This is a genomic window from Albidovulum denitrificans (genome assembly GCF_002973535.1).
In the GTDB taxonomy this organism is placed as follows: Bacteria; Pseudomonadota; Alphaproteobacteria; order Rhodobacterales; family Rhodobacteraceae; genus Albidovulum; species Albidovulum denitrificans.
Genome location: NZ_PVEP01000001.1, coordinates 1,066,374 through 1,120,523 on the forward strand (window position 1 = coordinate 1,066,374; position 54,150 = coordinate 1,120,523).

Annotated in this window: 62 protein-coding genes and 2 tRNA genes (2 of these 64 running past the window's edge); 21 read left to right on the top strand and 43 right to left on the bottom strand. The window is 66.6% G+C overall.

Translation table 11 applies throughout. The annotated features are described in order from the left end of the window. The 4 genes in view from LX70_RS05195 to LX70_RS05210 are tightly spaced (at most 40 nt apart) and all read right to left on the bottom strand, a layout consistent with a single transcriptional unit that may run on beyond the window. Positions 1–814 carry the 5' portion of an AEC family transporter gene (locus tag LX70_RS05195; RefSeq protein ID WP_105513412.1) on the bottom strand. The gene continues 113 nt to the left of window position 1, outside the view, so the window shows 814 of its 927 coding nt (coding positions 1–814); the start codon lies at positions 812–814; its stop codon lies off the left edge, out of view. 2 nt (positions 815–816) lie between these two features. Beyond that, entirely contained in the window at positions 817–1,710 is an 894-nt protein-coding gene (locus LX70_RS05200; RefSeq protein ID WP_105513413.1) for a DMT family transporter, read from the bottom strand. 40 nt (positions 1,711–1,750) lie between these two features. Continuing rightward, the gene (locus tag LX70_RS05205; protein WP_105513414.1) at positions 1,751–2,647 is read right to left on the bottom strand and encodes a fatty acid desaturase; all 897 of its coding nucleotides are present in this window, start codon (positions 2,645–2,647) and stop codon (positions 1,751–1,753) included. Further along, a complete protein-coding gene (locus tag LX70_RS05210) occupies positions 2,640–2,843 on the bottom strand; it encodes a DUF2061 domain-containing protein (RefSeq protein WP_105513617.1) in 204 nt (67 codons plus the stop codon). The genes LX70_RS05205 and LX70_RS05210 overlap by 8 nt, the downstream gene beginning before the upstream one ends. Positions 2,844–2,941: 98 nt before the next feature. Here LX70_RS05210 and LX70_RS05215 point away from each other — a divergent pair, with 98 nt between their 5' ends. Next, positions 2,942–3,832 (top strand): helix-turn-helix domain-containing protein, encoded by an 891-nt coding sequence (locus LX70_RS05215; RefSeq protein ID WP_105513415.1) that lies wholly within the window; start codon positions 2,942–2,944, stop codon positions 3,830–3,832. Here the strand turns inward: LX70_RS05215 and LX70_RS05220 are convergent. After that, positions 3,802–4,305, bottom strand: a complete 504-nt coding sequence (locus LX70_RS05220; RefSeq protein ID WP_105513416.1) for a lipocalin family protein — start codon at positions 4,303–4,305, stop codon at positions 3,802–3,804. The genes LX70_RS05215 and LX70_RS05220 overlap by 31 nt on opposite strands. Before the next feature lie 99 nt (positions 4,306–4,404). Here LX70_RS05220 and LX70_RS05225 point away from each other — a divergent pair, with 99 nt between their 5' ends. Beyond that, positions 4,405–5,397, top strand: coding sequence for a GlxA family transcriptional regulator (locus LX70_RS05225; RefSeq protein ID WP_105513417.1), 993 nt, complete (start codon positions 4,405–4,407; stop codon positions 5,395–5,397). Here LX70_RS05225 and LX70_RS05230 read toward each other — a convergent pair. Both LX70_RS05230 and LX70_RS05235 read right to left on the bottom strand, forming a co-directional pair. Beyond that, entirely contained in the window at positions 5,391–6,431 is a 1,041-nt protein-coding gene (locus LX70_RS05230; RefSeq protein ID WP_105513418.1) for an aldo/keto reductase, read from the bottom strand. The two genes, LX70_RS05225 and LX70_RS05230, sit on opposite strands and share 7 nt — an antisense overlap. A 68-nt stretch (positions 6,432–6,499) precedes the next feature. Continuing rightward, positions 6,500–6,934, bottom strand: coding sequence for a DsrE family protein (locus tag LX70_RS05235; protein ID WP_105513618.1), 435 nt, complete (start codon positions 6,932–6,934; stop codon positions 6,500–6,502). 196 nt (positions 6,935–7,130) lie between these two features. Between LX70_RS05235 and LX70_RS05240 the strand changes: the two genes are divergently transcribed. Both LX70_RS05240 and metG read left to right on the top strand, forming a co-directional pair. Further along, a complete protein-coding gene (locus tag LX70_RS05240) occupies positions 7,131–8,357 on the top strand; it encodes an MFS transporter (RefSeq protein WP_105513419.1) in 1,227 nt (408 codons plus the stop codon). A gap of 78 nt (positions 8,358–8,435) precedes the next feature. Next, positions 8,436–10,154, top strand: coding sequence for a methionine--tRNA ligase (metG, locus tag LX70_RS05245; protein ID WP_105513420.1), 1,719 nt, complete (start codon positions 8,436–8,438; stop codon positions 10,152–10,154). A gap of 63 nt (positions 10,155–10,217) precedes the next feature. Here metG and LX70_RS05250 read toward each other — a convergent pair whose 3' ends face one another. Together LX70_RS05250 and LX70_RS05255 are read right to left on the bottom strand one after the other, a co-directional pair. Further along, on the bottom strand, positions 10,218–10,517 hold the full coding sequence (locus LX70_RS05250) for a HigA family addiction module antitoxin (RefSeq protein ID WP_105513421.1): 300 nt from the start codon (positions 10,515–10,517) through the stop codon (positions 10,218–10,220). A 13-nt stretch (positions 10,518–10,530) separates the two neighbouring features. Continuing rightward, positions 10,531–12,810 (bottom strand): adenosylcobalamin-dependent ribonucleoside-diphosphate reductase, encoded by a 2,280-nt coding sequence (locus LX70_RS05255; protein WP_105513422.1) that lies wholly within the window; start codon positions 12,808–12,810, stop codon positions 10,531–10,533. Positions 12,811–12,923: 113 nt separating this feature from the next. Between LX70_RS05255 and LX70_RS05260 the strand changes: the two genes are divergently transcribed. Further along, on the top strand, positions 12,924–13,355 hold the full coding sequence (locus LX70_RS05260) for a DUF1489 family protein (protein WP_105513423.1): 432 nt from the start codon (positions 12,924–12,926) through the stop codon (positions 13,353–13,355). 61 nt (positions 13,356–13,416) lie between these two features. Here the strand turns inward: LX70_RS05260 and hisG are convergent, their stop codons facing one another. From hisG to hisS, 3 genes are read right to left on the bottom strand one after another with little or no spacing between them, the layout of a single operon-like run. Further along, complete coding sequence (gene hisG, locus LX70_RS05265; RefSeq protein WP_105513424.1) at positions 13,417–14,118, bottom strand: ATP phosphoribosyltransferase; 702 nt, start codon at positions 14,116–14,118, stop codon at positions 13,417–13,419. Continuing rightward, positions 14,112–15,206, bottom strand: a complete 1,095-nt coding sequence (locus LX70_RS05270) for an ATP phosphoribosyltransferase regulatory subunit (protein ID WP_105513425.1) — start codon at positions 15,204–15,206, stop codon at positions 14,112–14,114. Before LX70_RS05270 ends, hisG begins: the two co-directional genes overlap by 7 nt. Next, a complete protein-coding gene (gene hisS, locus LX70_RS05275; RefSeq protein ID WP_105513426.1) occupies positions 15,207–16,763 on the bottom strand; it encodes a histidine--tRNA ligase in 1,557 nt (518 codons plus the stop codon). Between the two features lie 142 nt (positions 16,764–16,905). On the opposite strand from hisS, the gene LX70_RS05280 reads away from it, so the two are divergent. Continuing rightward, on the top strand, positions 16,906–17,112 hold the full coding sequence (locus tag LX70_RS05280) for a SlyX family protein (RefSeq protein ID WP_105513427.1): 207 nt from the start codon (positions 16,906–16,908) through the stop codon (positions 17,110–17,112). Between the two features lie 34 nt (positions 17,113–17,146). Here LX70_RS05280 and ybgC read toward each other — a convergent pair whose 3' ends face one another. Continuing rightward, on the bottom strand, positions 17,147–17,548 hold the full coding sequence (gene ybgC, locus LX70_RS05285) for a tol-pal system-associated acyl-CoA thioesterase (RefSeq protein WP_105513428.1): 402 nt from the start codon (positions 17,546–17,548) through the stop codon (positions 17,147–17,149). Between the two features lie 258 nt (positions 17,549–17,806). On the opposite strand from ybgC, the gene LX70_RS05290 reads away from it, so the two are divergent. Next, complete coding sequence (locus LX70_RS05290) at positions 17,807–18,118, top strand: bactofilin family protein (RefSeq protein WP_105513429.1); 312 nt, start codon at positions 17,807–17,809, stop codon at positions 18,116–18,118. A 25-nt stretch (positions 18,119–18,143) separates the two neighbouring features. Here LX70_RS05290 and LX70_RS05295 read toward each other — a convergent pair whose 3' ends face one another. From LX70_RS05295 to ruvC, 5 genes are all read right to left on the bottom strand, one after another. Next, positions 18,144–18,764 carry a hypothetical protein gene (locus LX70_RS05295; RefSeq protein WP_105513430.1) on the bottom strand — a complete coding sequence of 207 codons (621 nt, stop codon included), beginning with the start codon at positions 18,762–18,764 and terminating at the stop codon, positions 18,144–18,146. 69 nt (positions 18,765–18,833) lie between these two features. Next, complete coding sequence (ruvB, locus tag LX70_RS05300; RefSeq protein WP_105513431.1) at positions 18,834–19,865, bottom strand: Holliday junction branch migration DNA helicase RuvB; 1,032 nt, start codon at positions 19,863–19,865, stop codon at positions 18,834–18,836. Beyond that, positions 19,862–20,743 carry a GIY-YIG nuclease family protein gene (locus tag LX70_RS05305; protein ID WP_105513432.1) on the bottom strand — a complete coding sequence of 294 codons (882 nt, stop codon included), beginning with the start codon at positions 20,741–20,743 and terminating at the stop codon, positions 19,862–19,864. The genes ruvB and LX70_RS05305 overlap by 4 nt, the downstream gene beginning before the upstream one ends. Before the next feature lie 3 nt (positions 20,744–20,746). Continuing rightward, positions 20,747–21,415, bottom strand: coding sequence for a Holliday junction branch migration protein RuvA (gene ruvA, locus LX70_RS05310; protein WP_105513433.1), 669 nt, complete (start codon positions 21,413–21,415; stop codon positions 20,747–20,749). After that, positions 21,412–21,915, bottom strand: coding sequence for a crossover junction endodeoxyribonuclease RuvC (ruvC, locus tag LX70_RS05315; protein ID WP_105513434.1), 504 nt, complete (start codon positions 21,913–21,915; stop codon positions 21,412–21,414). Before ruvC ends, ruvA begins: the two co-directional genes overlap by 4 nt. Positions 21,916–22,233: 318 nt before the next feature. Between ruvC and LX70_RS05320 the strand changes: the two genes are divergently transcribed. After that, positions 22,234–22,422, top strand: a complete 189-nt coding sequence (locus LX70_RS05320; RefSeq protein ID WP_105513435.1) for a DUF1127 domain-containing protein — start codon at positions 22,234–22,236, stop codon at positions 22,420–22,422. A gap of 138 nt (positions 22,423–22,560) precedes the next feature. Here the strand turns inward: LX70_RS05320 and LX70_RS05325 are convergent, their stop codons facing one another. The 4 genes from LX70_RS05325 to LX70_RS05340 form a co-directional block, all read right to left on the bottom strand. Continuing rightward, the gene (locus LX70_RS05325) at positions 22,561–22,911 is read right to left on the bottom strand and encodes a hypothetical protein (RefSeq protein WP_105513436.1); all 351 of its coding nucleotides are present in this window, start codon (positions 22,909–22,911) and stop codon (positions 22,561–22,563) included. Positions 22,912–23,008: 97 nt separating this feature from the next. Then, positions 23,009–23,875 (bottom strand): 50S ribosomal protein L11 methyltransferase, encoded by an 867-nt coding sequence (locus LX70_RS05330; protein WP_105513437.1) that lies wholly within the window; start codon positions 23,873–23,875, stop codon positions 23,009–23,011. A gap of 50 nt (positions 23,876–23,925) precedes the next feature. Continuing rightward, the gene (locus LX70_RS05335; protein ID WP_105513438.1) at positions 23,926–25,293 is read right to left on the bottom strand and encodes an MATE family efflux transporter; all 1,368 of its coding nucleotides are present in this window, start codon (positions 25,291–25,293) and stop codon (positions 23,926–23,928) included. Continuing rightward, positions 25,294–26,514 (bottom strand): MFS transporter, encoded by a 1,221-nt coding sequence (locus LX70_RS05340; protein WP_245884943.1) that lies wholly within the window; start codon positions 26,512–26,514, stop codon positions 25,294–25,296. 174 nt (positions 26,515–26,688) lie between these two features. Between LX70_RS05340 and LX70_RS05345 the strand changes: the two genes are divergently transcribed. From LX70_RS05345 to LX70_RS05355, 3 genes are all read left to right on the top strand, one after another. Then, complete coding sequence (locus tag LX70_RS05345; RefSeq protein WP_105513440.1) at positions 26,689–27,750, top strand: YeeE/YedE family protein; 1,062 nt, start codon at positions 26,689–26,691, stop codon at positions 27,748–27,750. A gap of 83 nt (positions 27,751–27,833) precedes the next feature. Continuing rightward, the gene (locus tag LX70_RS05350) at positions 27,834–28,328 is read left to right on the top strand and encodes an RNA polymerase sigma factor (protein WP_105513441.1); all 495 of its coding nucleotides are present in this window, start codon (positions 27,834–27,836) and stop codon (positions 28,326–28,328) included. Continuing rightward, positions 28,328–29,113, top strand: coding sequence for an anti-sigma factor (locus LX70_RS05355; RefSeq protein ID WP_105513442.1), 786 nt, complete (start codon positions 28,328–28,330; stop codon positions 29,111–29,113). Before LX70_RS05350 ends, LX70_RS05355 begins: the two co-directional genes overlap by 1 nt. Positions 29,114–29,116: 3 nt before the next feature. Here the strand turns inward: LX70_RS05355 and LX70_RS05360 are convergent, their stop codons facing one another. After that, positions 29,117–31,312 carry a primosomal protein N' gene (locus LX70_RS05360; protein WP_105513443.1) on the bottom strand — a complete coding sequence of 732 codons (2,196 nt, stop codon included), beginning with the start codon at positions 31,310–31,312 and terminating at the stop codon, positions 29,117–29,119. An 87-nt stretch (positions 31,313–31,399) separates the two neighbouring features. Between LX70_RS05360 and fsa the strand changes: the two genes are divergently transcribed. The 4 genes from fsa (at position 31,400) to LX70_RS05380 (ending at position 34,581) form a co-directional block, all read left to right on the top strand. Further along, a complete protein-coding gene (gene fsa / locus LX70_RS05365) occupies positions 31,400–32,053 on the top strand; it encodes a fructose-6-phosphate aldolase (RefSeq protein ID WP_105513444.1) in 654 nt (217 codons plus the stop codon). Between the two features lie 154 nt (positions 32,054–32,207). After that, entirely contained in the window at positions 32,208–32,918 is a 711-nt protein-coding gene (locus LX70_RS05370) for a DUF484 family protein (protein ID WP_105513445.1), read from the top strand. A 10-nt stretch (positions 32,919–32,928) separates the two neighbouring features. Then, positions 32,929–33,858, top strand: coding sequence for a tyrosine recombinase XerC (locus tag LX70_RS05375; RefSeq protein WP_105513446.1), 930 nt, complete (start codon positions 32,929–32,931; stop codon positions 33,856–33,858). A 30-nt stretch (positions 33,859–33,888) separates the two neighbouring features. Further along, a complete protein-coding gene (locus tag LX70_RS05380; protein WP_105513447.1) occupies positions 33,889–34,581 on the top strand; it encodes a CDP-alcohol phosphatidyltransferase family protein in 693 nt (230 codons plus the stop codon). Positions 34,582–34,675: 94 nt separating this feature from the next. Here the strand turns inward: LX70_RS05380 and LX70_RS05385 are convergent. The 12 genes from LX70_RS05385 to LX70_RS05440 form a co-directional block, all read right to left on the bottom strand. Continuing rightward, positions 34,676–34,751: transfer RNA gene (locus tag LX70_RS05385), tRNA-Phe, on the bottom strand. Positions 34,752–34,845: 94 nt separating this feature from the next. After that, a complete protein-coding gene (locus LX70_RS05390) occupies positions 34,846–35,022 on the bottom strand; it encodes a DNA gyrase inhibitor YacG (RefSeq protein WP_105513448.1) in 177 nt (58 codons plus the stop codon). Between the two features lie 3 nt (positions 35,023–35,025). After that, positions 35,026–36,069 carry a ribonuclease E/G gene (locus LX70_RS05395; protein ID WP_105513449.1) on the bottom strand — a complete coding sequence of 348 codons (1,044 nt, stop codon included), beginning with the start codon at positions 36,067–36,069 and terminating at the stop codon, positions 35,026–35,028. Beyond that, positions 36,066–36,650 carry a Maf family protein gene (locus LX70_RS05400; protein ID WP_170076121.1) on the bottom strand — a complete coding sequence of 195 codons (585 nt, stop codon included), beginning with the start codon at positions 36,648–36,650 and terminating at the stop codon, positions 36,066–36,068. The genes LX70_RS05395 and LX70_RS05400 overlap by 4 nt, the downstream gene beginning before the upstream one ends. Position 36,651: 1 nt before the next feature. Further along, entirely contained in the window at positions 36,652–36,870 is a 219-nt protein-coding gene (gene infA, locus LX70_RS05405; protein WP_105513450.1) for a translation initiation factor IF-1, read from the bottom strand. 72 nt (positions 36,871–36,942) lie between these two features. After that, a complete protein-coding gene (locus tag LX70_RS05410) occupies positions 36,943–37,848 on the bottom strand; it encodes a carbon-nitrogen hydrolase family protein (RefSeq protein WP_105513620.1) in 906 nt (301 codons plus the stop codon). Positions 37,849–37,883: 35 nt separating this feature from the next. Next, positions 37,884–38,471, bottom strand: a complete 588-nt coding sequence (locus LX70_RS05415) for a GNAT family N-acetyltransferase (RefSeq protein WP_105513451.1) — start codon at positions 38,469–38,471, stop codon at positions 37,884–37,886. Continuing rightward, entirely contained in the window at positions 38,468–38,866 is a 399-nt protein-coding gene (locus LX70_RS05420) for a ketosteroid isomerase-related protein (protein ID WP_105513452.1), read from the bottom strand. The genes LX70_RS05415 and LX70_RS05420 overlap by 4 nt, the downstream gene beginning before the upstream one ends. Before the next feature lie 97 nt (positions 38,867–38,963). Then, positions 38,964–39,425: an arsenate-mycothiol transferase ArsC gene (locus LX70_RS05425; protein WP_105513453.1), complete on the bottom strand. Its 462-nt coding sequence runs from the start codon at positions 39,423–39,425 to the stop codon at positions 38,964–38,966. A gap of 2 nt (positions 39,426–39,427) precedes the next feature. Then, positions 39,428–39,907, bottom strand: a complete 480-nt coding sequence (locus tag LX70_RS05430; RefSeq protein WP_105513454.1) for a UPF0262 family protein — start codon at positions 39,905–39,907, stop codon at positions 39,428–39,430. Beyond that, positions 39,904–41,217 (bottom strand): histidinol dehydrogenase, encoded by a 1,314-nt coding sequence (hisD, locus tag LX70_RS05435; protein WP_105513455.1) that lies wholly within the window; start codon positions 41,215–41,217, stop codon positions 39,904–39,906. The genes LX70_RS05430 and hisD overlap by 4 nt, the downstream gene beginning before the upstream one ends. Positions 41,218–41,280: 63 nt before the next feature. Continuing rightward, entirely contained in the window at positions 41,281–42,213 is a 933-nt protein-coding gene (locus tag LX70_RS05440; RefSeq protein ID WP_105513456.1) for a LysR family transcriptional regulator, read from the bottom strand. Positions 42,214–42,332: 119 nt separating this feature from the next. Here LX70_RS05440 and LX70_RS05445 point away from each other — a divergent pair, with 119 nt between their 5' ends. Continuing rightward, the gene (locus LX70_RS05445) at positions 42,333–43,568 is read left to right on the top strand and encodes a urate hydroxylase PuuD (RefSeq protein WP_105513457.1); all 1,236 of its coding nucleotides are present in this window, start codon (positions 42,333–42,335) and stop codon (positions 43,566–43,568) included. Here LX70_RS05445 and LX70_RS05450 read toward each other — a convergent pair whose 3' ends face one another. Next, positions 43,569–44,549: an aldose epimerase family protein gene (locus LX70_RS05450; RefSeq protein WP_105513458.1), complete on the bottom strand. Its 981-nt coding sequence runs from the start codon at positions 44,547–44,549 to the stop codon at positions 43,569–43,571. A 7-nt stretch (positions 44,550–44,556) separates the two neighbouring features. Beyond that, a complete protein-coding gene (locus LX70_RS05455) occupies positions 44,557–45,474 on the bottom strand; it encodes a PHP domain-containing protein (RefSeq protein ID WP_105513459.1) in 918 nt (305 codons plus the stop codon). 202 nt (positions 45,475–45,676) lie between these two features. On the opposite strand from LX70_RS05455, the gene LX70_RS05460 reads away from it, so the two are divergent. The 4 genes from LX70_RS05460 (at position 45,677) to ptsP (ending at position 50,240) form a co-directional block, all read left to right on the top strand. Further along, on the top strand, positions 45,677–46,123 hold the full coding sequence (locus LX70_RS05460; RefSeq protein WP_105513460.1) for an NUDIX hydrolase: 447 nt from the start codon (positions 45,677–45,679) through the stop codon (positions 46,121–46,123). A 61-nt stretch (positions 46,124–46,184) separates the two neighbouring features. Beyond that, positions 46,185–46,604 carry a DUF1178 family protein gene (locus LX70_RS05465; RefSeq protein ID WP_105513461.1) on the top strand — a complete coding sequence of 140 codons (420 nt, stop codon included), beginning with the start codon at positions 46,185–46,187 and terminating at the stop codon, positions 46,602–46,604. Positions 46,605–46,697: 93 nt separating this feature from the next. Further along, on the top strand, positions 46,698–47,960 hold the full coding sequence (locus tag LX70_RS05470) for an aspartate kinase (protein WP_105513462.1): 1,263 nt from the start codon (positions 46,698–46,700) through the stop codon (positions 47,958–47,960). Between the two features lie 33 nt (positions 47,961–47,993). Further along, the gene (gene ptsP / locus LX70_RS05475) at positions 47,994–50,240 is read left to right on the top strand and encodes a phosphoenolpyruvate--protein phosphotransferase (RefSeq protein WP_105513463.1); all 2,247 of its coding nucleotides are present in this window, start codon (positions 47,994–47,996) and stop codon (positions 50,238–50,240) included. Positions 50,241–50,246: 6 nt separating this feature from the next. On the opposite strand, the gene LX70_RS05480 is transcribed toward ptsP, so the two are convergent. Both LX70_RS05480 and LX70_RS05485 read right to left on the bottom strand, forming a co-directional pair. Next, positions 50,247–51,035, bottom strand: a complete 789-nt coding sequence (locus tag LX70_RS05480) for an EcsC family protein (protein WP_105513464.1) — start codon at positions 51,033–51,035, stop codon at positions 50,247–50,249. A gap of 35 nt (positions 51,036–51,070) precedes the next feature. Then, positions 51,071–51,583, bottom strand: a complete 513-nt coding sequence (locus LX70_RS05485; protein ID WP_105513465.1) for a GNAT family N-acetyltransferase — start codon at positions 51,581–51,583, stop codon at positions 51,071–51,073. Positions 51,584–51,662: 79 nt separating this feature from the next. On the opposite strand from LX70_RS05485, the gene LX70_RS05490 reads away from it, so the two are divergent. Beyond that, entirely contained in the window at positions 51,663–52,247 is a 585-nt protein-coding gene (locus tag LX70_RS05490; protein ID WP_105513466.1) for a flavin reductase family protein, read from the top strand. 25 nt (positions 52,248–52,272) lie between these two features. Here LX70_RS05490 and LX70_RS05495 read toward each other — a convergent pair. From LX70_RS05495 to LX70_RS05510, 4 genes are all read right to left on the bottom strand, one after another. Continuing rightward, positions 52,273–52,346 (bottom strand) — tRNA-Gly (locus tag LX70_RS05495). A 37-nt stretch (positions 52,347–52,383) separates the two neighbouring features. Beyond that, positions 52,384–53,409: a GGDEF domain-containing protein gene (locus LX70_RS05500; protein WP_105513467.1), complete on the bottom strand. Its 1,026-nt coding sequence runs from the start codon at positions 53,407–53,409 to the stop codon at positions 52,384–52,386. Then, positions 53,409–53,981 carry a heme NO-binding domain-containing protein gene (locus LX70_RS05505; RefSeq protein ID WP_105513468.1) on the bottom strand — a complete coding sequence of 191 codons (573 nt, stop codon included), beginning with the start codon at positions 53,979–53,981 and terminating at the stop codon, positions 53,409–53,411. Before LX70_RS05505 ends, LX70_RS05500 begins: the two co-directional genes overlap by 1 nt. A gap of 64 nt (positions 53,982–54,045) precedes the next feature. Continuing rightward, positions 54,046–54,150, bottom strand: the 3' end of a protein-coding gene (locus LX70_RS05510; protein WP_105513469.1) for a trimethylamine methyltransferase family protein. The gene runs 1,449 nt beyond the window's last position; the window shows 105 of its 1,554 coding nt (coding positions 1,450–1,554); its start codon lies off the right edge, out of view; the stop codon is at positions 54,046–54,048.

Below are 54,150 nucleotides of genomic sequence, written 5' to 3' on the forward strand. Positions count from 1 at the left end.
CCAGCGTATAGGCGGAAACGGCGACCGGCAGCGCCGCGTAGATCATCGCGATCTGCAAGGGCATCGCCCCCGGCGCGATCACGGCAGCCACCAGCAGCACCGCCGCCGGAAAGACGACAAGCTTGCCAAAAGCCGACAGGATCATCGGCACGAAATGCGCATCCATCCCCCGGATCTTCAGGTTCGCGCCGACCGCCAGCAGCATCACCGGCAGCGCCGCCTGCCCCAGAACCAGCGCCGTATCATGCAGCACCGGGACATGATGCAGCCCGATCATGTTGAACAAAAGCCCCGCCACGATGGACAGGATCAAGGGATTGCGCGCCAGATCGCGCAACGTCCCCAGAACGATATTCCCCCGCCGCCGGGGCAGCATCAGCGCCAGCGCCGTCACGATCACGACATTGACGACCGGCACAAGGATGGCGGAACCGACAACGGCGGCCTGCAAGCCCTGCGCGCCGTAAAGCGCCTCGGCAATGGCAAGACCGACGAAGGTGTTGAAGCGCGACGCGCCCTGCACCACATCCGTCCCCTGCGGTGGCGCCAGCCGCGCCAGCCGCTGCGCCAGAAGGCCAAAGGCGACGGCCGCGAAGAAGCCCGTGTAAAGCAGCCAGGCGAAGGCGCCCAAGGGCTGCGCCCCCAGATCGGCGGCCGAGATCTTGGCAAAGAACAGCGCCGGCATCAGAACCCAGTAGACCAGCCGGTCATTGAGGTTCCAGAACTCCACCGACGGGATGCCGCCACGCCGGAGGGCATAGCCCATCAGGATCAAGAGGAAGGTCGGCGCGATGGCCAGAAAGATCGCCCCCATGCTCAGCGCGCCCCCAGGATCAGGACCAGAACCGACAGGACGACCAGCGCGATCCCCGCCCCCTCACGCCCGCTCAGCCTTTCGCGGAAAAAGAGGGCGGAGGCCATGAGGGTAAAGACGATCTCCACCTGCCCCAGCGCCCGCACGAAGGCCGCGTTCTGCAAGGAAAAGGCCGCGAACCAGCCCATTGAGCCAAGAACGCCCGTCACCCCCACCGGCAAGGTCCGCCGCCAGCCGCGCGCGACGCGGCCCAACTCCCCCGGTTCGCGCCAGCGCAGCCAAAGCCCCATCAGGACCGTCTGAGTGATCGTCGCGGCGGCCAGCGCCACAACCGCGCGGGTCAGGAACGGCAACGGCTCAAGCGCCAGCGTGGCACCCCGGTAGCCGATCGCCGACAGGCCGAACAGCCCGCCCGCCAGAAGGCCGTAAAACGCCGCCCGGCCAAAGAACCGCGCACCGGGTTCCGGTGTGCGCGACAGCAGAAGAACCCCCGCCAGCCCGATCCCGATGGCAAGCCAGCCCACCGGCCCCACCCGTTCGCCCAGCAGGAGGACGGAGAAGGCCGCGACCTGCACCGTCTCGGTCTTGGTAAACGAGATACCCACGGCGAAATTGCGCAGCGAGAAGAGAGAGACGGTCAGGAAGGTCGCGACGATCTGGCCAAGGGCCCCCATCAGTACGAAGCCCGCGAAGCCAAGGCCCAGCGGCGGCAGCGCCCAGCCCGCCTGCCAAAGTGCCACCGCCGCCGCCGTCGCGGCAATCGGCGCGGCATAAAGAAAGCGCGAAAAGGTCGCGCCGCCCGTCGACAGCCCCGCCCCCTTCAACTGCTTTTGCAGCATGAAGCGGACCGTCTGCATCGCCGCGGCGGCAAGGGTGAACAGAATCCAGGCGCTCATGCCCCCTTCTGGCACGCCCCGCGCGGGGGCGGAAGGGGCGCTAGAGACCCGGCCTTAGCGGATGGGGAACCGGGTCCTTGGTGCGCAGGAAATAGCGGCGGAAGACCTCGGCGTAAGAACGGTAGACATAGCCATCGTTGCGGCGGTGGTAGTCCTCTTTCCGTTCCTCGTAAAGCGCCGGAAGCCGATACCAGGCAAGGTTGGGCTTTGCGTGATGAACGACGTGGAAGTTGTTGTAAAGAAAGAGGAAGGGCAACAGCCCCCGCCCCTCGACGATCACCGTCCGCCCGCGCGCCAGCTCATGCGCGCGATGTTCCAGGAAGGTGCGGATCTTCAGGATCGACAGCGCCCCGTAACAGGACAGCACGAAAAGCCAGAACGGGATCGCAGCAACGGTGGACAGCCAGACCAGCACCGGCACCATCCCCGCCAGATGCAGCAGCCAGTCGCGCCGGATCGCCCGGTCCCCCGCCCGGATCGCCGCCAGATCGCCGCGCAACAGCGCGAAAACCGACACCGCCGGCCCGATCAGCATCCGCCCCAGAAGCGTGTTGTTCGCCCGCAGGATCACCCGAAGCGCGGGTGACAGCCGCACCCAGACCTTCGGGTCCATGTAATTCGATTCCGGGTCGTCATAGGGATCGGTCAGGTTTTCGTCCCGGTGATGCGCCAGATGCAGGTCACGGAAGCGGCCATAGGGATAGATCACCCCCAGGGGCAGGAACATCAGCGCTTCATTCGCCGGACGGCTGGCGAAGGGGTGGCCGTGCAACACCTCATGCTGAAGCGAGGAATGAAGCGTGATGGCCAGCATCGTGACGACAAAGCCCAGCGGCAGCCACAGCGCCGACAGGACCGTCGTCGCCAGCGCCCAAAGCGCGTAGCAGCCAAGGATCAGCGCAAGGGTCGGCCATTCGATGCGGGGCGCGTCACGCATGGCGGCCCCACGAAATCCGCGACCACACCCGCTCGTACCCGATATAGGTGACGAAGCCGATCCCGGTGTTCAACACCGCCAGCGCGCCCCCGACCGAGGCAGAGCCTGTCAGCACGAACCCGGTCAGCGTCATCGACGCAAGACCAAGCACATTCCATAAAACTGCTTTGAGAACAGAGCGTTTTGCCGTTTCCATGACCATCCTTTCCCCTGCCGACAGATGACCGGGAAAAGGGTCGGTTGCGAATTCCGAATATGATTAACATTTGTCACATAAAGTGATATTTATCAGCAATGCAGATAAATATAGACAAACGCGACCGCGCCTCCCTGTTCCGCGACCGTCTGGGGCAAAGCATGGGCGAACGGGAGATGACCCAAAGCGGGCTGGCGCGGGCCGTGGGCGTTGACCGTTCCACCATCTCGCAGCTTCTGGGGGATCAGGGCGCGCGGCTTCCCAACGCGCAGGTCGTTGCGGAATGCGCGGCCGCTCTTGGCGTCTCAGCCGACTGGCTGCTGGGCCTGACCGAACGGCCCGAACGGCTGGCCGACCTTCTCGCCACCTCTCTGACCATGACCGAGGCGCCCCGCGCCCTGATTGATGAGACGATCTTCAACTGGCACCAGGAGGCGGCGGGCTACAAGATCCGTCACGTCCCGGCGACCCTGCCCGACATGCTGAAGACCCACGCCATGCTGCGCTGGGAATATGAGCCGCAGCTGGGCCGGACCGCCGAACAGGCCATCGGCGCCAGCGAGGACCGCCTGTCGCTCATGCGCCGCTCAGGCTCCGACTACGAAATCGCGCTGCCCTTGCACGAACTGATCTCCTTCACCCGCGCCGAGGGCTATTATGCGGGCCTGCCCGCCGAAGTCAGGGCCGGGCAGATCGCACGTTTGCGCGACCTTTATGCCCAGCTTTACCCGGCGCTGCGCATCTATGTCTTCGACGCGCGGCGGGTGTTTTCCGCGCCGGTGACGGTTTTCGGGCCGCGCCTCGCCGTCCTCTACCTTGGCCGCCATTACATCGCCTTCCGCGATTCCGCGCGGGTGCAGAGCTTTTCGGGCCATTTCGACTGGCTGGTGCGCGAAAGCGACAGCGGCGCGCGCGATTTCGTGAGCCTTCTCAATGACCTCGCGGGCGACGCGGGACTTCAGACCGGCGTCAGCCCCGCCGGGTCATAGCCGTTGAAGCGCAGCACGTCGCGGGCCGCGCGCATCAGATCGTCGCGCGCGGCAGGGGTGCGCGAAAGGACGCGGGCAAAGCGGCCGTCGGGCGTACCGATGACGGCGACGCGGTAATCGGCATCGACCCAAAGCACCCAAAGCGCCTCCTCCCCGCCCGGCATCGCGCGCGCAATCCGCCCCGGCCCGGTCATCCGCGCGGGCGCAACGAAGGCGCGCGCGCCGTTCGGGCCGCACGTCGTGCCGGTGACACGGAAACTGTCGGCGCCGGTGCGGGTCCAGGTCTCGGCCAGCGGGCCACAGCGCGCCTCATCCCCATAGGCGGCCACGACATGCCAGACATCGCCAAAGCGCGCCGGATCGAAGGCGGCGGCAGAGGAGATCGGCGCATCGGGCGACCGCAGGCCCTGCGGCGCGGGGGCGCAGGCGGCAAGTGCGGCAAGAAGAAGGGGCGACAGGACGGCAAGACGCATGGGGACACTCCGCAAGGGCTGACCCCGACCATCGCGCGGGCGGCGCCAGACCGCAAGCGCCGCTTGCCGCGCCGGAATTTGCGCAATACGAAAGGCTTGATGAAACCCGAAAGCCCCCTCTTCGCCGCCGATCCGCGCCCTCTGCGCGTCGCCGTCCTTGTGATGGGCGACACCAACCTTTTCTCGCTCGCCGCCGCCGTCGATCCGATGCGCGCGGCGAACCGGCGCGCGGGGCGGGAGCTGTTCGACTGGCGCTATGTCTCGACCAGCGGCGGGCCGGTGCCGCTGACCGCCGGGTTCACCATCCCGACCGAACGGATGCCGGAAAAGCCGGGCGACGATCTCTTGATGGTCGTCGCGGGCTTTCGCATCATGGAACAGGCGACGCCCGCGCTTCTGGCGCGCCTGCGCCGCCTTGCACCGCAACTGCGCGGCATGGCGGGGATCGACGGCGGCCCGTGGTTCCTGGCCCTTGCCGGGCTGCTGGAGGGGCGCGCCGCGACCGTGCATTGGGAGGACCTTGAAACCTTCGCCGCCCGCTTCCCGGCGATCGAGACGCGGGCCGACCGCTATGTCATCTCGGGCCGCTACATCACCACCGGCGGCGCGGCGCCCTGCCTTGACATGATGCTGGACCTGATCCGCGCCCGCTGGGGCGCGGAACTGGCGCTGCGTGTCGCGGGCGCGTTCGTGTATGAGCCGTTCCAAACCGCCGCCCAGCCGCAACAGGCGCTGCCCGCCGCCCGCATCGCCCGCGCCGACCCGGCATTGGGTCAGGCCATCGCACGGATGGAGCAAGGGGTGGAGGACCCGCCCGCCATTGCCGAGATCGCCGCCGGCATCGGCCTGTCGCAACGGCGGCTGGAGATGCTCTTTGCCGACCGGCTGGGCGTCAGTCCGGGGCGCTTCTTCCTTGACCTCAGGCTGGATGAGGCGCGGCGGCTTCTGACCGACACGCGGATGTCAGTGCAGGAGATCGCGCTGCGCACCGGCTTTTCCGGCCAGGCGACCTTCGCCCGCGCCTTCCGCGCCCGGTTCGGCATGACGGCCTCTGCCCTCAGGCGCACCACCCGTCCGGTGGCGCGTCAATAGGGCATCGGATGGGCGTGATGGGCCTTCGCAATGGCCGCCAGCACATCTTCAGGCAAGATCAGCTCCGCCGCCCCCAGCGCGTTTTCCAGATGCGACAGCCGCGTCGCGCCCAGGATCGGCACCACCGGGAAAGGCCGCGTCAGCGTCCAGGCCAGCGCCATCTGCTGCGGATCGAGCCCCGCCTCGCGCGCGATCGACAGATAGGCCTCTGTCGCCGGGACCGAACGCGGCGTCATGCGGCCGTTCAGGTCGGGCTGGTTCTCGCGCCGCGATCCCGCAGGCGTCGCGTCGCCGGAATATTTCCCCGTCAGCATCCCCGCGCCCACCGGCGAATAGGCCAGCAGCGTCACCCTCTCATTGTGCCCAAGCTCTGCCAGATCGGTGTCGTAGAGGCGGCAAAGCAGCGAATATTCGTTCTGAAGGCTGACGGCGCGCGGCCCTGCCCCCTGATCGGCCAGCCGCAGCCACTGCGCCATACCCCAGGCGCTTTCGTTCGACAGGCCGACATGGCGCAGCTTCCCCTCGGCCTGCAAATCGGCGAGCGTTCGCAGGCATTCCTCCATATTGGCCAGCACCGCCGCCGTGTCCTGCCCCGAGGGGTCATAGCGCCAGTTCTTGCGGAACATGTAGCTGCCCCGGTTCGGCCAGTGGAACTGGTAAAGATCGACGTACTCCGTTTGCAGCCGCCTCAGCGAAGCCTCAAGCGCGCGGCGGATCGAGGCGCCGGTGATCGGCTCCCCGCCGCGCGCCTTGCTGCCCTCACCCGCGATCTTGGTGGCGATCACCCAATCCTCGCGCCGTCCGCCTTTGGCGATCCAGCGGCCGATGATTTCCTCCGTCACGCCCACGGTCTCGGCCCGGACGGGGTTGACCGGATACATCTCGGCCGTGTCCATGAAGTTGACACCCGCCGCCCCGGCGCGGTCGATCTGGGCATGCGATTCCGCCTCGCCCGTCTGGTTGCCGAAGGTCATGGTGCCAAGGCAAAGCGCCGAGACGGACAAATCCGTCGGGCCAAGTGTCGTGCGTTTCATCCGTTTCCCTTTCGCCTGCGCGGGGCGGACATTAGCGGCTGTCCCCGCGCAGGCAAGGGCAGAGGGACCTATGGCCGGACGTAGGCGTAGCCCTGTTCCTGCAACTCGATCAGCCGCACCACGCCCGAGGGGACGATGGCGGCCTCGCTCAGCAGGGCCACCTTCTCACCCGTCTTCTTCTCCATCCCGGCGATGGTGTTGGCACAGGCGGAAAAATGCAGCCCCTCATTTTCCAGCGACATCTGGGCGATACGGTCGGCGACCGGGCTTTTGCCCTCGACATACATGTTCAGGCCCGGCCCGTAGGCGACGATCTCGATCTCGGCTGTGTCGCCCTGACCTGCGTAATAGGCGGTCAGGTTCTGGGCGTTGTTCAGCACCATGTTCATCAGTTTCGGGTCATTCTCGTCCACATGCAGCGCAACATGGTGAACGACCCCGTCCCCAAAAGCCGCCGAGGCGGCAAGCGTGAGGGCAAGGGCAAGGCTGGCAGTCGGGTTCATCGCGTTTCCTCCCGTGGGTTTCCCGGTCTCGCGGGCCTGATCGGCCCCTCCTCCGGGCCATCCCATCATCATATCCGGTTTTTTGTATTTGTCCCGCCCGACGGCACCCCGGCCTATAAAATCCGCGCCGATGTCGTTTTTCGCTGGTCCCCGCCCCGCGCGCCGCGACATGGTGGCGGGACAAGCCGGATCTGACATGCGCCTTCTGATCTCCTTCGCCGCCCTCTTCCTCTCGGTCGTGCTTTTGCAACTGGGGACCGGCGGCGTGGCCCCGCTCGACGCGCTGTCGGGGGTGGAGCTTGGCTTTACCACGTCGCAGATCGGCACGCTCGGCTCGGCCCATTTCTTCGGCTTCTTCATCGGCTGCTGGTGGGCGCCGCGCCTGATGGGGGCGGTCGGCCATTCGCGCGCCTTCGCGGCCTTCACGGCGGCAGGCACCATCGGGCTGATCGCGCATATGATGATCGTGAACCCGACCGCCTGGGCGCTTTTGCGCATCCTTTCGGGCGCCTGCGTCGCGGGCTGCTACACGGTGATCGAGGCCTGGCTGAACGCCAAGGTCACGAATGAGACGCGGGGCCGCGCGATGGGCATCTACCGGGTGGTGGACATCTCCGGCTCGCTCGCGGCGCAGCTGGTCATCGGGGTGCTGTCGCCTGCGGCCTACTTCTCCTACAACCTGCTGGCGCTGGCCTGCTGCGCGGCGCTCCTGCCGATCACGGTCAGCCGCGTGGAACAGCCCGCGATGCCCGCCGCCCCGCGCCTGCGCCCCGGCCTGGCCTGGCGGCGATCCCCGCTTGGCGCGGTGGGCGTCGTCGTCTCGGGCGTCACCGGCGCGGCGTTTCGCATGGTCGGCCCGATCTATGGCGTCAAGGTGGGGCTGTCCGCCGACAGCATCGCGCTGTTCCTTGCCGCCTATGTGCTGGGCGGCGGCGTGGCGCAGTTCCCGCTGGGCTGGCTGGCCGACAAGTTCGACCGGCGCGGCGTGCTGATCGGCCTCTCGGTCGCCGCCGTCCTGGCCTGCGCGGCAACCGTCCTGATGGCGGGGCTGGGCCGCAATGGCGTCTTCCTTGCCGCCTTCCTTTTCGGCATGGCGACGATCCCGATCTATTCGCTCTCTGCCGCCCATGCCCATGACTTCGCCGCAAGCGAAGAACGGGTGGAGCTGTCCGCCGCCTTGATGTTCCTTTACGCGGTCGGCGCCATCGCCTCGCCGCTTTTCGCCTCGACCCTGATCCAGCAGTTCGGCGCCTCGGCCATGTTCGCCTTCATCGCGCTGACCCATGCGGCGCTTCTGGCCTTCGGGCTGATCCGTATGCGCGCCCGCCCTGCGCCCCGCGCCAAGACACCCTATATCTACACCCCGCGCACCTCCTTCCTGGTCGGGCGTCTCCTGAAGAAGCAGCGCGACGGCGACACCTAGTCGCCCCCCCACCCAAACCCTCTGGCCCTGACAGCGCCAAGCGGGTAAATCGGCGCAAAGTACAAGAAAGGTGCGCCGATGGCCCGGATTCTCATCACCTCCGCGATTCCCTATATCAACGGGATCAAGCATCTGGGGAACCTCGTCGGGTCCCAGCTGCCGGCCGATCTTTATGCCCGCTACATGCGCGCGCGCGGCAATGAGGTGATGTTCATCTGCGCCACCGACGAACACGGCACCCCGGCCGAGCTTGCGGCCGCCAAGGCCGGGATGCCGGTCGCCGATTACTGCGCCGAGATGCATGAAGTGCAGGCCAACCTCGCCGCCGGGTTCCGCCTGTCCTTCGACCATTTCGGGCGCTCCTCCTCGGGCCGCAACCACCGGCTGACGCAACATTTCGCCAAGGCGCTGGGGGAAAACGGGCTGATCGGGGAAGTGGCCGAAAAGCAGGTCTTTTCCGTCGCCGACAACCGCTTCCTGCCCGACCGCTATATCGAGGGCACCTGCCCCAACTGCGGCTATGACAAGGCGCGCGGCGATCAGTGCGAGAACTGCACCAAGCAGCTGGACCCGACCGACCTCATCAACCCGCGCTCGGCCATCTCTGGCTCGACCGAGCTTGAGGTGCGGGAGACCAAGCACCTCTACCTGAAACAGAAATCGCTCAGGGGCGATCTGGCGAAGTGGATCGACGCCAAGGCCGACTGGCCGATCCTGACCACCTCCATCGCGAAGAAATGGCTGAACGACGGCGACGGGTTGCAGGATCGCGGCATCACCCGCGACCTCGCCTGGGGCGTTCCGGTGCAATTCGACGGCGCGCCATGGCAGGGCATGGAAGGCAAGGTCTTCTATGTCTGGTTCGACGCGCCGATCGAATACATCGCCGCCACCGCCGAATGGGCCGACGCGCGGGAAGAGCAGGATAGTGCATGGGAACGCTGGTGGCGCACCGACAAGGGCGCCGATGATGTGCGTTATGTGCAATTCATGGGCAAGGACAACGTCCCCTTCCACACGCTGAGCTTCCCCGCGACCATCATGGGGTCGCGCGAACCGTGGAAGCTGGTCGACTATATCAAGAGCTTCAATTACCTGAACTATGACGGCGGCCAGTTTTCGACCAGCCAGGGCCGTGGCGTCTTCATGGATCAGGCGCTGTCGATCCTGCCCGCCGATTACTGGCGCTGGTGGCTTCTGTCCCACGCGCCCGAAAACGCCGACAGCGAGTTCACCTGGGAGAACTTCCAGACCTCTGTCAACAAGGATCTGGCCGACGTTCTTGGCAACTTCGTCAGCCGGATCACCAAGTTCTGCCGGTCGAAATACGGCGAGGAGGTCCCGGCGGGCGGTGAGACGGGCGAACGCGCCGCGGCCCTGATCGAAGAGCTGGAAACCCGCCTGCGCGCCTATGAGGCGCATATGGACGCGATGGAGATCCGCAAGGCCGCGACGGAATTGCGCACGATCTGGGTCGCGGGCAACGAATACCTGCAAGCGGCCGCCCCCTGGACCGTGTTCAAGGAAGAGCCCGAGCGCGCCGCCGCCATGGTCCGCCTTGGCCTGAACCTGATCCGTCTTTACGCGATCCTGTCGGAACCCTTCATCCCCGACGCCTCGGCCAAGATGCTGCACGCGATGAAATGCGACGACAAGACCTGGCCCGGTTCCGTCGCCGAGGCGCTGGCGGCCCTGAAACCCGGCCACCCGTTCGAAACGCCCGAAGTCCTCTTCGCCAAGATCGCGGACGAGGAGCGGGAGGAATGGCAGCAGCGGTTTTCAGGCGTGCGGACGTAGATCGCGCGAAAGGATAACGCGGCCGGGCAGGCCTGGCCGCCCCCCTCACGGGTGTGACAGCCTCTATTCGGCGGCAAACAACGTCGGGATGGCGGATACATCCACCTCCCGTGCGGCATGCCAGGCGTCATAGGCGCCCTGCATCCTGATCCAGACCAGCGGTTCGTTCCCGAACAGCTTGCCCAGCCGCACGGCAACCTCGGGGCTCACGGGTTTGCGTTCGGCCAGAATGTCATGCAGATGCTGGCGCGAAATGCCAAGCATCCGCGCAATTTCGGATTTCGATTTCCCGGTCGCGGGGATCACGTCCTCGCGGAGCAGTTCGCCCGGATGCGTCGGGCAGCGGTCGGGGTTGCGGCTCATCAAGCGCCCCCGTTCAACCGCATTTCGAATGGCCGCAGGACGGGCAGGTCATGCAGCCCTCGATCATCTGCATCCCGAACTGGCCGCAGGACGGGCAGGCCGGGCCGCGCGGGGCCTCCCCCACCGCCATGACCTGTGCCTTGGGGTCGGATTTCAGGCCCAGCCCCTCGCCCTCGATGAAGCCGATGGCGATCATGTGGCGTTCGATCACGCCGCCGATGGCCGCGAGGATCGACGGGATATACCGCCCCTGCATCCAGGCCCCGCCGCGCGGGTCGAAGACGGCCTTCAACTCCTCGACCACGAAACTCACATCGCCTCCGCGCCGGAACACGGCGGAAATCATCCGGGTCAGCGCCACGGTCCAGGCGAAATGCTCCATGTTCTTCGAATTGATGAAGACCTCGAAGGGCCGCCGGTGGCCACCTTGGACGATGTCGTTGATCGTGATATAGATCGCATGTTCGCTGTCGGGCCATTTCAGCTTGTAGGTCGCCCCTTCAAGCGCCTGCGGCCGGTCGAGCGGTTCGGAGAGATAGACCACCTCACCATCCGTCGACATCGCGCCCCGGACCTGATCCGGGGCCTCATCGGCGGCTTCGCTGACAGTCAGCACAGACCCTGTCACCGCGTTCGGGCGGTAGGTGGTGCAGCCCTTGCAACCCTGGTCCCAGGCCGCCATGTAGACGTCCTTGAACGCCTCGAAGCTGATCTCCTCGGGACAGTTGATGGTCTTCGAAATCGACGAATCCACCCATTTCTGCGCCGCCGCCTGCATGCGGACATGGTCGAGGGGCGGCAGCGTCTGGGCGTTGACGAAATGGTCGGGCAGCGGCTTGTCCCCGAACCGTTCACGCCAAAGCTGGACGGCGTAGTCGACCACCTCTTCTTCCGTGCGGCTGCCGTCCTTTTGCAGGACCTTGCGCTTGTAGGCATAGGCAAAGACCGGCTCGATCCCCGAGGACACGTTGCCCGCGTAAAGGCTGATCGTGCCAGTGGGCGCGATGGAGGTCAAAAGCGCGTTGCGGATGCCGTGTTCCGCGATCGCGTCGCGCAGATCGGCGTCCATCTGCATCATGTTGCCCGAGGCGAGGTATTTCGCGGCGTCGAAAAGCGGAAACGCCCCCTTTTCCTTCGCCAGATCGACGGAGGCGAGATAGGCCGACCGCGCGATGCGGTGCATCCAGTCCTCGGTCTGCGCGGCCGCGTCCTCGGACCCGTAGCGCAGGCCGACCATCAAAAGCGCATCGGCAAGCCCGGTAACGCCAAGACCAATCCGGCGCTTGGCCTCCGCCTCCGCCGCCTGTTGGGGCAGCGGAAAGCGCGAGGCGTCGACGGTGTTGTCCATCATCCTGACGGCGACCCGCACCAGATCGTCAAGCGCGTCCTCATCCAGCGCCGCGCCCTTGCCGAACGGGTCCCTGACCAGCCGGGCGAGGTTCACCGACCCCAGAAGGCAGGCGCCATAGGGCGGCAGCGGCTGTTCCCCGCAGGGGTTGGTGGCGGCGATGGTTTCGGCATAGCGCAGATTGTTCATCGCGTTGATGCGGTCGATGAAGATCACGCCCGGCTCGGCGTAATCGAAGGTCGCCCGCATGATCTTGTTCCAAAGATCGCGCGCGTTCAGCGTGTGATAGACCTTGCCCTCGAAACTCAACTCCCACGGGCCGTCTGCCTTCACCGCCTCCATGAAGGGATCGGTGATAAGGACGGAAAGGTTGAACATGCGCAGCCGCGCGGCGTCCTGCTTGGCCTCGATAAAGCTTTCGATGTCGGGGTGATCGCAGCGCATGGTCGCCATCATCGCGCCACGCCGCGACCCCGCCGACATGATCGTCCGGCACATCGCGTCCCAGACATCCATGAAGCTTAAGGGGCCGGAGGCATCGGCGGCCACGCCCTTCACCTCCGCGCCCCTCGGCCGGATGGTGGAGAAGTCATAGCCGATCCCGCCGCCCTGCTGCATGGTCAGCGCGGCCTCTTTCAGCCCGTCGAAGATGCCGCCCATATTGTCGGGGATCGTCCCCATGACGAAGCAGTTGAAAAGCGTGACCGACCGCCCCGTCCCCGCGCCTGCGGTGATGCGGCCCGCGGGGAGGTATTTGAAATCCTCAAGCGCTGCATAGAATCGCCCCTCCCACGCGGCCGAGTCCTTTTCGACCGAGGCGAGCGCGCGGGCGATGCGGCGCCAGCTATCCTCGACCGTGGCGTCGATAGGGGTGCCGTCCGCCTCTTTCAGGCGGTATTTCATGTCCCAGATCTGCTCGGCGATCGGGGCGGCGAAACGGGTCATCGGCAGCGGTCCTCTGGCAGCGGGGAAGGAGAGTCAAGATACGCCCGGCGGCGGCGGCGGTCAACTTGATGTCGCGCCGCCAAGCGCTAGAATAGCAACTTCTTGGGGGTGCCATGGCCGAGTCTGTTCATCTTCTGAAGCTTTGCGTCGGCGCGGAAAGCGTCGATGACCTCTTGGAGTGGCACCGGACCCACCCCTCGCCCTTTCCCACCGGGGAACGGCGGCATGTCACCCGCATGTGGCCGAAGCGCGAGGCGGAGGTGCTGAACGGCGGTTCGCTTTACTGGGTCGTCAAGGGCGTGATCCTCTGCCGCCAGCGCATCCTGCGGCTGGACGAGGTGGACCGGGGCGACGGCATAAGGCGCTGCGGCATCGTCATGGACCCAGACGTGATCCGCACCGAGGCCGCCGCACGCCGCCCGTTTCAGGGCTGGCGCTACCTGTCGCCCGAGGACGCGCCGCGCGACCTGCCCAAGGGGCGCGAGACCGACAGCGCCCTGCCCGAGGAGATGGCGCTGGCGCTGGCCGAGATCGGGTTGCGCTGAGGCCGACGCCGGGGGCTTTGCGCACCCGGACCCCCGCAAGGTAGTTCCGGCAAGATGAACCTCAGAGCCTTGGCGCCGTGAAGCCGAGGCGCGGGGCGAGGTCGGCCAGTGTCGTGGCGGCATCAGACCAGTCGGCGGCGCGGGCGGCATAGAGCGTCGCCTGGCTTTGGTGGACGAGGCCATCGGCGAGGATCTTGAGGTGATTGGCGCGCAGGGTCTCGCCGGTCGAGGTGATGTCGGCGATGGCCTCGGCCGTCAGGTTCTTGACCGTGCCTTCGGTGGCGCCCTGGCTGTCGACCAGCTGATAATCGGCAACGCCGTTCGCGGTCAGGAAATCGCGGACGAGGCGGTGGTATTTCGTGGCGATCCGCAGCCGGTGGCCATGGGCGCGGCGAAAGGCGGCGGCGGCGGCGTCAAGATCGTCGAGCGTGTCGACATCCGGCCAGCAGGCGGGGACCGCGATGATGAGGTCGGCATGGCCGAAGCCCAAGGGCGCAAGCTCGGCCACCTGCCGGTCCCAGTCGGCCAGCTTGTCGCGCACCAGGTCCGATCCGGTGACGCCCATATGGATGCGGCCCGCGGCCAGTTCGCGCGGGATCTCTCCGGCGGAGAGGAGGACGAGGTCCAGCCCCTCGGCCCCATCGACCGCGCCGGCATATTCGCGTTCCGTCCCGGCGCGGCTGAGCGTGATGCCACGGGCGCCGAACCAGTCGAAGGTCTTGTCCATCAGCCGACCCTTGGAGGGGATACCCAGCTTCAGCATGGCGCGCCCTCCTTCAGGTCGGCGACGATGCCGGGGCGGATCACGCCGCCGACAGCGGGGATCGACCGGCCCTGCCCCAACACGGTGGTCAGCGCGTCATAGCGCCCGCCGGAGGCGAGCGGCGGCAGGTCGGGATCGGTCGCGAGGAAGGAAAAGACGAAGCCGTCGTAATATTCCAGCGTCGTGCGGCCATGGCTGGCCTCGAAATCGAGGGTATCGACGGCGATCCCCCTGGCGGCCAGCGCGTCGAGCCGTGCCGCCATCCGGTCCACCGCAGGCGCGATGGTGGGCATGTCGCGGGCAAGGCCGGTCAGGTGTGCCAGCGCCGCGGTGCAGGTTCCGGTATAGGTCAGCAGATCCTCAAGCCGCGCGACCTCTTCGGCAGAGATCGGGGCGCTTTCGGCATCCTCTTGCAGGGCGGCAAGCCGGGTGGCGATTTCGGCATCCGAGCGCAGGCCGATCATCGGGCTTTGGGTCAGCGTGTCGCCCGAGGCCAGCGCGGCCAGAAGCCGGGCGCGACTTTCCGGCACCGCCGCCCGCCCGCCGAAACGGTCGAGAAGCTGGGTGAAGCGGCGGGGCCGCCAGATGTGGCGCAGAAGTGCTGCCTTGCGGCTTTCCAGCGTCTTCAGCCCGCGCACCGCCGCCGTCAGGATGGCAAGATCGCCGGTCACCGCGCGCAGGTTCAGGGGCGCGAGAAGGCTCGCGAAAAGCGCAAAGACCTCGGCATCGGCGGCAACCGGGTCAGCGCGGTCGAAAACCTCATACCCCACCTGGAAATATTCGCTTTTCCGGGCGCTCAGATGTTCCTGCTTGCGAAAGACCTCACCCATATAGCAATAGCGCGCGGGTTCCGCGCCGCCGTCCATGTGCATCTGCACGACCGGCACGGTGAAGTCGGGCCGCAGCATCATCTCGCCCCGGATCGGGTCGTTGGTGACATAGGCGCGGGCGCGGATGTCTTCGCCGTAAAGGTCCAGCAGCACCTCGGCCGGTTGCAGGATGTCGGCCTCGACCACGGCCGCGCCCGCGCCCTGGAAGGCGGCCATGAGGCGATCCGCCTCGGCCCGCGCGTCGGCCTTCAGCGCCATTCAGCCCGCCCCCAGAAGGCGCCTGACCTCGGCCACGAGGTTTTCGCGCGGCACCTCGGTCTGGGCGGGCTGGCTTTTCCATTCCTCGTGGCTGGCCTCGGCGGCGATCTTCGCGCCAAGAAACAGGTCCTTGATCTGGACGACACCCTTCGCGGCCTCGTCCCCACCCTGGATCACGGCAACGGGGGAATTGCGCTTGTCGGCATACTTCAACTGGTTGCCGAAGTTCTTTGGATTTCCAAGATAAACTTCCGCCCGGATACCGGCGCGGCGAAGCTCGGCCGCCATCTTTTGATAGTCGGCCATGCGGTCGCGGTCCATCACCGTCACGACGACCGGACCGCGCGTGTCGGCCTGCATCCGGCCCTTGGCGCGCAGCGCGGCCAGCAGCCGGTCGACGCCGATGGAGACGCCGGTGGCAGGCACCGACTGGCCGGTGAAACGCTTGACGAGATCGTCGTAGCGCCCGCCCCCGGCGACAGAGCCGAACTGACGCGGACGGCCCTTTTCGTCGAGGATTTCGAAGGTCAGTTCGGCCTCGAAGACCGGGCCGGTGTAGTAGCCGAGGCCACGGACGACGGAGGGGTCGATGACGATGCGGTCGGGGCCGTAGCCCTGGGCGGCGAGGAGGGAGGCAATGGTTTCGAGTTCTTGCACGCCTTCGGCGCCTACCCGAGAGGCGCCGACCAAGGACTTGAGGGCCTTAAGGACACCCGGAACTGGATTGATATGCCGAGAGAACACCTCCGAAGATGCGATCAAGCCCTGCTGGATCGACGTTGATTCACGAGTGAACTCGCCTGCCTTAAGGAAGCCCATGATTGGTGCAATCTGCTCGTCACCAAGCCCCGCGCCCTTCGTGAAATCCCCGCTTTCGTCCTTCCGCCCTTCACCCAACAGCGCCCGCACCCCTTCCGGCCCCAGCCGGTCGAGTTTATCTATCGCCCGCAGAACGATCCCGCGCTCATGTTCGAACTTCTCGGGGTCGTTCGGATCAAGGATACCCGCGACCTCCATCACCCCATTCAGCACTTTCCGATTGTTCACCCGCACCACATAGTCCCCGCGGGGAATGCCGACCTCTTCCAGCGCGTCGGCCAGCATGGCGCAGATCTCGGCGTCCGCCGCGACCGACGCCGCGCCGACCGTGTCCGCATCGCATTGATAGAACTGGCGAAACCGCCCCGGTCCCGGCTTTTCGTTGCGCCAGACCGGCCCCATGGCATAGCGCCGATAGGGCGTGGGCAGGTCGTTGCGGTATTGCGCGGCGACGCGGGCCAGGGGCGCGGTCAGGTCGTAGCGCAGCGCCAGCCAGTCGTCATCCTCCTGCCAGGCAAAGACGCCCTCATTCGGGCGGTCGACGTCGGGCAGGAATTTCCCAAGCGCCTCAACGGTTTCCACGGCAGAGGTCTCAAGCGGGTCGAAGCCGTGGCGGTGATAGACCCCGGCGATCTTGTCGAGCATCGCCTTGCGTTCGGTGACATCTGCACCGAAATAGTCGCGAAAGCCCTTCGGCGTCTCGGCGCGCGGTTTTCTCGGACCCTTGTCCTTGGCCATCGTTTCGACCCTTCACTTGCCATCGCGCGCGGGTGTAGCGGATGGGGATGCGGGGAACAAGCGGCAGCGTCGGTTCCGCGCAGGCCCCGCGTCGGCTATGCGTAGGGTATCAGTAGCGACAGGGCGCGAAAGGGGAGCGGCGATGGAAGACCGGCTGAACCGGACCGAGGAAGAGGTGGCGCATCTGCGCCGCGCGGTCGATGACCTGTCCGACATGGTCGCCCGCCAGACGCGGGAGATCGACCTGCTGACCCGCCGCGTCGCGATGCTTCTGGAACGCGCGGCAGAGGCCGAGGCCGAGGGCGGCGGAACGGTGCCGCTGGCCGATCAGAAACCGCCGCATTGGTGAGGGGACGGGGGGGAGCTTGCCGGGCGCGCCCCCCTCAATGCACCGCCGGACCAAGCTTCAACCGCAACTCCGGCGGGACGCGCGCCGCGTGGCCGGTGTCGGTCAGGCAGACCAGCGTCACATGCGCCTGAAACAGCATCTCGCCCCCGCGCAGGACGCTTTGGTCAAGCACGATCCGCGCGCCGGTGACGGCTTCGGGACGTGTGACCACGGTCAGCTCATCGTCGAATTTCGCGGGCCGCAGGTAATCCGCCTCGACCCGGCGGACGGCGAAGACGATGCCCTCTTCCGCCTTCAGGCGCCCCTGGTCGATGCCCAGCCCGCGCACCCATTCGGTCCGCGCGCGTTCGATGAATTTCAGGTAGTTGGCGTAATAGACGATCCCGGCAAGGTCGGTATCCTCGTAATAGACGCGGATCGGAAAATCGTGCTGCATCGCCCTGCCCCCTGCTCTCGCCGCGACCCGAAAGCGTTTCGGGTTTACGTTGAGAAAGTAAGTATCAGAATTCGAACGAAATAAGTTCAAATTCTGAGTCAGTGCAAACCCGAAATGCTATAGACGCGGGCCGTGACAGAGACAAGAAGGCCGCAGCGTGGGCCTTTTCCCGCCCATCGGCCAAAGTCCGCTTGTCCCGGCGCGGCCCTGTCGTGTAGCGAGAGGGAAACGAAGCACAACGCGAAGGCGGAAGCGAGCATGACGAAATCGGTCATCGAGGAAGACCTCATCATCGAGGGCAACATCGCGTCCAAGGACGGCGATATCGAGGTCAAGGGTCAGGTCAAGGGCGATGTGACGGGCGAGAACGTCTCGGTCCACACCCATGGCAACGTGACCGGCGCGATCAAGGCGACCTCGGTCCGCGTTCAGGGCCGCCACACCGGCCAGATCGAATGCACCGAACTGGCGCTGGAAAAGAACGCCGAGGTGAAGGCCGACGTGAAGGCCCAGACGCTGTCCTCGGAAAAGGGCGCGCGGCTGGTCGGCAAGGTGCAGATCACCGGCTGACCCCTTCGGGGCTGCCTTTCAGCGATCAGGCCGCGCCAAGGCGCGCGGCCAGACGCAGCGCGTGGCTTGGGTCATGCGCGACGACCGGCATGACCGGATCGTAGGCAGCGCGGATCAGCGTGCCGATCTCCGGCCTCAGGATCACCGCCTCACCCGCCCGCGCAAGGGGCGAGCGGTCGCGGAAGGCGCGGTCGGACCAAAGCAGGATCACCTGCGCCGCAAGGCTGAGCGCGATGGTCTCGGCCGGCAGGTCCGACAGGCTTTCATCCATGCGGATGAAGACGAAACAGGCCCGGATCGCGCCCGTCTCCTCAAACCGGAAATGGCGGTACTGGGTGGCGTCCTCGGCCGCAAGGCGCGCCGTCAGACCGTCCAGCCCCTCGACCAGCCGGCCCAGATCGGGGACGGCGTTCAACTCTTCCCAGTCGCGGAAGAAGAAGATCATCAGGTTTGCGCCCTGCTCGGGGTCGGTCTCCTCCATCGGGTGTCCGGCAAGGCCGGTGATCGCCCGAAGCGCGCCTTTCAGGGTGGACAGCGTCGCATCCTCGACCCCGAAGACCACCGGCACGATGGGCCGCGTCCAGCGGGCGAAAAGGTAATCACCTTCCGAACGGGTAAAAAGCGCGGCGATCTCCTCGGGCGTCATCGGGGGCGGTCCTCCGGTCGGTTGCGCCCTGGGCATAATGGCTTTGGCCCCGCGCCTCAACCCGCCGGGTCAGCCGTCGCCGAAAAGGTCCGACTGCCCCGCCGCCCTTGGCTGCGGCAGGCCCAGATGCGCCCAGGCCTTCTGCGCCAGCATCCGCCCGCGCGGCGTGCGCTGGATCAGGCCCTGCTGAAGCAGATAGGGTTCGATCACCTCTTCGATGGCATCGCGGCTTTCCGACAGCGCCGCCGCGATCGTCTCCACCCCCACCGGGCCGCCGCCGTAATTCTCGGCGATCAGGCTCAGGTAGCGCCGGTCCGCCCCGTCAAGGCCAAGGTGATCGACGCCGAGCCGCGTCAGCGCGCTGTCGGCAATCGCCCGGTCCAGCCGCCCGTTGCCCTCGACCAGCGCGAAATCCACGACCCGGCGCAGAAGCCGCCCGGCGATCCGGGGCGTCCCCCGCGCCCGCCGGGCAATTTCCAGCGTGCCTTCGGGGTCGGCGCTGATCCCCATCATCCGCGCGCCGCGGGCGACGATCCGGTCCAGTTCCGCCACGGTGTAGAATTGCAGCCGCGTCGGGATGCCGAACCGGTCACGAAGCGGCGTGGTCAGAAGGCCAAGGCGTGTCGTCGCGCCGACCAGCGTGAAGGGCTGCAACTCGATCCTGACGGTACGGGCGGCGGGGCCTTCGCCGATCACCAGATCAAGCTCGAAATCCTCCATCGCCGGGTAAAGCACCTCTTCGACGGCAGGATTGAGGCGGTGGATCTCGTCGATGAACAGCACATCGCGCGCCTCAAGGTTGGTCAGGATCGCCGCCAGATCGCCTGCGCGGGCAAGAACCGGGCCGGACGTCATGCGAAAGTTGACGCCCAACTCCTTCGACATGATCTGCGCCAGCGTGGTCTTGCCCAGACCGGGCGGGCCGTGAAACAGCGTGTGATCCATCGCCTCGCCCCGCCTGCGGGCGCTTTCGATGAAGACACGCAGGTTGGCGCGCGCCTCCTCCTGCCCGACGAAATCGGTCAGCGCCTGGGGCCGCAGGCTGCGGTCCGCATCCTCGGGCTGCGGCGCGGGGCGCAGGGTGGGATCGGGGGTGGTCATTGTCGATTCAACCCGAATTCAATCGTATGAAGCCGTTTCTTCCACTGGGTTTCGCGCGCAACGACATCTTCCATGCTCGTATCCGGCCCTAATCTCTCCAGCAGCGAAAAGCGCAAGGCGGACGTCTTGCGATGCCCCAGTTCCGCCGTCACGCCCTGTTCGCCCGAAACATGCGCCCGCCAGCGACCATAGATATTCGCTTCGCCATAGGCCGATCCGACATATCTGCCGCCATCGGTCTCGTCGAGGATAAGGTATATCCCGCGCCATTCGGAAAGCCGCGCGCGCCACGATGCAGGCAAAAGCCTGACCTCGGCAGCGCTCAAGACCAGATCGCGCCAATCGGGAACCGGTGCGGAAAAAACCGGTTCTGGAAGCAGGGCAAATATCTCGGCGTCCAACCGTTCGGCGAGCCGTGTATAGGTGCGCCCCGGCGGTGATTTGATCACCAGTCGCCCGCGCAAATCGCTCAGTTCAGGACACAGGCGGAACACGAACCGATACTGCTCCTGTCGTTCGGCGATATGCCGTGTCGGCGCGGTATCGACGGCCCCGTAATCCCGCTCAAGCTCGACAAAGCGGGGGTCGGAATAAAGCTCTGCGGTCGGAACAAGCTCCGCCGCGATCTTGCGGTAAAGGCCCGCGAACACCAAAGTCCCCGATCCGTTTGGCACGAAGCTGGCGGCATGGTCCCTGCGGCGAAGCGTCGAGGTCGCGCTGTCGGAATGAACAGACTGGTAGGCATCGAACAGGTCGGGCCGGTTTTCGACGAGCCAGGGCAAGACCTGCCGGAAGCGCGGCAGGTTGGTCTTGTGCAAGATGATCGCCACCGTCTCGGGCGCGACCCCGGCCTCCGACAATGCCGAGTTGAACAGCATCCCCTACCCCTTCGGCGCCAGAAGTTTCAGCGCCGCGCGGATCAGCGCCGGGGCTTCGGCGCCCTCATTGGCGCCTGCGGCCTCGGCGACGGCGGCGGCGGCCTCGCCCTGACCGTAGCCGAGGTTGAGAAGTGCGGAAAGCGCGTCGGCGGTGGCGGAGGCAGAGGCGGAGACCGTCGCGGCGGGGCGTCTGGCGGGTTTCGCGGCGGGTTCGATCACCTCATCCCCCGCCGCGACATCGACCGTCAGCGCGCCGCCAAGGGCCATGACCGAAGGCGCCTTGTCCTTCAGCTCCATCACCACCCGCTGCGCGAGCTTCGGCCCCACGCCCTGCGCCGCCTTGATCGCCGACCAGTCGCCGAGCGCGATCGCCCGGCCGACCCCTTCGGCGCCGAGCGTACCAAGGATCGCCATCGACGCCTTGGCGCCGACGCCCTGCACCGACATCAACAGCCGATGCCATTCCTTTTCCAGCAGCGTCGGAAAGCCGAAAAGCTGCAACAGGTCCTCCCGCACCAGCAGGTCGGTATAAAGCGCCACGGCCTCGCCCACCGGCGGCAGCGCGGCGGCGGTGCGTTGGGAGACGTGGACGATATAGCCCACGCCGCGCACGTCGATCAGGACGTGATCCATGGCGCGGTGCAGGATGACCCCGGCGATGCGGCCGATCATGCGGCCCCCTTCAGCGCGGCGGCCAGACGGCCCGCGCTTTGCAGGTGATGGGCGTGGCAGATGGCGATGGCCAGCGCGTCGGCCGCATCCGGCCCGTCAAGCTGAACACCGGGAAGCTGGTGGCGGACCATATGCGCGATCTGCGTCTTGTCGGCATGGCCAACGCCGACCACGGCCTTCTTGACCGCGTTCGGGGCGTATTCGCCAACGGCCAGCCCGGCCTGCGCGGCGGCCAGCACCGCGACACCCCGCGCCTGCCCCAGTTTCAGCGTGCCTGCGCCGTCGCGGTTGACAAAGGTCTGCTCCACCGCCGCCGCGTCGGGGCTGTGAGCGGCCAAAACCTCTCCCAGACCGGCGAAAAGCGTCAGGAGCCGCGCGGCAAGATCGCTGCCTTCGGTGCGGATGGTGCCGTTTGCGACATGGCTGAGTCGCGATCCCGCGACCTCGATCACACCCCAGCCAAGGCATCGGAGGCCCGGATCAATTCCCAAAACGCGCATCTGCTCCCTCAATCTGTTGCTTTTTTCCCACGACTAGCACGAAAAGAGAACATCCGAAAGGCGGAAAGCGGCGGTGGGATTGTTGCCGATGACGCGACATCGGCGGTCGAAATTCGCCTTCGCAGGTGCAGAAAACGACATTTTTCGCATCCGCAGAAACGGTTTTATGACAGTGACTTAACGGAAGACCGACCCATGCAGCAATTGCATGACGGCCCTGCATCGGCGTGGCTTGTGGCAACGGGGCGGCGGTTCTATCTGACGCCTCGAAAGCAGGGCGCACAGAAAACAGGCGCCTTGAAAACTGAGGAAACGGAAATGTCTGTCTATACCACGAACCGCACCGCGCAACACCACATGGGTGGCTTCTTTGGCACCATGGTTTCGGCCTTCGCCGCCTGGAACGACGCCCGCGTCACCCGCAACGCCCTGTCGCGTCTGACCGACCGCGAGCTGGACGATATCGGCCTGACCCGCGCTGACATCGACACGATCGCGACCCGCTGAGGTCGGAACCATCCGACGGCGCCCTTGGGGGCGCCGGGACGCGCGATCGCGCCAAAGGCCGTGACAGCAGATGCTGTCACGGCCTTTCTCGTTTCAGAAAAGCCCGATGACCGGCCCGGGCCGGGCCGGTCCGGGAAATCAGTTCAGGATGTCGCGGATCTTGCCGGAAATCGCCAGCGTCAGCGGATCGGCCTGAAGCACATAGGCCCCGGCCTTTTCCACCGCCGTCCCCTCGCCCAGCGCGGCCACACGTTTCTCATAAAGATCGGCGCCGATGGTCGCATGGACCGTGGATTTCAGCGCCACGACCGACATGGCGACCACCACCAGCGGCCCCAGAATGCCCACGCGGCGCGTCCTGCGGCGACGGCGGGCGTTGTAGAAGGACATGCCCAGCGTGCCTTCGGCCTCAAACCCGCCACCGGCCTGATGGATGCTGTCGATGCGGCCAAGTCGGCCGTAGAAGTTCTGCAAATTGCGATCGACCATGTCGGTGCCTCGCTGTTACCCAGTTATCACGCCCCCGGATTTGACCAGGGTGCGGTATCATTGCGGCAGGAATTTGGCGGTGGCCAGCTTTTCTCGCCTATTGGTTGCGGTGCAGAACCAATATCGTCCACTCGCCCTGTTCGTCGCGGTGACGCAAGGTAAATCCGGTTTTTTCATAGGCCGCGATCACCTCATCCGCCTGCGGGACGAGGATACCGGACAGGATCGCGATTCCTCCGGGGGCGACATGGCGGCCCATGTCGGGGGCCAAAGCGATCAGCGGAGCCTTGAGAATATTGGCAAAAACCAGATCGAAGGGCGCTGCGGCCCTCAGCGCGGGCGCGTCAAATCCCGCCGCCTCGACGCAGGTCACGCGGTCGGCGAAACCGTTGGCCGCGACATTCGCGCGCGCCACGTCCACCGCGACCGGGTCGATGTCCGAGGCCAGAACCGGATCGGGCCAGATCGCGGCGGCGGCCATGGCCAGAACCGCCGTGCCGCAACCGATATCGGCCACGTTCTTCGCCACCACGCCCTCGGCCGCCAGGCGTTCCAGCGCCAGAAGGCAGCCCTTGGTGGTGCCGTGATGGCCGGTGCCGAATGCCATCGCCGCCTCGATCAACAGCGGCACGCGGCCGCCCGGCACCTTGTCGGCGTCATGGCTGCCATAGACGAAGAAGCGCCCCGCCTCGACCGGCTGCAATTCGCGCCGGACGTGCGCGACCCAGTCGGTTTCGGGCAGTTCCGATATGGCGAATTCCGCCGCGCCGAAGGCCGCCGCCAGAAGCGACAGCGCGATCTCATCCGGGGCGTCTTCGAAATAGGCGCCAACCTCCCAACGGCCCGAGCCGTCCTCGATCTCAAAACAGCCCACACCCGCGGGGTCCAGATCCTCAAGCGCCTCGACCAGCCCTTCGGCGGGCGCGCGGGCGGGCAGCGACGTGATCGCGGTGAAGGTGGTCATCGGTCTCTCCCGGTCAGGTATCCGGCTTGGGGATTATCGCGCCGGGTCGTTCAACGCCAGCCCTTCGCGCGGTCCGGGGCAACAGGCGCGCGGGCCAGCCGCCGGATATAGCGCCACGCGAACCACGCGGCCAGACAGCCCGCCGCGACATTGGCCAGCGCATTGGCCCAAAGGACGCCCGGCGCGCCCAGCCACATCGCCCCGCTCAGCGCCAGCGGATACATCAAAAGCCCGTCGCGGAACCAGTTGCCAAGCGTCGACCAGAGCGGGCGGGCAAGGTTGTTGAACGTGGCGTTGGCGACGAAAAGCGCGCCGGTAAAGACAAAGGCACCGGCCGCGTAATGGGTGAATGTCCGCAGCACCGCCACGCCTTCGGGCGACAGGCCGAACGACCGCGCAACCGGCCCGGTGGCGGCGATCATCAGGACCCAGGTCACCATGGTGTAGACGGCGCAGAACTTCAGCGCCGCCCAATAGGCCCCCGCGACGCGGTCGATGCGCCCGGCGCCGAAGTTCTGGCCGATGATGCCGCCGATGGCGCCGGAAAGTGCGAAGATGCCCCCGAAGGCCAGGATCGTCAGCCGCATCACCACGCCCCAGCCCGCCACCGCCGCCTCACCGAACTGGGCGATTTCCCGCGTCAGGATCCAGTTGCCGAAGGGGGTGGACAGCTGCGTGACGATGGCGGGCAGCGCAATGGCGAAATAGGGACGGAAGAAGGTGGCCATATCCTCGACCGACGGCCGCGCCAGCAGGTCGTGCTTGCCGATCACGAACCAGAGGCCCGCCACCGCCATGACCGCGCGGGCGACGACGATCGAGATCCCGGCCCCGGCAACGCCCCAGCCCATCCAGACGATCATCACCGGGTCCAGCACCACCGCCACCAGCCCCGCCGTCATGGTGACCGACATCGACCGCCAGGCATCGCCCACGGCGCGCAAGATGGCCGAGGCGTTGATCCCCAGCGCGAGCAGCGGCATCGAGGGCAGCGTCAGCGCCAGGAATTGCGAGCCGAGCGTCAGCACCTCCCCCTCCGCGCCGGAGGCAAGAAGGATGGGGTCGCGGAAGACCCAGATCAGCGCCGCGAGAAGCGCCTGCAACCCGGTCGTCAGCACGATCCCCACCGTCGCGATCCGCCGCGCCCGCGCCCGTTCGCCCATGCCGATGGACCGCGACACCAGCGCCACGGCACCGATCATCATGCCGATGGCCACCGACATGACCGCGAACTGGATCGTCCCCGCGATGCCGACCGCGGCGATCATCGCCTCGACCCGAAGCTGGGAAATCCACCAAAGCGCGAGGAAGTCGACGAGGAAGGTGAACGAAAGGCCCAGCGCCCCGGAAAGCGCCATGGTCACGACATGGCGCATCAGGTTGCCGGTGACGAATTTTCCCTGCTGGGGACCGGCCATCTATTCCGCCGCGACCGGAAGGCCACGGGCAAAAATCGTCTCATACCCCGGCTCGGGGTGGCGCGGGATCATCAGCGCCAGAAGCAGCGAGACGATGGCAAAGCCCGCCGCAAGGCCAAAGACCGCGCCGGGCGACAGAACCCAGAGATAGCCCATCGCGGCGGGCAGGAAGACGGCGGCGATATGATTGATGGTGAAGGCCACGGCGGCGGTCGGCGCGATGTCGCCCGGTGCCGCGATCTTCTGGAAATAGGTCTTCAGCGCGAAGGCGAGCGAGAAGAAAAGGTGGTCGATGACGTAAAGCACCGCCGCCACCACGACGCCCCAGCCGAACCAGTAGATGCCGCCATAGGCCAGAAAGACCGCGACCAGCCCGACATATTCGAAGATCAGCGCGTTGCGTTCGCCGAACCGGCCGACGGCGCGGCCCATATAAGGCGCGGCAACCATGTTGATGAGGTAGTTGATAAGGAACAGCGCCGTCACCTCATCGACGCGAAAGCCGAAGCGTTCGACCATCATGAAGGCCGCGAAGACGACGAAGATCTGCCGTCGCGCGCCCGCCATGAATTGCAGCAGGTAGTAAAGCCAGTAGCGCTTGCGCAGCACGAAATGCTTCAGCTGCGGGTCCGGCGCCTCGAACCTCGGATAGGCGAAGGTCGCGAAAAGGACGATGGCGACGGTCAGCCCGCCCGCGGTCGCATAGACCATCTCATAGCTGAGGTCGAAGGTCTTCCACGTCAGCACGATCAGCCCATAGGCCACCATCGACGCACCCGATCCGATGGCGACGATCCAGCCGATCGTCTGCGGCGCCTTGGCCCGGTCGATCCATTGCAGTTGCAGCGACTGGTTCACCGTCTCGAAATAGTGAAACCCGATCGAGGATAGAAGCGTGATGACAAGGATGCCGCCAAGGCTGGGGAACAGCGCCGTCACCGCCGTCGCCGCCCCCAGAAGCGCCAGCGCCAGCAGCGCGAGCGTCTGTTCGCGGAACAGCCACAGCAGCACGATCACCCCGATGGCGAGAAAGCCCGGTATCTCACGCACCGTGTGAAGCCAGCCGATCTCCACCCCGGTAAAGCCCGCGGCGTCCTTGACGAAATTGTTCAGAAGCGCCGACCAGGTGGCGAAGGACAGCGGCATCGCCGCCGCCATAAGGAACAAAAGCGCCGCAGGCCGCCGCCAGCGGGGCAGCGTCTGGGCCTCTTCGATTGTCATGGTCCGCCTGCGCATGGCCTTGCCTACGCCGGAAACCGGGCCGAGGCGAGCGCTATTCGCGCCCCCGCCCCGCACAGCCGCGCCGCCCTTGTGTGCGCGGATGCATGATCTGTATCAAGGAAAACATATTCTTTATAATGCATGCGTCGAAGGCGACAGCGGAGGGAAACGCGCATGGACCTGGTTTCGATCATCGACCGGATCGGTGAGGCGCCGACGGCAGCACTTCTGGGCCTGATGACGGGCGCGGTCTTCGGTGTGGCGGCGCAACGGTCACGGTTCTGCCTGCGCGCGGCGACGGTGGAATTCGCCCGCCGGCAGCTTGGGCCACGGGTGGCGGTCTGGCTTTTGTGCTTTTCCACCGCGCTGGTCTGGGTGCAGGCGGCAGAGCTTCTGGGCTTCTTCCGGGTGGAAGAGGCGCGGATGATGGCGGTGCCGGGGTCGTGGTCCGGCGCGGTGATCGGCGGGCTGGTGTTCGGCGTCGGCATGGTGATGTCGCGCGGCTGCCCCGGACGGCTTCTGGTCCTTGCCTCCTCGGGCAACCTGCGGTCGGTCGTCTCGGGCCTGATCTTCGCCGTCGTCGCGCAGATGAGCCTGAAGGGCATCCTTGCGCCGACACGCGACCGGCTGGCCTCGCTTTCGATCACCGAGGGCGGGCAGAACCTGAACCTGATCGACTGGCTGGGCCTGCCGCGCGAAAGCGGGCTGATCCTTGGTCTTGCCATCGCGCTTCTTGCACTTGTCATCGCGCGGCGCAACCGGATCGGGGTTTCAACCCTGATCTTCGCCTCGGGCGTTGGCTTTTCGGTGGCGCTTGGCTGGATGTCGACCTACGCGCTGTCGCAGGTCAGCTTCGATCCCGTGACGGTCAGTTCCGTCACTTTTTCAGGGCCTTCCGCGACAACGCTGATGTTCTTCCTGTCGCCCGAACGCATCCTGGAATTCGATGTCGGCCTGGTGCCGGGCGTCGTGCTTGGCGCGGGCGTCTCGGCGCTGATCGGGGGCCAGTTCCGCCTTGAGGGCTTCGACGGCGAAAGCAGCATGCGCCGGTCGATGACAGGCGCGGTCCTGATGGGGTTCGGCGCGATGCTGGCGGGCGGCTGTTCCATCGGGGCGGGCGTCACCGGCGGGTCGATCTTTGTCGGCACGGCATGGCTTGCGCTTTTCTGCATGTGGCTGGGCGCGGCGGTGACCGACCTGCTGTTCGATCAAAGGGTCGAACGCGCGGCGGCCTGATCGGGCGCGCGCGGGCAAAGGACGGTGGACCATTGGCCATCGACCGTCCTAGACTGCCCCTGCCTGCGAACGGGACGAGTCGAATGGGTCTTCTGGATGAGATCGAAGCGATGGCGCCACGGCTGCGCCGCGTGGCGCTGGCGCTGACCGGCGACATGGCGGCGGCGGACGATCTGGTGGCCCATACGATCGACCGCGCGCTGACGCGGCGCCATCACCTGCGCGACGACGGCCCCATCGCGGGCTGGATGTGGCGGGCGCTGATGAAGCGGCACCGGGACTGCGACCGGCGCAAGGGCGCGCATCTGGTGCTGGTCGACGCGGGCGCGGCGGGCGCGGCAGAGGATGGCCCGGAGGCGGACATCGCGGCCCTGCGCGCGGCGGTGGCCCGGCTTCCGCTCGATGCGCGTCAGGCGCTGGCCCTGACGGCCATCGACGGGCAAGGCCTTGCCGAGGCGGCCGCGACGCTGGGCCTGGCAGAGGACGCGCTGATCGCGCGGCTGGCGCGGGCGCGCTCGGCGCTGGGCAGGCTGACAGGCCGCGCGGCGGACCCGGCCCCACGTCAGGGCAAGGCGTGATGGATGCGGCGCGGCCTGATCTTGCGGCCTTGCTGATCCGGCTGCATGCCGGGGCGCTGTCGGGGCCGGAGCGCGCGAAACTGTCCGAACGCGGCGCGAATGACCCGGACATTCGCGCCACGCTGGCGGGCTGGGCGCGGCAGGACGACCATCTGCGGGCCGCCTATGCCGGGGTGCTGGACGCCCCGCTGCCGCAGATGCTGCGAGACAGCATCGCGGCGGCGCGGCGGGATGAACGGCTGCGGCTGCGCGCGCGACTGGCGCGGCCGCTGCGGGTGGCTGCCATCCTTGTCCTTCTGGCGCTGGGGGTTCTGGCCGGGTTCGTCGCCGGGCGGCAGTCGGCCCTTCATTCCCCCGCCGGCAGTGTCGCGCGCGATGCCATCGCCGCCTATGCCACCTATGCCGCCGACGGCCTGCCGCCGGTCGAACGCCCCCTCACCGACCGCGCCGCCATCACCGCCTGGCTGAGCGACCGCCTCGGCCTGCCCGTCGCGCCCCCCGGCCTGACCAAGGCGGGGCTTCATCTGACCGGAGCGCGGGTCCTGCCCTCGGAAAACGGGCCGGTGGCCTTCCTGCTTTACGAAGACAGCGCGGGACACCGGATCGCGCTGACCATCGGGCGCACGGGGATGGATGCCGACGACACCGCCTTTCGCTTCGCGGGCCATGACGGGGTGGAGAACATCGCCTGGACCGATGGCGGGCTGACCTTCACCGTGACCGGGCAAACCAGCCAGGACGCGCTGCGCCGGATCGCCGCCGCCGTCTATGCCCAGATGGACTGAGCGTCAGTAGAAGCTTTGCGGGTCGATATCTATCGACAGGCGCAGGGTGTTCGGCGACTTCACCTGTCCCACCCAGGCGGCCAGAGCGGCCTGTAGGGGCGCGGCCTTGTCGGCCTTGACCAGAAGCCGCACCCGGTGGCGCCCGCGCACCCGCGCAATCGGCGCCGGGGCGGGGCCGAAGACCTGCGCGCCGATGCGGCGCAGGGGTGCGTCGCGCCGCGCCAGTTCGGTGCCGAAATCGAACACGGTCTGGGCATCGGGCGCCGACAGGATGATCCCGGCAAGGCGGCCATAGGGCGGCATTCCCGCCCGCTGCCGCTCTGCCGCCTCGGCGCGCCAGAACGCCTCTTCCTCGCCCGACAGGATCGCGCGGATGACGGGATGCTCGGGCTGATAGGTCTGGATCAGCGCCAGCCCCGGCCTCTCCCCCCGCCCCGCGCGGCCGGAAACCTGACGGACAAGCTGAAAGGTCCGCTCTGCCGCCCGCAGGTCCGATCCTTGCAGCCCGAGATCGGCGTCGATCACACCGACCAGCGTCAGCAAAGGAAAGTTGTGGCCCTTGGCAACGATCTGGGTGCCGATGATGATGTCCGCACCACCCCCGGCGATCTTGCCGATGGTCTCTTTCAGCGCGCGGGCGGAACTGAAAAGGTCCGAGGACAGCACCGCCAGTCGCGCGTCGGGAAAGCGGGCGGCGACCTCCTCGGCCAGCCGCTCCACCCCCGGCCCGACGGGGGCGAGCCGCCCTTCGGCCTTGCAGTTCGGGCAGGCCACCGGCACCGGCTTTGTCTCGCCGCATTGATGGCAGACCAGGCGCTTGAGGAAGCGGTGTTCGACCATCCGCGCGTCGCAATGGTCGCAGCCGATCTGGTGGCCGCAGGCGCGGCAGATGGTGACGGGTGCATAGCCACGCCGGTTGAGGAACAAAAGCGCCTGCTCCCCCCGCCCGATCCGGTCGGTCACGGCCCCGGCCAGCGTCGGGCCGATCCAGCGGTTCGCCTCAAGCTGTTCGTCGCGCATGTCGATGGCGCGCATCTCGGGCAGTTCAGCGGTGCCGAAGCGCGATGTCAGGTCGATCCGGGCATATTTGCCGCTTTCGGCATTGACCCAGGTTTCAAGGCAGGGCGTGGCCGAGGCCAGAACCACCTGCGCGTCCGTCAGCGCGGCGCGCAGGACGGCCATGTCGCGGGCATTGTAAAGAACGCCATCCTCCTGCTTGTAGGAGGTGTCGTGTTCCTCATCCACGACGATCAGGCCCAGGTCGCGGAACGGCAGGAACAGCGCCGAGCGTGCGCCGACGACCAGCCCCACGCGCCCCTCGCCCGCCATGCGCCAGAGACGGCGGCGTTCGGTCTGGGTCACGCCGGAATGCCATTCGCCGGGGCGGGCGCCAAAACGCTCCTCCACCCGCGACAGGAATTCGGACGTCAGGGCGATCTCCGGCAGCAGGACCAGCGCCTGCCGCCCCTGCCGCAGCGTCTCTGCCACCGCCTCAAGATAGACCTCGGTCTTGCCCGACCCGGTGACGCCCTTCAAAAGCGTCGTGCCATAGCGCCCGCCCGCCACGGCCCTGCGCAGGGTCTCGGCCGCCCCACTTTGATCTCCGGCCAGCGCCTTGCCCTGCAGGTCGGGGTCAAGCGCCGGATAGGGCAGATCGCGGGGGGCTTCCTCCTCGGCCACCGCGCCGATCTTGACCATACCCTTGATAACGCTGGTGGAAACGCCCGCAAGCGCGGACAGTTCCGACAGGGTAAAGGCCGCGCCGCCGTATTCGTCGAGCGTATCCAGAACCCGCCCCCGCGCATCGGTCATCCGGTCCGGCTCCGCCCAGCCCTTGCGGTAAACCTTGCGCGGCCCCGGCGGATCGGCCAGCCCCGGAGCGCGGGTCGCCAGCCGCAGCATCGCGGGCATCGGCGTCAGCGTGTAATCGGCCGCCCGCATCAGGAAACCGCGCATCGCCGCCGCCATGGGGGCGGCCTCCAGCACCCGCGTCACGGGGCGCACCTTGGCAAGGTCATAGCCCCCCTCGCCCGGCCCCCAGACCACGCCCAGAACCCGGCGCGGCCCCAGCGGCACCTCGACAAAGGCGCCCGTCCAGCAGCCCTCCTCCGGCGCGCGGTAATCCAGAGGCCGCCCCAGCGGCTCGGTCGTCAGAACCGAGATCAGCGCATTCGCGTCGAAAAAGCCCGTCTCCGTCACCCGCGCCCCCCGATCACGGGTTCCTGCCGCCCGATGTTTGCGCTAAAGAGGCGCCGAAACGAAGCCGCCATCTGAGGGAGTGCTGCCATGAAATTCTTCGTCGATACCGCCGACACCGCCGCGATCAAGGAATTGAACGACCTTGGCATGGTGGATGGCGTCACCACCAACCCCTCGCTGATCCTGAAATCGGGCCGCGACATTCTCGAGGTTACGAAAGAGATCTGCGACATGGTCTCGGGTCCCGTTTCCGCCGAAGTCGTGGCCACCGAGGCCAAACAGATGATCACCGAAGGGCTGAAGCTTGCCAAGATCGCCCCGAACATCGCGATCAAGGTGCCCTTGACCTGGGACGGCCTGACCGCCTGCAAGGCTTTCGCATCCGAAGGCCACAAGGTCAACGTCACGCTCTGCTTCTCGCCCGCGCAGGCGATCCTTGCGGCGAAGGCCGGGGCCAGCTTCATCTCGCCCTTCATCGGGCGTCTGGACGACATCCATCTCGACGGGGTGGACCTGATCCACGACATCCGCACCATCTATGACAATTACGACTACCGGACAGAGATTCTCGCCGCCTCGATCCGCACGGTGAACCATGTGATCGACTGCGCCAAGATCGGCGCCGACGTCATCACCGCGCCCCCCGCCGTCATCAAGGCGATGGCGAACCACGTCCTGACCGACAAGGGCCTTGACCAGTTCCTGAAGGACTGGGCCAAGACCGGCCAGAAGATCGTCTGACCTGAGGGCGCCGGCGGCGGGCCGGAATGGGCGGTTGAGGGAGTCCTTCCTGCAACGCCTGCCCCGGCCCGTTGCCGCATCTGCGAAAAAACGCAAGCCTTCCCGGCCCTGCACGGTTAGGATCGCGGCAAACACCGCATAAGAAGAGACAGGCATGGCAGATACGGCGAGCATCGCGGCAGACCTCAGGGACAGGCTGATCGCGGAACCCGAAGTTATCCTTGAAGACCGCGACCTGATGCGCGCGCTGATCGCGGCGAACGAACGCGCGATGGGCGCCAATATCGTCGATCTGCGCGGCATCGCGATGGAACGGCTTGAGGCGCGGCTGGACCGGCTGGAGGATACCCACCGGTCGGTGATCGCGGCGGCCTATGAAAACCTCGCCGGGACCAACCAGATCCACCGCGCGATCCTGCGCATGCTCGACCCGACCGCGTTCGAGGAGTTCCTGAAGAACCTCGGCGGCGACGTGGCGCAGATCCTGCGCGTCGATTGCGTGCGGTTGGTGCTGGAAACCGTGCAAGAGGACCGCGACCCCTCGCTTGAGCGTGTGGGTGAGGTGCTTTGCGTCCGTGACCCCGGTTTCGTTGACGACTACCTGGCCGGGGGCCGCGGCGCGCCGGAACGGCAGGTGGTGCTGCGTCAGATCCATTCCGATGACGGCAGCTCCATCTACGGCGAGGCGGGCGCCTATATCCGGTCGGAGGCGGCGCTGCGGCTTGACCTCGGCAATGGACGGTTGCCGGGGATGCTGGCGCTGGGGGCGGAGGACCCGCACCAGTTCCGCGCCAATCACGGCACCGATCTTCTGGCCTTCCTCGGCGGCGTCTTCGAAAGGGCGATGCGCCGCTGGCTGGCCTGAGCGGGGCGATATGAGCCTCGCCCTCTCCCCCGCGCTGCGCGACGCCTTGGCCCGGTGGCTGGATCACCTCGCCGCGCTGGAGGGTGCGTCGGCGCAGACGATCCGCGCCTATCGCACCGACGTGACGGGCTTTCTGGCCTTCCTTGCCGAACATACCAGCGACAGCATCGGCCCGGCGCGGCTGGCGCGGGTGACGCAATCGGACATGCGCGGCTGGATGGCGCATGAACGGGCGCGCGGGGTGGCATCACGGTCGCTAGCCCGCAGCCTGTCGGCGGTGAAGGGGTTCGCCCGCTGGCTGGCCGAGCGCGACGGCTTTGACCCGACCGCGATCCTGGCCGCGCGCAGCCCGAAATACCAGCGCAAGCTGCCCCGCCCGCTCTCCGAACCCGCCGCGAAAGAGGTCATCGGCCTGATGGGCAGCCTGCCACGCGAAGACTGGGTGGCCGCCCGCGACGCGGCCGTGGTGACGCTGCTTTACGGCTGCGGGCTGCGCATCTCCGAAGCGCTTTCCCTGACCGGCGCCGATGCCCCCCTGCCCGAGGTGCTGCGCATTCGCGGCAAGGGCGGGAAGGAGCGCGTCGTCCCGGTCCTGCCCGCCGCCCGCGCGGCGGTCGCGGAATACCTGCACCTTTGCCCCTTCCCGATCTCCGATGAGCCGGACGAAGCGCTGTTCCGCGGCACCCGTGGCGGGCCGCTGAACCCGCGCCTGATCGCGGGCGCGATGGCACAGGCGCGGGGCGCGCTTGGCCTGCCTGCGACGGCCACGCCCCACGCGCTGCGCCACAGCTTCGCAACCCACCTTCTGGCGGCCGGCGGCGACCTGCGCGCGATCCAGGACCTGCTTGGCCATGCCTCGCTTTCCACCACCCAGGCCTATACGGCGGTGGATGCCAGCCGCCTTATGGAGATATACGAGAAAGCGCATCCCCGCGCCTGAAGGGGAATCGCGCGTTCAGAAAGGTATCCGATGTCGGCACGGCTCAAGGCACTTTACGTCCATCTCTTCACCGCGACCGGCGCGGTTCTCTCGATGCTCGCCATGCTGGCGGCAGCGGAGGAAGAGTGGAGCATGATGCTCCTCTGGCTGGTGGTCGCGCTGATCGTGGACGGTATCGACGGCCCCCTGGCGCGCCACTACGACGTCAAGACCAACTGGCCAACCTATGACGGGGTGCTTCTCGACCTCATCATCGACTACCTGACCTATGTGTTCATCCCGGCCTTCGCGCTCTTTCAGTCGGGCCTCTTGCCGGGCTGGACCGGGTGGTGCGCGATCATCGTCATCACCTATGCGAGCGTCATCTATTTCGTCGACACACGCATGAAGACAAAGGACAATTCCTTCGCGGGATTTCCGGCCTGCTGGAACATGGTGGTGATCGTCCTGTTCGCGCTGCACCCGAATTTCTACCTGATGCTGGCGATCATCATGGTGCTTGCCGCCTCGATGTTCACCAACCTGAAATTCATCCACCCGGTCCGCACCGAACGCTGGCGCTGGCTGTCGCTGCCGGTGGCGCTGGCCTGGATCGCCTTCGCCGCCCGCGCCGCCTGGGTCGATTTCGCGCCGGGCGAGATCGCGCACTGGGGCCTTGCGATCACCTCGCTCTACCTGCTGCTGGCCGGGGTGGTGCAACAGATGGTACCCGCGCGGGGGTGAAGGGGGCAGAACCCCCAGACTCTGCGCCACAGCGAAAAATACGCCAGAAGCGATTTGAGGCACGCCGGGCTTCAGATGTGCGCAGGGAAAGTAGTGGTGCCCAGAGCCGGAATCGAACCAGCGACACGCGGATTTTCAATCCGCTGCTCTACCAACTGAGCTATCTGGGCACCGGGGACGTTACCGTCCGGTTTCGGGTGTTTAGGCGAGGTGGGCGGGGCTGTCCAGAGGGTTTTTGCGGATTGTGGCGGCCCGCCGCCCGGCTCAGTGCGGCCTGGCCCCGGCGGCGCCGAAATCGGCCTCGTCGGGGTCGTCCTCTTCCTCGGCGGGGATCGCATAGGCGCCCGTCAGCCAGCGGCCGAGGTCGATATCGGCGCAGCGCTTGGAACAGAAGGGCCGGTATTTCGGGTCCGTCTCTTTCTGGCAGATCGGACAGGCCATGGCTTATCCCCCCAGGATCTGACGCAAGGGCAGCCGGTCGCGCTTGCGCTGAAGCTCATAGTTGCCAAGCGGCGTCCAGCCCGCAAGGCTCGTCTCATTCGCCTCGCCGCGGAAGGCCGCGCGAAGCTGTTGTTCCAGCGCGGCGCGGTCTCGTTTGGGCATCGGCGCGAAATCGACCGTCACCTGCCCGCCCAGCCCGCGCAGGCGCAACTGGCGTGGCAGGTCGCGGGCGGCGGCGATATTGGCCTTGAGGCTGGCGGCGGGCGAGGTGTCGTTGCCGGTATTCACATCGACCGCGATCAGCGCGCGGGTCGGTTCGATCGCCATGTGGCCGCCACCGGGAAGGGCGGCGGAAGGCGACAGAAGCGCGTCGATCATCTCCTCGACACCGTGGCGGGCTAAGGCGTCCTCACCTTGCGCGACGTCGTCCGGCGCAGGCTCCATCCAGTCGCTCAGCGCCTGGTCATGCGGGCCGGGCGGATCGAGAAGCAGTTCGGGCGCGCCGTCGGCATCGTCCAGGATCGCCTCGGCCAGACCGCGCATCTGGGCGATGTCGGCGGCGATGTCGTCGTCGTCCGCGGCCCCGGCGGCAGAGCGGATCACAAGGCCGAAGGGCGACCCTTCCATCCCCGCGCCCGCCAGCGCAGCCAGCCTCTCACGCCCCTCGGCATCCTTGATCCGGCGCGAGATGTTCTGCCCCGGCGCGAAGGGCGTCACGATGGCCAGCCGCCCCTTGAACATAAGCCGCGTGGTCACCGGCAGCGCCTTGCCGGGTTCGGCATGGCCCGAGACCTGCACCAGAACCGCCTGCCCCGGTCGCAGCCCGCCGGTTTCGCGCAGGAACCCCTTCGCGCCATCTGGCAGGCGCAGGAACACGCCGCCCTGCCCCTTCATCTGCCGGTCCACCGTCCCGCGCAGGATGGCACCCGGCGCGAAGGGGGCGGTGTCGCCCGCATCGACCAACAGGTCCTGCAAGACGCCGTCCACGATCAGCGCGGCGGCCTCGCGCCCCTGATGCTGGCCAATAACGACCACCCGCCCCTTCATTCCGCGCCCCCGTAAACTATCACGCCCGCTGCCTGCAACAGCTGCGCCGTCTCGGCCACAGGCAGACCGACAACCCCGGTGAAAGAGCCCTGAATCCACGGGATGAACGCGCCGAAAGCGCCCTGAATGCCATAGCCACCCGCCTTGCCGCGCCATTCGTCGCTGGCCAGATAGGCGTTCACCTCAACATCCGACAGCGCCTTGACCTTGACGGTGGTTTCAACCTCCCGCTCCCAGATCCGGTCGCCCCGCTTCACCGCGACGGCGGTGATCACGCGGTGGCGGCGGCCGGAGAGTTTCAGAAGGAATGCCGCCGCCTCACCGGCATCGGCGGGCTTGCCAAGGATGCGACGGCCCAGCGCCACCGTGGTATCGGCGCAGAGGACCACCTCATCGGCGGTCGCCGGAACCGCCGCCACCTTCTCGCGCGCCATGCGGGCGCAATAGGGGCGCGGCAACTCGCCCGGACGGGGGTCTTCGTCGATATCGGGCGCACGAATATCGTCCGGCACAAGGCCAAGCTGCGCCAGAAGCTCTTTCCGGCGCGGGCTGGCCGAGCCGAGGATCAGGCGCGGGCGCACCTTACTTGAAGCGGTAGTTGATCCGCCCCTTGGTCAGGTCATAGGGCGTCATCGTCACCTGAACCTTGTCGCCGGCAAGAACGCGGATGCGGTTCTTGCGCATCTTTCCTGCCATCGTCGCGATGATCTCATGGCCGTTTTCGAGCTCGACCCGGAATGTCGCGTTTGGCAGGAGTTCCTTCACGACGCCCGGAAATTCGAGTCCTTCTTCCTTGGCCATGGTCACTCCATTATTGATCCGTCCCCGCCGCCGGGCGGGGCGCGCAGTACATGCGCCCGAAAGCCGGGGATTTCAAGCCTTAACTACGCCCGCCCCCAGACGGGTGATGCGCGAAAGCTGCGCCTCCTGTTCCGGCCAGTGGCGGAAATTCAGCACGACACCATCGGCGCGGACATCGGCCACGGCGGCGGTGGAGACATCGGCATAGACCCAGCCCGCCTCGCCCAGCCCGCCCTCGGCGAAGATGCCGGTCGGGGGGAAGCCACGGTCGGGCGGCCCGTAGATCGACGCGCGGCCGGTGTTTTCCTCCATCCCGGCGCACCAGGGCGCGGGGCCGACGACGGGGGCGTGGACGGCGATCATCTGCCCTTCCAGCGCACGCGCCATGGCGCCGACGCGCACGCGGGTGAACCCCGCCAGCGCTTCGGTCGCCGAGGGGACCAGCAGGATCTCCACCCCCGCCTCCGCCAGTACCCGGCCCAGAAGCGGAAACTCGCTGTCGTAGCAGATCAGGACGCCGATCCGGCCAAGGTCCGTGTCGAAGACCGACAGGCCGTCGCCCGCGACCACGTCCCAGTCCTCCCGCTCGAACCGGGTCATCATCGCCTTGTCCTGATGGCCGAGAAGGCCCTTCGGGCCGATCAGGCTGGCACGGTTGACCGGGCGTCCCCCGGCATGGGGCGCGTCATAGGCCGGGCCAGAGCCCGTCAGGATATGAACGCCATGCTCTGCCGCGAGCCGCGCATGCAGGTCCAGAACCGCCGCGCGGTGGCTGTCCACCTCGCGCAGCGCGCCTTCCAGATCGCGCGCGACCGCCTCACCGCCGAGCGAGGCAAGCTCCATCCCGCCATATTCGGGGAAAACCAGAAGCCTTGCCCCCTGCCCGGCCGCCTCGGCGACCCAGCGGGCGATCTTCGCCTCATAGGCGGCGAATGTGTCGAACCAGTCCAGCGGATAGGCGGCGGCGGCGATCCTGATCGTCTTTGTCATCGGGCGTTCCCTTTCGGCGGGCGTTACAGCTCACGCATCCAGAATTGCATCGTCTTGGCGGTCGGCGCATCCTCCCCCACATCCTTCCAGACATAGTCGGCGGTGACCCCGTCCAGCGGCCGGTAGCCCCGCTTGCGCCAGAACCCGTCGAGCGGACGGTAGTTTGCCGGGTGCAACGGGTGGCTATCCGGCCGCAGGACGCGGCAAAAGACCGAATAGCGGCGGCCGAGGGCGCGGGCATGTCCCTCCCGCGCGTCGAAAAAGGCATGGCCGATCCCCTGACCGCGATAGTCGGGCAGCAGCACGGATTCGGCGCAATAGAAGATCTGCTCCAGATCGAAGCCCGACCCTTCGAAGGCGGCGCCGAATTCCTCGCCGTGATCCTCCATCGGCGTGCCGGTCGCGGCGCCGATCAGCCGGTCGCCGTCGAAGGCGCCGACAACCACCGCCCCGGCACTGTCCCGATAGGTGGCAAGATAGCCCCTCTCATAGTCCAGGTCGCCGTCGTAAAGGTAAGGCCAGTCGCGAAAGACCGCGATCCGCAGCGCCGCCACGTCCCCCAGCACCGCATCCAGCGCGGCGCCGGTCAGGCTGCGCACCGCGACCGTCACGCGGAAACCTGCGCTATCCAGTCGTTGAGGTTGTAATAGGTCGTCACCCGCGTGATCTTGCCATCCTTGAGGGTGAAGAACCCGCCCGCCGGCAGGACATAGGTTTGCCCACGCGCCTCGGGCAGGCCGGGGTCGGTCTTCAGATAGGTGCCGTTCACGGTGAATTCGGCCGCGCCCCGTGTCCCTGCATCGTTGGAAAAGACCACCATGTCGGTCAGGTGTTCCTTGTAGGTCTCGCTCATATGGCGGCAGAAATCGGCGAAGGCCGCTTTGCCAAGCCGGGTCGCGCCTTCGTTGACGTTATGGGCGAAATCCTCATGCAACGTGTCCAGCATCGCGTCGAGATCACCCCGGTTGAAGGCGTCGTAATAGGCTTCGATCGTGGCGCGGGTCATCGGGGTCTCCAGTATTGCGGGCAAGGGGAAGATAGGCATGGCGCCGCAGGATGCCCAGCCCCTTCGCGGCACTCTGCGCGCCCTTTGCGGCAAGGGGTCAGCCGTCCGCCTCGGGCGGGCCGAAACGCTCGATCATCCGGGCCCTGATCTGGTCGCGGGTCTGGCGATAGGCGGCCAGCTTCGCCTCGCGCGTCTCACCGATGCCGGTCGGGTCCATGACCGGCCAGTATTCGACATCGAGATGAAAAAAGCGCGTGAATTCAAGGGCCTGCCGCTGGCTGGCGGGCGACAGGGCGACGACAAGGTCAAAGCCCGACAGATCGTCGCCCCATTGCTGCATCTCCTCGAAGGACCGCGAGCGGTGGCGCGACAGTTCGATCCCAAGCTCCTTGCAGGCGGCGATGGCGAAACCGTCGATCTCCATGTCGTTCTTGACGCCCGCGGACTGCACATAGGCGCGCTGACCGTAGAGCTGTTTCATCAGCCCCTCTGCCATCGGCGAACGGACGGCATTGTGATCGCAGCAGAACAGCACCGATTGCGGAAGCCCCCCTGCCAAGATCAGCCCCCGAAATGCAAAACGCAGATCAGCGTGAAAAGCCGCCGCGCCGTGTCGCTGTCCAGATCGGCCTTGCCTTCCAGCCGTTCCCGCAAGACCCGCGCGCCTTCGTTGTGGATGCCGCGCCGGGCCATGTCGATGGCCTCGATCTGGCTGGGCGGCAGGCGTTTGACGGCGTCGAAATAGCTTTCGCAGATCTGGAAATAATCCTTCACCACCTGCCGGAAGGGCGACAGCGACAGGTGGAACTCTGCCACCTTCTCCCCCGCCTCCGATCCGATGTCGAAGACCAGCCGCCGGTCCCGGATCGCCAGCGCAAGGCGAAACGGCCCCTCGGGCGCCACGCCGTCGCCGCGCGCGGGAAGGTCAAAGCTGTTATCCTCCAGCAGGTCGAAGACGGCGACCTTGCGCTCCTGCTCGATCTCCGCCGTGGGGGCCGGCAGGCCGGTATCGTCGATCTCGATATGACAGATACGGCTCATTGCCCGCCCTCCCGGTTCAGGCGGTCAAGCCGCGCGCGCACCGACAACCCGTGCGCCTGAAGGCTTTCGGACTTGGCAAGCCGCTCCGCCGCCGGGCCGATGGCCGCCAGCGCCTCGGGCGTCATGCGCGCAATCGTCGTCCGCTTCAGAAAATCCATCACACTCAGCCCGCTGGAAAACCGCGCCGACCGTGCCGTGGGCAGGACATGGTTCGGCCCGCCCACGTAATCGCCGATCGCCTCGGGTGTCCAGTGGCCAAGGAAGATCGCCCCGGCATGGGTGATCTGCTCCGCCAGCGCCTCGGGGTCGGCCACGCAAAGCTCCAGATGCTCCGGCGCGACGCGGTTCGAGAGCATCGCCGCCTCATCCAGATCGCGGGTCACGATGACGGCGCCGAAATCGCGCCAGCTTGCGCCCGCGATGGCGCGGCGGTCCAGCGTTTGCAGCCGCGCCTCGACCGCCGCGACGACCGCCTGCGCCAGCCCTGCATCGTCGGTCACAAGGATCGCCTGCGCGCTTTCGTCATGCTCCGCCTGGCTAAGCAGGTCGAGCGCGATCCAGTCGGGATCGTTGTCGCGGTCGGCAATGACGAGAATCTCCGACGGCCCGGCGATCATGTCGATGCCGACGCGGCCGAAGACCCGGCGCTTGGCGGCGGCGACATAGGCGTTGCCCGGCCCGGTGATCTTGTCCACCGGCCGGATCGTCGCCGTCCCGTAGGCCAAGGCCGCAATCGCCTGCGCGCCGCCGATGCGATAGACCGTGTCCACACCCGCAAGCCTTGCGGCCAGGAGCACCAGCGGATTGACCGCCCCGCCCGGCGTCGGACAGGCGACGACCAGCCGTTCCACCCCCGCCACCTTGGCCGGGATCGCGTTCATCAGGACCGAGGACGGGTAGGACGCCAAGCCCCCCGGCACATAAAGCCCCGCCGCCGAGACCGGCGTCCAGCGCCAGCCGAGCGAGGCGCCCGCCCCGTCCGTCCAGCGCTGATCGTCCGGCATCTGGCGTTCGTGATAGGCGCGGATGCGGGCGGCGGCCAGTTCCAGCGCCGCGCGATCCTCGGGCGAGACCTTGTCGCATTCCGCCGCGATCTCTCCCGCCGAAAAGGCCATGCTTTCCGGCGTCAGGGACAGCCGGTCGAAGCGTTCGGTCAGTTCGATCACCGCCGCATCGCCACGTTCGCGGACATCGGCAATGATCCCCGCCACCACCGCGTCGACATCGGGCGCATCCTCGCGCTTCATGGTCAAGAGCGCGGCAAAGGCGGCGTCGAAATCCGGGTCGGTCGTGGTCAGGAATTGCGGCATGGCTTACCCCTTGGTCGCCCTCCCCATACATGGAGCGGCAGATCGCCTCAAGTCACTGGCGGGTCAGGCGAATACCGGCAGCCCTTCGACCGCGCGGGCAAGATCGGCACGGCAGGCGGCGATGATGAAATCGGTGAAGGCGCGGATCTTGGGGTCGCGCAACCGGCGATGCTGGGTCAGGCAGGTCAGTTGCACCGGCAAGGCCGGTGTTTCGCGCACCACCGGAACCAGCCGCCCGGCGCGCAGGTGATCGGCCACCTCGAAGATCGGCTTCATCACGATCCCCCGCCCGTCCAGCGCCCAGCCGGTCAGCACATCGCCGTCGTCGGTCTCGAACGGCCCGGCCACCTCGAACCGGCGCGGGCCTTCGGGGGTGCGCAGCGTCCACTGAAACTCGGGCGCGCCGGGAAAGCGCAGGTTGAGGCAATCGTGACGGTCGCGCACCATCGCCTCCCCCGTCCCCGGATCGCCCCGCCGCGCGATGTAGGAGGGCGCGGCGCAAAGGATGCGCGGGCATTCCGCCACCAGCCGCATCTTCAGCGTCGAATCCTCAAGCGTGCCAAGATGAAAGGCCATGTCCAGCCCCTCGCTTACCACGTCGATCTTGCGGTCCGACAGGCGCAGGCGGATGTCGATCTGCGGATAACTATCCTTGAACTCCGGCACATGGGGGGCGACGAACCGCCGCCCGACGCCAAGGGGGGCTGCGACAAAGACCGTCCCGCGCAGCATCTGGGTTGAGGCCATGACGGCGGCCTCGGCATCGTCGATCGCCTCAAGGATCTTGCGCGCGCCGTCGTAGAAAAGCCGCCCGTTCTCTGTCGGTTGCAAGCGCCGCGTGGTGCGGTTGAACAGCCGGATGCCCAGATGTTTTTCCAGATCCGCGATCCGGGCCGAGGCGACGGCGGGCGATGTCCGCTGATCCCGCGCGGCGGCGGACATTGAACCAAGCTCGAACACGCGGACGAACATCTTGATGTTGTTGACGTAGGACATCGACCCGCTGCCTCGCCCGATTATTCGGCACTGTTTGAAAGTATTCAGATATTGAATGAATTATCAGGAAGATTGCGGTTGGTATAGCCTAGGATGACCGGAATGGATCGGAGAGCGGCATGTACGACTTCATCGTCCTTGGCGATTGGCTGGAATTCGCGGTGCGGTGGCTGCATGTCATCACCGCGATCGCCTGGATCGGGTCGTCCTTCTATTTCATCGCCCTCGATCTCGGCCTGCACCGCGACCGCAACCTGGCAAGCGGTGCGGATGGTGAGGAATGGCAGGTCCACGGCGGCGGCTTCTATCATATCCAGAAATATCTCGTGGCGCCCGAACGGATGCCCGACGACCTCGTCTGGTTCAAATGGGAAAGCTACGCGACCTGGCTGTCGGGCTTCGCACTTCTGTTTCTTGTCTACTACCTTGGCGCGGACCTCTTCCTTGTCGATCCGAACGTGATGGACCTGAAGATCTGGCAGGCGATTGCGATCTCTGTCGGCTCGCTGGCGCTTGGCTGGGGGCTTTACGACACGCTTTGCAAGTCGAAGCTGGGCGACAGCCCGACCACGCTGATGGTGGTCCTTTATGTCATCCTCGTCGTGATGGCCTGGGGCTATACCCACGTCTTTTCGGGCCGCGCGGCGCTTTTGCACCTTGGCGCCTTCACCGCGACGATCATGACGGCGAATGTGTTCCTGATCATCATCCCGAACCAGAAGATCGTCGTGGCCGACCTGATCGCGGGCCGCACGCCCGACCCGAAATACGGGAAAATCGCCAAGCTGCGGTCGACGCATAACAACTACCTGACGCTGCCGGTCATCTTCATGATGCTGTCGAACCATTACCCACTGGCCTTCGCGAGCGAATATAACTGGATCATCGCCAGCCTTGTATTCCTGATGGGCGTCACGATCCGGCACTGGTTCAACAGCGTCCATGCGCGCAAGGGCAAGCCGCTCTGGACCTGGCTGGTGACGGTGCTGATCTTCCTTCTTGTCGCCTGGCTGTCCACCGCGCCGCTCTATCGCGCCGGGGGGGAGGCTGCCCTGCCCCTGACACCCGCGCAGCAGCGCTTTGCCGATGCGGGCGATTTCGCGGATGTGTCGGACATCGTGCTGGGCCGCTGTTCCATGTGCCATTCGACCGAGCCGGGCTATGACGGCATCCACTATGCGCCAAAGGGCGTGATCCTTGACCGGCCCGAGGAGATCGCCCGCTGGGCGCCCGAGATTTACCTTCAGGCGGGCCTCAGCCACGCCATGCCGCCCGCCAACGTGTCCTTCATCGAACCGGAAGAGCGGGCGAAGATCGTCGCCTGGTATCGCGGCGTCACGCGCAACGACGGCTGATCAGGGGGCGACGAAACGCCATTCGGTGATCTGGCGATAGGTCTCACCGGGGCGGAGCAGGATCGACGGGAAACACCGATGGTTCGGCGCATCGGGCCAGCCCTGCGCCTCGATCGCCACGCCCTCGCCCGCCTGCCGCCCCGGCCGGGCGGCGCCGGACCCGTCATAGACCTGCACGCCCGGTTCCGTGGTGGACAGCGTCATGGCGACGCCCGTCGCTCCGGTCAAGGTAAGGACAGGGCGAAGCGCCACGCGCCCGTCCGACAGGCAGAAGCAATGATCGAGCGGCGGCTGCCCCGGCCCGGCCGGTTTGCCCGCGAGAAAGTCGAACACCGTCCCCGCGACCGGGGCGATCTCCCCCGTCGGCAGCACGTCGTCGGTCGCGGGCAGGTAGTGATCGGCCGCAATTTCAAGGCGATGGCCCTGCCAGCTTTCGCTGCCGTCGAGGTTCCAGTAGCTGTGGTTCGCAGCGTTGAAGAGCGTGGGGCGGTCGGTTTCCGCCACCACCTCAAGCCGCAGGCAGTCCGGTTCCGGCAGGGAGTAGGTCGCGCGGATCGTTCGATTGCCGGGAAAGCTGCCCGCGCCATGGGGCAAATCCAGCGCCAACGTCACGGCATCCGGGCCGCTTTCCTCCATCGACCACAGTTTCAGATGCGTCCCCGCCGCGCCGGAATGCAGGATGTTCGGCTGCTCCGGCCCCGGATCGAAGCGCAACACCTGCCCGCAGACCTCGGCCCGGTTGCCGCCGATCCGGTTCGCCACCGGCGCGATCAGCGAACCGTGAAAGCGCATCGCGCCTTCGTAATCCGCCACGCTGTCCGAGCCGAGCGTCAGGCTGCGCCCCACCCCGGCAAGGCGCAGGTCCTGAAGGATCGCGCCCAGCGTCAGCACCCGGACCGTCAGCGCGGCGGACCGCAACGTGGCCACCCGGACCGCTTCCGCCGCCCGCGTCCGGCCGAATTCCGCGATCTCCACCGCCATGCCGCCCTCAGCGCCAGATCGGGTTCGACCAGGCCCGGCGGCCCGCGCGGTCGACGACCGTCACACGCAGCCAGTCCGACCTGCCGAACCGGTCCAGCGGCACCGAGGCGCGGGTCATCGACAGCCCGTGAACCCCTTTCGCGGCCTGGCCATAGCCCTGCACGATCACCGAGGCGGCGGCCGAGCATTCCACCTCAACCGTCTTCTCCGTCACCTCGATCCGCCTGATTTCAGGGCCTTGCGTGGAATAGTTGAGACCGGACCTGAGCGCGGCGACCAGCGCCTCGGGGTCGTTCTCCTCGGCCTTGACCATGACCCAGCCACCGAAGTGGTCGGGTTCGGAGAAATGCGCGTCGTCGGTGGCGACAAGGTTGATCCGCCGCCCCTCCGACAAAAGCAGATCGTTGATCGCAAAGCCATCCGGCCTGTCGCAACCGGCCCAGCAGCCGTGATTATAGGTTTCGACCGCATGGGCGGCCTGGACGGTGCGGGCATCGGCCAGCGTCAGGCCCGACCATTGCGGATGGGCAATGGCGACGAACGCGCCCGCGTCCCGCGCCCGCCGCGCAAGGTCGGCAGCACTTTCGGACCCTTCGACCGCCTTGAAATGCGGCGCCTCGGGCGGTGCGAAATCCTCGGGCAGACCCACGGCAAGGATGTGCCACAGCTCGCCATTCTCCTGACTGCCGGTGTGAAGTTCCGCACCAGCTATGGTCGTGAACCCCTTGGCGCGAAAGGATTTCGTGTCGGTAAGGGGATAGCCGTAAAGACCGATGAAATGGTCGGTCAGCGCCATGAAGTCATAGCCTTCGTCCCGATAGCGGCGACAGACCTCGGCAGGGTCCAACACCCCGTCGGAGCGGGTCGAATGAGTGTGCAGGTTGCCCCGATAGAACCGTCCGGGCGCGGTGAAAGCGTCGGTCATGCGAATCCCCTCCCACGCGCAACAGACTGCCCGAACCCGCGCCCGGCGCAATCGCCTTGACGTATCCGGCCCCGCCCGAACGGGCCGTCTTTGCCCCGCAGACTTGGCATCCCGGCCGAATACATGCTATTTTGCCACATTCCTGCATCAGAACAGGCGGGCGGGCGCCTTGGCACCCGACACCCGATACGGGCGGTTTGACATGAAGAAAGTGGAATTGGGCGCCGGGGCGCCACAGGAAACGCAATCGCAATTCGCCGCGCTTTGCTATCGCAGCGCGGGCAAGGACGGTGTGGAAATCCTGCTGATCACCAGCCGGGACACCGGGCGCTGGATCATCCCGAAGGGCTGGCCGATGAAAGGCCGGAACGGGTCGGAAACCGCGCTGCGCGAGGCCTTCGAAGAGGCCGGCGTCGAGGGCAAGCCCGCCGCGACGCCGATCGGCGTTTACAGCTATGACAAGGTGCTGGACAACGGCGCGCTTCAGCCCTGCATCGTCTCGGTCTTTCCGGTCAAGGTAAGCAAGCTGCGCAAGAAATACCCCGAGGTCGGCCAACGCACCCGGCGCTGGTTCAAGCCGAAGAAGGCCGCCGAGAAGGTCAATGAAGAGGAATTGCGCGCCCTTCTGGCCAATTTCGCCCCCGCATAGCCCGGCTTGATTTCCCGCGCGATCTGGCCACATAGAAGGAAAGGCAACCCTTTCGACGGCCATGATCCGCTACACGCTGAAATGCTCCGACGACCATGAATTCGACAGCTGGTTCCAGTCTGCCGATGCCTTCGACCGCCTGCTGGGCGCGGGCCATGTCAGCTGCGCCCTCTGCGGGTCGTCTGAGGTCGAAAAGGTCCTGATGGCCCCGGCCGTCCGCCCGGCGCGCAAGGCTGCCGCGCCGCTGACCGCGCCTGCGAACCCCGCCGAAGAGGCGCTGGCGAAGATGCGCCGCGCGGTCGAGGAAAACTCCGACTATGTCGGCATGAACTTCGCCGCCGAGGCCCGCGCGATCCATGAGGGCGAGGCCCCCGAACGGTCGATCTATGGCGAGGCCCGCGCGGATGAGGCGAAGAAGCTGATCGAGGACGGCGTGCCGGTCGCGCCCCTGCCCTTCCTGCCGCGCACCAAGGCGAACTGACGCAGCCACCCTTCGCAGACCGCCCCTTGCCCTTGCCCGCGCGCGCGCATAAGAAGCGCGCGATTTGACCATGCGGACGCAAGGGGGGCCGGAATGCCGCTTCTCGTGATGAAATTCGGCGGCACCTCGGTGGCCGATCTCGACCGCATCCGCAATGCCGCCGAGAAGGTCAAGCGCGAGGTCGAGCGCGGCTATGACGTCATCGTCATCGTCAGCGCCATGTCGGGCAAGACCAACGAACTGGTGGGCTGGGTCGAACAGACCTCGCCGCTCTACGACGCGCGCGAATATGACGCGGTCGTGGCCAGCGGCGAAAACGTGACGGCCGGGCTGATGGCGCTGACGCTTCAGGAAATGGACGTGCCGGCCCGGTCCTGGCAGGGCTGGCAGGTGCCGATCAATACCACCTCGGCCCATGCCGCCGCGCGCTTCGTGTCGATCCCGCGCGAAAACCTCGACGCGAAATTCGCCGAAGGGTTCAAGGTCGCCGTGGTCGCGGGGTTCCAGGGCCTGAGCCATGAGGGCCGCGTCACCACGCTGGGCCGGGGCGGGTCGGATACTACGGCCGTCGCCTTCGCCGCCGCCTTCGCGGCCGAACGCTGCGACATCTACACCGATGTGGACGGCATCTACACCACCGATCCGCGCATCACCTCGAAGGCCCGCAAGCTTGACAGGATCGCCTTCGAGGAGATGCTGGAACTGGCCTCCCTTGGCGCGAAGGTGCTGCAAACGCGGTCGGTGGAACTTGCCATGCGCTACAAGGTGCGGCTGCGCGTATTGTCCTCATTCGAGGATACCGACGAAAACTCCGGGACCCTGGTCTGCGACGAGGATGAAATCATGGAATCGAAAGTCGTCTCTGGCGTCGCCTATTCGCGCGACGAGGCAAAGATCACGCTGTTTACCATCGAGGACCGGCCCGGCGTCGCCAGCGCCATCTTCGGGCCGCTGTCGGACGCGGGCGTGAACGTCGACATGATCGTTCAGAACATCTCGGAAAAGGACTATGACGAGGCCCATTCCGGCGCCGTCACCGACATGACCTTTTCCTGCCCCGTCAATCAGGTCGCCCGCGCCAAGAAGGCGATGGAAGACGCGATGGCCGCCGGTGAGATCAAGTATGACGACCTTATCATCGACACCGACGTCGCCAAGATCTCGGTCGTCGGCATCGGGATGCGGTCCCATGCCGGTGTCGCCGCCCGGATGTTCGAGGCGCTTTCCGCCGAAAACATCAACATCAAGGTCATCTCGACCTCAGAGATCAAGATTTCGGTGCTGATCGACCGGAAATATATGGAACTCGCCGTGCAGGCACTCCATGATGCTTTCGAACTGGAGAAAGCGGCCTGACGGCGGGGGCCGTACAGGCAGTCACGGGGGGTCATGCCCGAACGGACGGAAAGCGAAAGTCGCAAGCTCCTCAGGCGCTTGCGCGACTCTCTTGCGGAGCAGGGAGAGGGGCAGGAGCGGCTGGACCGTATCACCCATCTGATCGCGGATTCGATGGAGACGCAGGTCTGTTCCATCTATCTCTTCCGCGATGACGAGACGCTTGAGCTGTGCGCGACCGAGGGCCTGAAAAAGGAATCGGTCCACCAGACACGGATGCGGCTGGGCGAAGGTCTGGTCGGCCGCGTCGCCAAATCCTCGACCGCGATCAACACCGGGAACGCCCCCGCCGAACGCGGCTTCCGCTACATGCCGGAGACCGGGGAAGAGATCTATTCCTCCTTCCTTGGCGTGCCGATCCAGCGGCTGGGCGAAAAGCTGGGCGTTCTGGTCGTCCAGTCCAAGGAAGCCCGGCAGTATTCCGACGATGAGGTCTATGCGCTGGAAGTCGTCGCCATGGTGCTGGCCGAGATGACCGAGCTTGGTGCCTTCATCGGCGAGGGCGAGGCGTTAAGCGCGCTGCACACCCATCCGGTGATGTTCCGCGGCGCGACCGGGCAGGAAGGCACGGCCGAGGGCCATGTCTGGCTGCACGAACCCCGCGTCGTCGTCACCAACATGGTCGGCGACGACCCCGAGGCAGAGCGTGAAAGGCTGCGCGCGGCGGTCGAGAAGCTGCGGATGTCGGTCGACGATATGATCTCTCTCACCGATGCGCAGGGGACCGAACAGCGCGAGGTGCTGGAAGCTTACCGCATGTTCGCCCATTCGCGCGGCTGGATCCGGCGGATGGAAGAGGATATCGGCCGCGGCCTGTCGGCCGAGGCGGCGGTGGAAAAGGAACAATCCGCCGCCCGCGCCCGGCTGGAAACCGTCCCCGACCCCTATCTGCGCGACCGCCTGCACGACCTTGACGACCTGTCGAACCGTCTCTTGCGGCTTCTGACCGGACAGGGGCGCGATACCGGCGCCGACATGCCCGCCGACCCGATCCTTGTCGCGCGCAATATCGGCCCGGCCGAACTGCTGGACTATGGCCGCAAGCTGAAAGGGATCGTGCTTGAGGAAGGCTCTGTCGGGTCCCACGCCGCCGTGGTGGCGCGCGCGCTGGTCATTCCGCTGGTGATCCATGCCGAACGTATCACCACCGAGGCGCTGAACGGCGACGCGATCCTGGTCGACGGCGATCAGGGCCTCGCCCATCTGCGCCCCGAAGACAGCGTCGCCGCCGCCTTCCGCGACAAGATCGCCATGCAGACCGAGGCGCAAAGCCGCTATGCCTCGCTCCGCGAACTGCCCGCTACGGCGCTTTGCGGCACCACGATCGGGCTGCACATGAATGCGGGCCTGATGGCCGATCTGCCCTCGCTGGCCGGGTCGGGGGCCGAAGGTGTGGGCCTGTTCCGTACCGAGCTGCAATTCCTGATCCGCAACCATGTCCCGAAACGCTCGGAACTGGCGGCGATCTATTCCAACGTCCTGGACGCCGCCAAGGGCAAGCGCGTGGCCTTCCGCACGCTCGACATCGGGTCGGACAAGGTGCTGCCCTACATGAAGCGGGTGGAGGAGCCGAACCCCGCGATGGGCTGGCGCGCGATCCGCGTCGGGCTGGAAAAGCCCGGCGTCCTCAGGATGCAGTTGCAGGCGCTGTTGCGCGCGGCGAACGGGCGGCCGCTGACCGTGATGTTCCCCTTCATTGCCGAATATGACGAATTCCGCGTCGCGCGGCAGATGGCCCTGGACGAGATGGAGCGCGAGCGGCGGCTGGGCCACATCCTGCCCGCGTCGCTGGAAATCGGCGCGATGATGGAGACGCCCTCACTCGCCTTCGCGCCCGACACCTTCTTCCGCGAGACCGATTTCATCTCCATCGGCGGCAATGACCTCAAGCAGTTCTTCTTCGCCGCCGACCGCGAGAATGAGCAGGTCCGGCGCCGCTATGACATGCTGAACACCAGTTTCCTGCGCTTCATTTCGCAGGTCGTTGCGCGCGTGGGGGAATTCGGCACGCCGCTTTCGTTCTGCGGCGAGGATGCGGGCCGCCCGGTCGAGGCGCTGTGCCTTGCGGCGTTGGGCGTTCGGACCCTGTCGATGCGGCCCGCCTCCATCGGCCCGGTAAAGCACCTGATCCGCAAGGTGCGCCTCAGCGAGCTGCGCGATCTGCTGACGGCCGAGATGGCGAAGGACAGCGTCAATGTCCGCCCCGCCGTCATGGACTGGCTCGCCCGGCAGGAGATTTGATCCGGGTCAGCGGCTTTTCAGACGCTTGCGTTCCGCCATTGCAGAGTTGAACGAAAGCCGCACCACTTCTTCGCCATGCTCATGCGCCAGCCTGCGAAGTGCGAACCGGATTTCGGCTAGTTCCTGGTAATAGTCAGTGAATGCATAATTTACTCCTGCGCCGGTAACACTACCGAGGACTGGAATGGTCTGGGCGGCAAGCTTCTGCGTCAGGACTGCTGCCAGACGCGGCGCAACGCTTGCGATCAGTCCATGAACAGTCACACCGTTAATGAGAACGCGTGATGCGAGAAAGCTGGTGTTGATGCCGTCATCTTGGGTGGTTGCGGGATTGCCGCTACCGAACACCAGAAGACACTCTCGGCGCACTTCTTCGTCCTTTGGGTCGAAGCCTTCTGCGCGAGCGGCTTTCTGGATCGCCGCGAACATGATCGATACTGTTACCGGCAATTCAACGATCGCCGACGATACTCCCGCAAATCCCCCCACCGCCCCGGTGAAGACCGAAGCCAACTTGTGCCCATGCTTGCCCACATCTGGCGCCATTCGGCTTTCCGACGTCATGGAGGCACCCCGATACGCCAAATCGAGCGCCCATACAGTTGCGTCCTCGAGACTGTCCTTCGCAACGTCCGGCAGGCTCTCAAGAATATTCTCTGCGTTGCTTCCGACGAATGCCACGAGTTTCATCAGCATACCGCTGGCAGAGTCCGCACGCTTCGCCAGAACTGCTATCTCTTCCTCATGACTCGCAGAAAGCGAAGAGATCACGTTAGTTTTTGAGGTGCCCGGCATCAAAGTTCTCCACTGCGTAGGTAGAATTGAGAACTTCACCCACTTCCGTCAACTGCCAAATAGCCGCCGTCTTTCTCGACCGGCCCCCTGACCCCTTCCCAGGCGCCGGAGCGCAGCGATAGCGCCAGAACCCGGTCCGGGTTGGTGGGGGGCGGCATGATCACGCCCTCGATCTTGCGAAAGCCGAAGCGGCGGTAATAGGGCGCGTCGCCAACCAGCAGCACCCTTTCCCAGCCCAGCCGGGCCGCCTCGGCCAGGCTTTCGCGCATCAGCAGGCCGCCAAGCCCCTCGCCCTGCCGGGTCGGGTGGACCGCGACGGGACCAAGAAGCAGCACCCGCCTGCCGCCGACCCGCACCGGCCAATAGCGGATCACGGCGGCAAGGATGCCGTCGGCGTCGCGAAGCGTCAGGCAAAGCTCTGCCACCTTGGCCACCCCGTCGCGCAGCCGGTACGAGGACAGCGCCGTGCGCCCCGGCGCGAAGCAGAGGTCGTAAAGCGCCTCCACCTCCCACCAGTCGGCCTCGGTTTCCTCCTCAAGCCGGTACACTGGGCCTTCTCCCCCCGAATCCGCTGGAAATCGGCCCTAACATGCGGGCAGGATTGGAGCAAACCGAATGAGGCGCACGATGTTCTACCGACCCGAGGATGGCCACGGCCTGCCGCACAATCCCTTCAACGCGATCGTCACGCCGCGCCCCATCGGCTGGATTTCGACGCGAGGGGCCGCGGGCGACAACCTCGCCCCCTATTCCTTCTTCAACGCCATCGCCTATGTGCCGCCACAGGTGATGTTTTCCTCCACCGGCGCGAAGGATTCGCTGCGAAACATCCGCAAGACGGGCGTTTTCGCGGTCAATATCGTGGAATACGCGATGCGCGAGAAGATGAACCTGACCTCGGGCAGCTATCCGCCCGGCACGGATGAATTCGACCTGGCCGGGATCGCCAAGGCCGCGTCCCGGACCATCGACTGCCCGCATGTCGCGGGCGCGCCCGCCGTGCTGGAATGCAGGATGACCGAAATCGTGACCCTGAAGGGCGAGGCGAACTTCCTGACGCTGGGCGAGGTCACGGGCGTGCATCTGCGCGATGACTGCCTTGTCGAGGGGCAATTCGACGTGACGCGCTTCAACCCCGTGGCGCGGATGGGCTACCGCGACTATTCCGTCGTGCGGGAGGTGTTTTCCATGACCCGCCCGGATGAGCGGTAACCGGCTGTTCCTGAACGGGATTTCCTGGAGCGGGTAGCGGGAATCGAACCCGCACCTGGAGCTTGGAAGGCTCTCATGATACCATTTCACCATACCCGCCCGGCTGCGCTGTAGGTAGTTGAGGGCGCGTGCAAGGTCAAGCCGTTCGCCGCTGCCCCGCCCCTTCCAGCCTGACGATGACCGACCGCCCCCGCCCGGCATGCTTGGCCGCGTAAAGCGCCCCGTCGGCCGCGCGCATCAGGTCGTCCGGCCCCGCAACCGGCCCCGGCCCCGCAAGGACCGCACCGATGCTGGCCGAAACCCGCGCCGCCTCTCCGGGGACCGGGACCAGCGCCTCAAGCCCCGCGATGATGCGGGCGGCGATGGCGGCGATCTTGCGTTCGTCGCCGATCCCTTCGGCCAGCGCCACGAATTCATCGCCCCCGACACGCGCGATCACGTCCTGGCCCCGCAGCTCCCGCCGCAGGATCGCGGCGACGCCGGTCAGGACCGCGTCGCCCGCCGCGTGGCCATGGGTGTCGTTGACAGCCTTGAAATGGTCGAGGTCGAGATGCAGCAGAGCGAAGCAGCCGCCACGCTCGGCCCGCAGCCGGGTCTGGGCCAGCGCCGCCTCGAACGCGCGGCGATTGGCAAGGCCGGTCAGCGGATCGGTCATCGCCTGCGCCTCGGCCGCCAGATGGGCGTCGCGCAGCCGCGCGTTCAGGGCGGCCAGTTCGCCCATCACCACGCCCTTGACCTCCGTCAGGTAAAGCAGTTCGACGGTCAGGTCGGTGGGGGCGAAATCGGCATGGGTCAGGCGATGGTCGCGCACCGCCTCCGCCACCGACAGCCCGAAGGAGAGGTTGAAGAACAGCCCCTGCCCGTCGGCGCTGCGCACAGCGACGCCGCGCAGCGTCGTGGCGGGCGCGGCGCGCAGCGACAGAAGGATGCGCTGATTGGCAAGCGCTGCCAGCGCCTGCGGCCCGCCGACGCCCCTTGGCTTGCGCAGTTCGAAACAGTCGAAGAAATTCGCCCCCGCCAGCGGCGACGGTGACAGCTTTGCCAGCGTCGGCCCGGCGGCGCGGATCATGCCCGCGCGGTCGATCCACAGATGCATCGGCATCAGCCCGGCCAGTTCCGCCGGGCCAAGGCAGAGAAGGCCCGCTTGCCGCCCGCCGTCCATCACACACCGTCCGGCAGGGTCAGAAGGAAATCGCGGCCCGAGGCATAGGCGGTTTCGAACAGATCGACCTGCACCGCCTGCCCGTCTTCATGCAGCGCGATCACGGCCAGCGCGCCGTAATCGTCGGCCATCGCCTGAAGCACTCCGCACATGACCTTGGCAAAGCAGGGATGGCTGTCGCGAAAGCCGACATGAAAGCTGCCGGGGGCGAAATGGGTCAGCGTGATCTCCGGCAGGATCAGGTCCGGCACGGCAAGGCGGACGCGGCCCGGAAGCTCTTCCAGCGAATAGAGGAAATCGACGAAATCCGCGCCGCCGAAGCGCAGAAGGCGGCGCAGCCCCTCACGCCCGGCAAGGTAGATCCCGAAATCCTCAAGCAGCGCGGAGCGGGGTTTGTCCAGCCGTTCCGCCGCCAGCACCATCATGCGTTCGGTGGCCGCGTCGTCATAGCTCAAGAGCGCCTCGAAGCCCTGAAGCGGCAGGTCGCCCGCCAGCGCAACCTCTTCCCACAGCGACGCCCCGTAGGTGTCGCACAGGAATCCCTGAAACGCTCTGTTGACTAGCCCGTGCATCCGCATCGCCCTTCTTCACCCCCCGGACGCTAGCGCGCGGAGGGTTAAGAAAGGGCAAAGGCGGTCAGAAATCGGTGGGCGCGCCGCCCTCTTCCTTGCGCCGCGCGACGAAGGCCTGAAGCTCTTCCCGGATGGCGTCTTCCATCGGCGGGGCCTGGAAATCCGCAAG

Coding starts and splice junctions, on each gene's coding strand:
- LX70_RS05200 (WP_105513413.1), bottom strand. CDS start 1,710: ATGAGCGCCTGGATTCTGTTCACCCTTGCCGCCGCGGCGATGCAGACG.
- LX70_RS05205 (WP_105513414.1), bottom strand. CDS start 2,647: ATGCGTGACGCGCCCCGCATCGAATGGCCGACCCTTGCGCTGATCCTT.
- LX70_RS05210 (WP_105513617.1), bottom strand. CDS start 2,843: ATGGAAACGGCAAAACGCTCTGTTCTCAAAGCAGTTTTATGGAATGTG.
- LX70_RS05215 (WP_105513415.1), top strand. CDS start 2,942: ATGCAGATAAATATAGACAAACGCGACCGCGCCTCCCTGTTCCGCGAC.
- LX70_RS05220 (WP_105513416.1), bottom strand. CDS start 4,305: ATGCGTCTTGCCGTCCTGTCGCCCCTTCTTCTTGCCGCACTTGCCGCC.
- LX70_RS05225 (WP_105513417.1), top strand. CDS start 4,405: ATGAAACCCGAAAGCCCCCTCTTCGCCGCCGATCCGCGCCCTCTGCGC.
- LX70_RS05230 (WP_105513418.1), bottom strand. CDS start 6,431: ATGAAACGCACGACACTTGGCCCGACGGATTTGTCCGTCTCGGCGCTT.
- LX70_RS05235 (WP_105513618.1), bottom strand. CDS start 6,934: ATGAACCCGACTGCCAGCCTTGCCCTTGCCCTCACGCTTGCCGCCTCG.
- LX70_RS05240 (WP_105513419.1), top strand. CDS start 7,131: ATGCGCCTTCTGATCTCCTTCGCCGCCCTCTTCCTCTCGGTCGTGCTT.
- metG (WP_105513420.1), top strand. CDS start 8,436: ATGGCCCGGATTCTCATCACCTCCGCGATTCCCTATATCAACGGGATC.
- LX70_RS05250 (WP_105513421.1), bottom strand. CDS start 10,517: ATGAGCCGCAACCCCGACCGCTGCCCGACGCATCCGGGCGAACTGCTC.
- LX70_RS05255 (WP_105513422.1), bottom strand. CDS start 12,810: ATGACCCGTTTCGCCGCCCCGATCGCCGAGCAGATCTGGGACATGAAA.
- LX70_RS05260 (WP_105513423.1), top strand. CDS start 12,924: ATGGCCGAGTCTGTTCATCTTCTGAAGCTTTGCGTCGGCGCGGAAAGC.
- hisG (WP_105513424.1), bottom strand. CDS start 14,118: ATGCTGAAGCTGGGTATCCCCTCCAAGGGTCGGCTGATGGACAAGACC.
- LX70_RS05270 (WP_105513425.1), bottom strand. CDS start 15,206: ATGGCGCTGAAGGCCGACGCGCGGGCCGAGGCGGATCGCCTCATGGCC.
- hisS (WP_105513426.1), bottom strand. CDS start 16,763: ATGGCCAAGGACAAGGGTCCGAGAAAACCGCGCGCCGAGACGCCGAAG.
- LX70_RS05280 (WP_105513427.1), top strand. CDS start 16,906: ATGGAAGACCGGCTGAACCGGACCGAGGAAGAGGTGGCGCATCTGCGC.
- ybgC (WP_105513428.1), bottom strand. CDS start 17,548: ATGCAGCACGATTTTCCGATCCGCGTCTATTACGAGGATACCGACCTT.
- LX70_RS05290 (WP_105513429.1), top strand. CDS start 17,807: ATGACGAAATCGGTCATCGAGGAAGACCTCATCATCGAGGGCAACATC.
- LX70_RS05295 (WP_105513430.1), bottom strand. CDS start 18,764: ATGACGCCCGAGGAGATCGCCGCGCTTTTTACCCGTTCGGAAGGTGAT.
- ruvB (WP_105513431.1), bottom strand. CDS start 19,865: ATGACCACCCCCGATCCCACCCTGCGCCCCGCGCCGCAGCCCGAGGAT.
- LX70_RS05305 (WP_105513432.1), bottom strand. CDS start 20,743: ATGCTGTTCAACTCGGCATTGTCGGAGGCCGGGGTCGCGCCCGAGACG.
- ruvA (WP_105513433.1), bottom strand. CDS start 21,415: ATGATCGGCCGCATCGCCGGGGTCATCCTGCACCGCGCCATGGATCAC.
- ruvC (WP_105513434.1), bottom strand. CDS start 21,915: ATGCGCGTTTTGGGAATTGATCCGGGCCTCCGATGCCTTGGCTGGGGT.
- LX70_RS05320 (WP_105513435.1), top strand. CDS start 22,234: ATGTCTGTCTATACCACGAACCGCACCGCGCAACACCACATGGGTGGC.
- LX70_RS05325 (WP_105513436.1), bottom strand. CDS start 22,911: ATGGTCGATCGCAATTTGCAGAACTTCTACGGCCGACTTGGCCGCATC.
- LX70_RS05330 (WP_105513437.1), bottom strand. CDS start 23,875: ATGACCACCTTCACCGCGATCACGTCGCTGCCCGCCCGCGCGCCCGCC.
- LX70_RS05335 (WP_105513438.1), bottom strand. CDS start 25,293: ATGGCCGGTCCCCAGCAGGGAAAATTCGTCACCGGCAACCTGATGCGC.
- LX70_RS05340 (WP_245884943.1), bottom strand. CDS start 26,514: ATGACAATCGAAGAGGCCCAGACGCTGCCCCGCTGGCGGCGGCCTGCG.
- LX70_RS05345 (WP_105513440.1), top strand. CDS start 26,689: ATGGACCTGGTTTCGATCATCGACCGGATCGGTGAGGCGCCGACGGCA.
- LX70_RS05350 (WP_105513441.1), top strand. CDS start 27,834: ATGGGTCTTCTGGATGAGATCGAAGCGATGGCGCCACGGCTGCGCCGC.
- LX70_RS05355 (WP_105513442.1), top strand. CDS start 28,328: ATGGATGCGGCGCGGCCTGATCTTGCGGCCTTGCTGATCCGGCTGCAT.
- fsa (WP_105513444.1), top strand. CDS start 31,400: ATGAAATTCTTCGTCGATACCGCCGACACCGCCGCGATCAAGGAATTG.
- LX70_RS05370 (WP_105513445.1), top strand. CDS start 32,208: ATGGCAGATACGGCGAGCATCGCGGCAGACCTCAGGGACAGGCTGATC.
- LX70_RS05375 (WP_105513446.1), top strand. CDS start 32,929: ATGAGCCTCGCCCTCTCCCCCGCGCTGCGCGACGCCTTGGCCCGGTGG.
- LX70_RS05380 (WP_105513447.1), top strand. CDS start 33,889: ATGTCGGCACGGCTCAAGGCACTTTACGTCCATCTCTTCACCGCGACC.
- LX70_RS05390 (WP_105513448.1), bottom strand. CDS start 35,022: ATGGCCTGTCCGATCTGCCAGAAAGAGACGGACCCGAAATACCGGCCC.
- LX70_RS05395 (WP_105513449.1), bottom strand. CDS start 36,069: ATGAAGGGGCGGGTGGTCGTTATTGGCCAGCATCAGGGGCGCGAGGCC.
- infA (WP_105513450.1), bottom strand. CDS start 36,870: ATGGCCAAGGAAGAAGGACTCGAATTTCCGGGCGTCGTGAAGGAACTC.
- LX70_RS05420 (WP_105513452.1), bottom strand. CDS start 38,866: ATGACCCGCGCCACGATCGAAGCCTATTACGACGCCTTCAACCGGGGT.
- LX70_RS05430 (WP_105513454.1), bottom strand. CDS start 39,907: ATGAGCCGTATCTGTCATATCGAGATCGACGATACCGGCCTGCCGGCC.
- hisD (WP_105513455.1), bottom strand. CDS start 41,217: ATGCCGCAATTCCTGACCACGACCGACCCGGATTTCGACGCCGCCTTT.
- LX70_RS05440 (WP_105513456.1), bottom strand. CDS start 42,213: ATGTCCTACGTCAACAACATCAAGATGTTCGTCCGCGTGTTCGAGCTT.
- LX70_RS05445 (WP_105513457.1), top strand. CDS start 42,333: ATGTACGACTTCATCGTCCTTGGCGATTGGCTGGAATTCGCGGTGCGG.
- LX70_RS05450 (WP_105513458.1), bottom strand. CDS start 44,549: ATGGCGGTGGAGATCGCGGAATTCGGCCGGACGCGGGCGGCGGAAGCG.
- LX70_RS05455 (WP_105513459.1), bottom strand. CDS start 45,474: ATGACCGACGCTTTCACCGCGCCCGGACGGTTCTATCGGGGCAACCTG.
- LX70_RS05460 (WP_105513460.1), top strand. CDS start 45,677: ATGAAGAAAGTGGAATTGGGCGCCGGGGCGCCACAGGAAACGCAATCG.
- LX70_RS05465 (WP_105513461.1), top strand. CDS start 46,185: ATGATCCGCTACACGCTGAAATGCTCCGACGACCATGAATTCGACAGC.
- LX70_RS05470 (WP_105513462.1), top strand. CDS start 46,698: ATGCCGCTTCTCGTGATGAAATTCGGCGGCACCTCGGTGGCCGATCTC.
- ptsP (WP_105513463.1), top strand. CDS start 47,994: ATGCCCGAACGGACGGAAAGCGAAAGTCGCAAGCTCCTCAGGCGCTTG.
- LX70_RS05480 (WP_105513464.1), bottom strand. CDS start 51,035: ATGCCGGGCACCTCAAAAACTAACGTGATCTCTTCGCTTTCTGCGAGT.
- LX70_RS05490 (WP_105513466.1), top strand. CDS start 51,663: ATGTTCTACCGACCCGAGGATGGCCACGGCCTGCCGCACAATCCCTTC.
- LX70_RS05500 (WP_105513467.1), bottom strand. CDS start 53,409: ATGGACGGCGGGCGGCAAGCGGGCCTTCTCTGCCTTGGCCCGGCGGAA.
- LX70_RS05505 (WP_105513468.1), bottom strand. CDS start 53,981: ATGCACGGGCTAGTCAACAGAGCGTTTCAGGGATTCCTGTGCGACACC.